The sequence below is a fragment of the Pseudomonas sp. KCJK9016 genome, from assembly GCF_046231795.1.
Classification (GTDB): Bacteria; Pseudomonadota; Gammaproteobacteria; order Pseudomonadales; family Pseudomonadaceae; genus Aquipseudomonas; species Aquipseudomonas bananamidigenes.
The window spans coordinates 1-55,308 of record NZ_JBJJMM010000016.1; the positions used below are offsets into that span (position 1 = coordinate 1).

A 55,308-nucleotide genomic window follows, 5' to 3' on the forward strand; every position below is an offset into this window, starting at 1 on the left:
GGGTAGTGGATTATTTGTTTGGTTTTATGCAGGTGTGCACGCAGTCGTGATCATCCATGTATCTCAAGGTTTTAAAATTGTTCCCTATTATCCAGAATGGGAAGCCAGTTGTTTCGAATAGTAGCGCTTTGAGATCAGTAGAGGACTCTAGTTTCCATGCGTGAGTTTTATTGTCGTGAACTATTAGAGTGGGATATTCAAGGTCGTCAAGTGTGTCAACTTTTTTCCATAATTCAGGATCATGCTTTTTTTCGGTGTTTTTCAAAAAATATGGATCCAGATTCTTCGCAGGAGGGGAGAAGAATGCGATCGTCAAATCGTTGATTAGGTTGGCTAGTTCAATTTCGTTTAGTTTTTTATTTGCTAGGTTCTGCTTTTCTAAGACAGAGTCGATTTCTTTTTCCAGGTAGTTCATTGCGGGTCTCCAATTCTCGCGCGTGATACAGGCACTGATTCTAATAAGATATGTCCTCTAACTGCGCCACCAGTTCCGCGTTTTCCCGACGTTTAGAAAAAGGGGACTAGTAAAAGGGGACAGATTTATTTTCTTTAACGAAAAATAAGCCTCTCCCTTTCTTTGGTTTGAAAAGGAGACGTATTTGTCTATTTTTTTCTGAGTTCAGTCTAGCGGGTACTCGCAGGTCCATGGAGGCGTAAATAGCTCGGAGTTTATATTGTTTTCATAAAGAAAAGAGTTTATTTCTTCCTCTGTTTCCATGGTTTTGCACTTTGTGATTGTCGTGTCGGTGGCGCCAATGCTGTCTCTTGTTTCGAGAAAGTGGATTGGGATGGTGAATTCTATAATGACGTATTTAGAATTTTTTGCATCCTCTAGAAACTTGTAGTAACTCTCTCTGGGGTGTCTATTTTCAAAATTTAAATGATAAACAGCGTAGATTGCGATCCATTTTCTAAGTGACTCATCCTGCGAAGGTAGTTCCTGCGCAATCTCTGTATATGATTTTGCTTCCAAACCCCACCAAACTTTTCTAGGGATAGTCTTCTGAGTGCTCATTTTTGTCCTTCAAATTGGTTTGGCCAATAGATTCTTATAACTTCCCCTTTCACAGGGTGAAGCTGAAAGTGTGGATAATCACCATGTGGGTCGCTAGGGTCGGATTATGAAAATTGGGCGGGTTTATAATTTTACTTGCGTAAAGCTACTTGCAATTATTGTTAATACAGGCTTTTGGTGCCAAGCGCAAAGAAAAGAGTAGTTTTTTGACTCTTTTTCTAAATCGTTCTTGTCAATAATTTTTATAAGTTCTGAGTCTTGCATTGAGGTTTCGGCTATTTCCTCACCTTTCGCACCTATACTCTGAAATGCAACAAGATTCTCAAATTTAAGTATCCAAACTTCTTCTTTACAATCTTTAAATTCTACAGAAAGTTTTCCTGGGCGGCTTGTTATTTTTGTATTGTGCCGTCAGGGACGGAAAAGATATTCATTTTACATTCCTGGATGCTTTTCACCATGTAGGAAGCCAGTTCTAAAAATAAATCCGTCCCGAATGGCATGAGATTCAGGGACGTCTGTTTCAATGTGGTCTAGTCCGCGACCTCTTCCTATCTGGTATTTTTCTTCAGCCTCTAGTTGGTTTTAGAGTAAAAGGGGCCAGATTTGATTGGTCCCCTTTGATTGTGTACGTGCTTTCAGAAGATCATCTTGCCATGTGTTTTTGGCTACGGTAAGGATTTCTTCAGACTAAAAGGCAACAACTAAATAGAAAAGGTGACGCCCATTAGCCGGTATCCAAGTCAAGGTTAATGGGTGTCCCATTTGACTAGCCCTTTGACTATTGACTTGATACCCGCTGATGGATGTCACCTTTGATGTTTTTTTACTAGCGGCTACTCTAGATAATAATTGAATTTGTCCTCCCATCCGAAGCCCACATCTTGTTGCTTTGTGCGTTCAAAAATCTTAATTATTTTATTGTATGAATCCCCCATGTTTTTTTTTGAGAGTTCAGAATTTTTCCATATTAAATCTATTGGGCGCTCCACGCCTGTGCTGAGTAGGTCCCATAAGGCGTTGAGGTTGTTTCCATAAAAATCTGTCACCGAAAAAGCAATGGCTATTTCTTTATGGAATTCTTGCTCTGATGAAATGGTTAAGCCATCAAGTGTAATTATCATTTAAAATCACTTCCACGTTCCAATAGAGCTAACGGTTTCATAATGGTCGCTAGTTATATAAAGAAGTCCATCGTCTGAATAAAGTAGTCTCGTTCCTGGTTGGTTGCTACGAGACATTGTATTGTTAAGACCTACATCAGCCTCATACCAAGTTCGACCAGGTGCTGAAGGAAGCACGTTTGTATCATTGTGGAAAACATCACCACCTAGCTGACCACCGGGAACACTATTGTTTAATGCCTTTCCAGGTTTCCATCCACTTTGCGCTGCTTGAGCCTTCGTGACATAGTTGCTTGGAAGCTGTCCAGTCGTTCGTAGGCTTTCGACTACAGGGTTAGCAGCTTCAGTCGTTTTTAGGTCTCGCTTCATTGCAGCGTATTTAGCGGCGTTATGAGCCGAGTTGTCGTATGGCTCTGGTCCATCGCACTCTTTACTCGCCAAACCCAACGGATCCACCCACCCCGTAGGGTTAGGCACGTACTGGTAGTTGTTCAACCCACCCGCAAGCTTGATCGGATCCGGAGTCAGAAACCGTCCAGTCCCCGGATTGTAGTAGCGGTGCCGGTTGTAATGTAACCCCGTCTCAACATCGAAATACTGACCCTGGAATCGCAACGGGTTGTCGATTTCGCTGACGTCCAACGCGGCAACGTTGCCGTAGGCGCGGTACTTCGCGGACCACATGATTTCGCCGCTGTAGTCGGTGAGTTCCTGTGGTGTGCCCAGATGATCGAGCTGGTAATAGAACGGCGTTGCCTTGCGCGGACCTTCGCCGTCGAGCATGGCCAGCGGGCGGAAGCTGCCGGGTTCGTAGATGTAGGTGCGATAACGGTTGTCCGCGCTTTCGGCGATCAGGCGTTCGCCTTGCCACAGAAACTCGGTGGTTTGGCCATCGACGGTTTTCTCGATGCGGCGACCGAAAGCATCGTACTTGTAGGACGCGGTGCTGCCACCCGGCAGGCTGACGCCGATCAGTCGGTGCTGGCAGTCGTAGCGATATTCAGTGACGAGTTTCTGGCCGGTTCCGCGACGCTCGCGGATCAGGTTGCCATAGGCGTCGTAGTCGTAGTGGCGGTCGCCTTGCATCAGCAGGCGGTTGCCTTTGACGTTGGCGAGGTTGGCGGTGCCTTCGTTGTTCTGGCCGAGCAGGTTGCCGGCCGGGTCGTGGGCGAAGGTTTCCGGTGTCGCGCCACGCACGCTGATCAAGCGATCGAGTGGGTCGTAGTGGTAGCTGCGGCTGCCTTTGCGGCTGTCGTCGATACCGGCGAGGTTGCCGTTTGCGTCGTAGTTGTAGCGGCGCTGGAACAGGTTTTTCTCGCGCTGGCTGACGCTGTGGGCCTGCAGGCGACCTTGTTCGTCGTACTGGTATTGGCTGAGCAGCAGGCCTTGCTGGCGTTGCTGTTCGCGACCACCGCTGAACTGGTGAGACGTCAGGCGCGAGCCATTGAGATCGATGCCGCTGAGCATACCGCCGGGTTGGTGGCGGTAGTCGAGTTTGCTGCCATCGGGCAGGCGGCAGTGCTTGAGCTGGCCGACGCTGTCGTACTCATAACGCAAGGTGCCCCAGCCCTGATGTTCGGTGACGAGGCGATCTTGCAGGTCGTATTCGTAGGCGAGCGGCCAGTGTCCGTCGTCGACGTTGACCAGGCGGCCGAGGGCGTCGTAGCTGTAGTGGATTTCTTCGCCATCGGGAAGCGTCTTCACCAGAAGCCTGCCAGCCGCATCACGTTGGTATTCAGTCACCAACTCGCTGCCGTCATCGCCGAATTCGGTTTTCTTCAGCAACTGGCCATTGAGGTCGTACTCGTATGCAGTGCGACGACCGTCGAAGCCGGTTTCCTGCTGGATAAGGCCGTTCGAGTAGTAGTCGAGTTTGTAATGCTCACCACGTTCGTTTTCGATCTCGGTCAACAACAGGCGCGAGTTGTCGTAGCGGTAGCGCAGCTGGCTGCCGTCAGGATTGATGCGACGGCTGACAAGGTGCAGGTTGTCGGCATATTCGTAACGGGTGACGCGGCCGAGTTCGTCGCGTTCGGCAGTGACATTGCCGTAGGCGTTGTAGGTGAACGCGCGCGTTGCGCCGCCCGGCAAGATAATTTGTGTGAGGCGGTTGGCGGTATCCCACTGATATTGGGTGATGGCACCTGATTCTTCTTGCCGAGTTATCTGTCGGCCCAACGCATCGTAGCGATATTTGCGTTGGCCACCGTCGGGCAGGCGCTCCTCAAGCAATTGACCGAGGTTGTTCCAGCCCAGTTGGTGGCGGCTGCCATCCGGGTGACGGATCTCCAGCAGACGTCCTTGACGGTCGTAGCTGTAGAACGTCGAATTTCCGTCCGGGTCGATTTGCTGAGTGACATCACCCTGTCTGTTGCGTTGATACTTCCAGCTGGCTTTGCCACGGTGAACATCGCTGACGAATCCGTTGCTGTATTCGTACGTGGTGGCTTCATCTTCAGGAGGGATGACAGCGGTCATCAATCCATCATCGTCGTACCGATATTCGGTCACGGCACCGAGAGGATCCTTTTCCGCGACCAATTGGCCTTTGTCGTTATAGGCCTTGAGGTGCTCGGCACCATCCGGATCGATCTTGCTGATCAGTCGCGCCTGGTCGTCGTGGGTGTAAACCTCTTCGCTGCCATCGGCGTTGGTAACGGTCACGCTGCCTTTGTCATCCCAGACGTAGTGCGCGTCCATCTGCGAGAAGTTTGCCCAGTGATGGATGCATCGAGCCAGTTTGCCTTCGTTCTCCCACTCCCAGAAGAAGCTCGCGCCGCCGGCCAGTTGCCGCTCCAGAATCACGTGTTGAGCGTTGTAGCGATAACGCTCGGCTTCCCCGGCGGCGTTCTTTGCTTCAATCAACCGGTGTTGCGCGTCATAGGTGTAGGTGACCAGTGTCTGGACGGTGTGCCAGGCATCCTCAAGATTGTCCGCTGGAAGAAACTGCTGATAGTCGACAGCCACAATATGTTTGCGGTCGTAGCGCAAAAGCAGCGAACGACCGGCGCCGTTGTCGAGGCGTTTTATACGGCCATGTATGTCCCGGGTAATGTGAAGGCGATTGCCATAGCTGTCGCTGATAGCGATCAGGGTTGCGCCTTTGCTGTTGAAGCGGAAGTGGTAGAACGATGGGCGTTTGCCTGCTTGGGCTAGTACCAGTTCGGACGGGTCATCGCCGAGGAAAATGGCTGCACGCGAGAGGCTGTTGGTGATCGCCGGGCGTTGCTCGCTTGGAAGCGGGAACGGTGTTGAGCGGTTTTCGTGGTCGGTCCAGATGACCTCATCGCCCACGATTTCGATGCGGTGGGCAAGGGCGTGACTCCAGCCGTAGCCCAGGCCACAGTCGATTTCCACGGCGCTGGTTCTGTACAGGCGCGTCCATTCAAACGGCAGCAAGCCATCAAGTTGGCCATCTGTCAGCGTCAGCAGTTCTTCGCCGGTGACCATCGAGACCGGGCATCCGTTGGTGCAGGTTTCCGAGGCCGGCTCGGCACTTTTTTCTGCGGGCGACTTTGCCTGTCGGGATACATCGTCTCCCGCTTTTCCTCTACCTAGAGTCGCATTTCTCTTTCCATCAAACCTCAGTTCAGAAATACCATTTCTTACCTTCGCCGTAACCCCACGCGCCGCAACAGCGGTGTACTTCGCGACATACTCCATAAAACCATTGATGATATTGAACAGCGACTTCACGAAGCTGGTGACAGCATTGATGACAAGCTCACCGTACTTCTTCAGTCGGGCGGCGAGGTAGATAACCCCTGTGCCTTCAGCCGCAATGGTCAGGACCACGCCAATCACGATGTCGATCGCGATGCCGACGACAATGGCCGTGGTCATCTTCGCAACGTCGCCGGCCATTTTCATTGGCGGCAAGCCTGCCAACCAGATCACGGCACTGCGTACCAGCAGGAACAAAGCGGCTTCGTCGCTGGCCAGCAACATGGCTTTTTTCATGATGTCTGGCGAACTTTCGGCGACTTTGATCAGGTCCTGGACGCCGGCACCGAGATCTTTTGCAAACTTCTTGGGGTCTTGCAGAATGTCGAGCACCAGACTGATGCCATCCCACACGCCTTTGATGGCCTCCCAGCCACCTTCAAGAATGCCGTTGCCGATCGCCATCGCTGTGCCCGAGGCCGACAGATTCGACCATTGCGGCTTGAACCCGGCCCACTCCTTGCGCAGGAAACCTTCAAGGTCTGCTGTTACGCCGCTATAGGAGCTAAACAGAGCGTCGATCTGCGCAGGCGTCACTTCGTTGTGAACACGGATTTTGTAAAACTTGCCGGGAATTCCGCCGGTCCAGCTGGCCTTGCCTTGCTGATCGAGTTTGACCTTGCTGACTGCACCACCTTCCACTGCGACGATCTCGACTTCGATATCGCCGATGGGAATGTCATAAACCGATTCGAATTTACTTTCGATCAGCAGCGGTCCCTTCAACGGGCATTGAGCCACGTTCGAAGAGAAGTCGCCGTCGGTCATGCTCACCGACTTACTGGTGTTGCCAACCTTGATCACTCGCTCCATGCCCAGCAGGGAAGGCAGGTCGGCGGCCCGACTGGCCTTGTCGGCGGCTCTCGCGTACCAGGTCTTGGTCTGTTCCTGATACAGCTTCAAACTGTCCTTGAAGGTATTCAGTTGGTTGTCAACAAAGGCAACGCGATCCATCAGCCTTGCTCCAGAATCAGGTGGTTTAACAGTGCTTCTTTAAGGTTGTCCGGAGCATCCGGGCGACGTACGAAACGGGTGATTTTCAGTTTCAGATTGTTCTCGGGCCACGCGGTATAGAGGTCCGGGCGTGCTTCTTCGAGCCATTGCATCAAGTTGCCGACCAGCGTCGTCCGGTCTTCTTCCGCCAACTGATCCAGCAGCTTCTTCGGCACCTCCCACCACGGCCACTCCTTCACCTTCGGCACCACTCTCGGCCCGACTTCCAGGCTGCGGCCATTGATCAGATACCGCTCAAACACCGGCAGCACCTCCCCGGCGCTCTCACCCAACCCTTCAAGAATCGGATAGATATGCCGCCCATCCCAGAACCGGAAAAACACCTCGGTGCCGTCCGGCATTTTCACTTGGGTCAGGCTGCGCAGGTGTTCGAAGACTTCGTCGGGTTCGGAGCGGGAGACGGCCAGCCAGCCCCAGTCGAGGGCGTCGGTTTCGGTGATCCAGGGCAGGAAGGCCGAGTTGGCCTTGAGTTCGGCGACGTAGGGCATCACCGGTTGCCAGGTGGCGTAGGGCGTGCCGCCCCAGATGGGGATGGCCTGGACGGTGGGCTCGCTTTGGTAGAGGTTCTTGAGCGCGTCGGCATCGCTGGCGGCGCTGACGATCAGGTACAGGCGTTCGTCTTTTTTCAACGGCTGTTGTGCCAGCCAGTCCTTGGGTGTCAGTCGATTAGATGGCACAGGCACCTGCCTTGCATTTTTCGCATTCTTCACAGAACGGCGCATTACGCTTGAGCGTGTTGATCTGCGCCGGCGTCAGCACAGCCCCCGCCTTGTCAGCGTCGGCCTGTTTCAGCACGCCGGGCAGCAGCGGGGCGGCGCCGGAGCCGCTGCCCGGGCCACCGCCGGAGTTGATGTTGATCGCCGGCCCGCTCATGGTCACGCCGCCGCCATCGATCTTGATGAAGCTGCCGCCACCGACCAGCGTCAGCTCAGCCCCGGCCTCCAGCACGACTTTCATGCCGCTGCTCAGGTGGATTTCCTGGCCGGCGTCGATGAACTGGCCGGTGCCGATCTTGATGTGCTGGTTCACGCCCACGGTCAGGTGGTCGTTGGCCCGTGCTTCGACTTTGCGGTCTTCGTAGACGGTGTGGTGTTCCTCGGCCTTGAATTCCGTGTAGCTGTTCTTTTCCACGACGTCGTGGCGCTCGTTGCCGACGCGGATTTTCTGGTCGTGTTCGATGTTCTCGTCCCAGTCGCGCTGGGCGTGCAGGAAGATCTGTTCCTGGCCTTTCTTGTCTTCGATGCGCAGTTCGTTGAAGCCGCCGCCACCCATGGAGCTCAGGGTCTTGAAGGTGGTGCGGGTCTTGTTCGCCGGCAGGGCATAGGGGACGGTGTTTTCCTTGTGGTACAGGCAGCCGCTGATCAAAGGCTGGTCGGGGTCGCCTTCGAGGAAGGTGACCAGCACTTCCATGCCGATGCGCGGGATGGCGATGCCGCCGTACTGGGCGCCGGCCCAGGCGGAAGACACGCGCAGCCAGCAACTGGTCTTGTCGTCGGCCTGACCTTCGCGGTCCCAATGAAACTGGACTTTCACGCGACCGTATTCGTCGCAATGGATTTCCTGGCCTTTCGGGCCGGTGACCACGGCGCTCTGGCTGCCGAGGATGCGCGGTTTCGGGTGGCGCAGGGGCGGGCGGTTCGGCACGTCCCACGGGGTGGCCTGGAAGCGGTTGCGATAACCCTGATGGAAATCGTCTTTCAGCGCCGTGGTGTCACTGGTGACGGACTCTTCCAGCACTTGCGGCTGCTTGCCTTCGTGCAAGACCTCGGTGAGCAGCCACAGATCGTTCCACTTGGCCTTCGGGTGTTCCTTCAGCGCAAGGAAATGGCCGCTGACCAGCAACGGCTGATCGCTGCGACCCTCGGCGAGCTGGAAGTCGCTGCGATGGCGTTCGAGGGCGCGTTTGGCCAGATGCTTGCCGCGCTCGCGGTCGACGAAGCGGCCCGGATAGTCGTAATCCTCGAGGTCGGGCAGGGCGTCGCCACGGTTTTCGCTTTCGAGGGTGATGCGCGGTTTTTCGAAGTCATAGTCGCGGCGGGTGGTGCGGCTGGTGCGGGTTTCCAGGCGCAGGTCGAAGCGCTTGATCACCGGGGTGCTGGCGACCATGCCGGAGTCTTGCTGATAGGCCACCGGCGCCAGTTTGCGGAACACCGTCTGGTCATCGCCGAACACCAGCTTGTGGGCCGTGGTGCTGTGCTGGAAGTGGTAATGAATGCCTTCCTCTTCGCACAGGCGCTGGACGAAATGCAGGTCCGACTCGTCGTACTGCACGCAGTAGAGGCGATCGGGGTAGATCGAGCCGGTCTGGAAGGCGTAGGCGTTGCTCTGGATGCCGTGGTCTTCGAGGACCATGCCGATGATCTTCGGCACGCTGAGGTTCTGGAAGATCCGCTGGTTGACCCGGTGCGCCAGGTACGAAAGTTGCGGGCGCAGGGTCACGGAATAGCGCGTCAGGCGCTTGCCGGAGTCGCCTTGCGCGGCGCGGTAGATCAGGCCGTGAATTCCGCTGCCGTCGGGCGACAGCTGCAGGAAGGCCGGTTTGTGCAGCAGGGTTTCGAGGTCCAGCGACGGCTGCTCACTGACCAGCTCCACCTCGAAGGCAAATGGCTGGCTGACGGCTTCCCGACCGGTGACGGTATACACCTGGAAATCAACGGAAAGCCCTTCGATGGTCAGGGCAAAGTGGGTTTCATTGGCCGGCGCGAACATCCCTTGTTCCTCGTGCTGTACAGCGGCGTTCGTCGATGACCGTCAAGCGGATCAACGCACGCGAAATTCTGGAGGGGCGTAAACAACATCGACCAGCAGAGCTGGCCGATGCTTGCAACAGTCAGCCGTAATTAAACGACTGGAGCACGCCAGTCATCGGAACCCGAAGTACCGGATACTTCGTGGGTCCAGGTGATTTTGCGGTAGGTGAACTGCACTTCTTCCAGGTGGGTGAAGTGGGCGTTCGATGGGTCCTGGCAGTTGTGCATCTTGTTGTTGATGGCGACGATGATCGCGTCTTCCAGTTTGGTGGTGTAGTAGTGCTCTTGAGTACCTTGAGCCGAAGTGCGGTACCACTGGATGACGATTTCGCTCATGCGCTCGCCGGAGGTCAGGGCCGCTTGCAGCAGAGGCGAAGACTTGTCGTAGACCTTGGTGATGATCACTGGCTTGTGAACGCGCTGACCGGTTGGCTGACCGGACTGTGGGTCACGCGGGATGATCACGTCGTGGCTGAACGCCTGAACCATGACCTGGTCTTCGTGACCTTCCTGGTAGGTGTTGCCAACGGAGTCGGCGGTGAAAGCGCCGGCAGTGATCAGGCCTTGTTTTTCGCCGGTAACCGACATGTACGCTGGTGTTGCCATGGGAGGTGCTCCTTGCGGATAAAGTTAGGGTGCCCGGGAGGCGAAATCGCCCGGTGGGTGCCTGACTGTTATCAAGGAGCGTGCCAGGTTTTCAGAAGCCCCGTAAAACAAGGGGCGGGCGGGAGGTGTCGGCGGATTTCGATGAAAAGAACGCTGTTTCAGACAAAAAGTGCGCAAGAAGTTGCGCAGTGCTGCGCAACTTCTTGCGCACTTGGCTGGAGGCCTTGGTACGCAAGGCCTCCAGCGGTTCGAGAGGTCTTTTGAGGCGGGCGACTGCGCAACTTCTTGCGCAGTATGGCCAGGCGCCATTTCGTCGCTTATCGAGTCAACGCAGCGAGGCATTCTTCGATCGAGCGTCGCTGGGTTTCGGCATACAGCCCCAGCTCATCGATGGTCGAGCGTCCGAGGGCCTGTTCGAAGGACTGCCGGTTGGAATGTTCGCCATAGTGCGCCTGCGCCGCGTCGCCCAGGTTTGACTGAAAAATCCCCGCTGCACTGACCGGCAGGAAATCTTCGTACACCAGCGGTTCGGCTTTCACATACCCGTCGCGCAGCAGTCCTTCCAGCGAGACCTGGGCAGGACGACCCGCCGCAAGCCCTTTGTCCGTCACGAAATAGCGAAAATACGCCAATTCCTGCTCGCGCATGCCATCGAGGCTGTCCGGGAATTCGCTGAAGTGCTGCGCCATCAGCGCGTTGTAGCGCGAGGCATTGGCTTCATTGGGAAAGTCGCCCAGCTCATCTCGTGCTGCATTCAGCAGGCGGTCGTACAACGCCCGACCCTTGGGTGTCAGCGCTGCGCCCCGTTGTTCGATTTCGCCGAAGCGGGCGCTGTGGCTGCCACGGGTCTGCGTCTGGTCGGTGAAAGCGATCGGCTCGTCCAGCGCCTTGAAACTGGTCTGGCGCAGGAGGATCGGGTGTTGTCGACGAGGTGGCCCTTCAATGACCGCTTTCGGGGTGATGCCATGCAGCGGCATCTGCGCCTGAACAATGTCGATGTCCAGGGTGCGCGGGGTCAGGTGGTTGATGTGCGGGCCCTTGAACGCTACGACATCGGCGATCAGTCGATGCTGAGCACTGAGGGTCTGGTATTGCGCGGCGGTGACGGTCGCGCTGTGGTGCCAGCGAAAAGTCTCCAGCGCTTGCAGGACGAATTCCCCGGCTTCGGATTCATTGAGTCCGCCGACGGATTCGGCCTGTTCAATCAGGCGCAGCGCCTCTGACGTAAAGATCGAACGCTGATCCAGCACCGACCGGGCGAAGGCTCGCAGTTCGGGGTCTTCGATCAATTCCAGCCGCAGCAATGAGGTGAACACCCGGAACGGGCTGACCTGCAGCGCAGCTTCATGCACCGCACGGAATGCGGTGGAATGCACCGGCACCCCGGCGGGCGTCAAGTCGTAATAACCCACGGGTTGCATGCCCATCACCGCAAACAGGCGGGCGAGGGTGGCCAGCTCGGTGGCGGTGCCGACGCGGATTGCCCCGTGGCGTTCCATGTCCAGCCGTTCGATTTCGCCGGTGCTGTGCAATTGACTGGCGAGCTGCGGTTCGCGTGCGAGTACATCGCGATTGGTCTGCTCCACCAGTTCCATCAGGGCGCCGTACAGAGGCACCTCTTCGCGGTACATGTCGGACATCGCTTTGGAGAAGCGCTGGCGGATCAGGTCGGGGCTGACGAACGGCTGCACGGTCATGAAAAAAATTCCTGGCACGGTCACGTAAAGGATGGAGCAAAAGATCGCAGCCTTCGCTCACGCGGGCAAACGAAGAATCCTACGGACTTCATTCTGCCAACGACTGATCGTTTACCTGTCCGTGCGCGAATGTTCTCCGAGGAACTCCCGATACAAACGCGCCGTGTTCGACGGCTGTTCGACCATCGGCATATGACCGACCCCGTCCCACACATCCACCCGCAGATTGGTGATGCCTTTGCTCCACACCGGCACGCTGCTGACATCGATCAACCGGTCCTTGCGGCCCCACAGCAGCAGCGCCGGGCACTTGATGTCGGCCAGTCTGGGTTCCATCGGCGGACTGGCGCGGAAATCCCGGAAGATTTCTTCCAGTTCGTCCCGTTGTTGCTCGTAGCGCTGGGCAATGGCGTCCAGCACCAGGCCAGGCACCCATGGCGGTGAGGCCATGGTCATCGCATAGAAGTGTCGGAATTCTTCCCGGGAATTGATCAGGAACGGATTGTGCCCACGAGCCAGGTGACGCTCCATGTCGCTGGCCTCGGGCGCAGTGACGCCGGCCGGGTCGATCAGCGCCACCGAAGCGATACGCTCCGGGTAGGTCGCCGCCAGCCACGCGGCGATGTAACCGCCCATGGAGTTGCCGATCACGTGGACTTTCTCGACGCCGCAGACATCAAGCAACTGGATCATGCGCTTGGCCTGAAGCGGAATGTCGTAGCCGCCACCGGCCTTGAAGCCGGTTTCTCCGTGGCCGGCGATGTCCGGGATGATTACTCGGTACTGCCCGACAAAATGCCGGGCGAAGCGCAACCACAGGTTCTTTTCGGCGCTGAAGCCGTGCAGCATCAGAATGCTGCTGGACGCTTCATAGGGGCCGCCTTGCCAGGTCGAGACGGTCATTTCGGCGATCGGCACCTCGATCTTGTGCAAGCGATAGAGTCTGGCCTCCAGGGCCGTGCTCAGATCGTAGAGCCAGTGGCCGACCGCCGGGTAGCTCAACCAGCTCCAGGCCACGAAAACCGCGAGGGCGACAAACAGCAAGAGCATCGGACATCTTCCTTGTTCAAGACAGAATGTGGTCGGCCGGTTTCAGCCCACGGGTCAACCGGTAAAAGCTGAAACTGAAGCCGGGGAACATCGCGATCACATGACCGCTCCTGCTTTGATACCAACTGTGGCAGCCACCGGTTTTCCAGACCGTGCGCTCCATCTCCCGGTGAATCATCTGAGTGTAGGTACGTTCTGCTTCGGGGCGAACTTCGATGCTGCGCAGTCCTTTGGCTTGAACGGTGCGGATGCAGTCGAGGATGTAGTTCATCTGCGATTCGATGATGAACAGGGCCGAGGTGTGACCGATGCCGGTGTTCGGCCCGGTGACGATGAAAAGGTTGGGAAAGTCCGGCAGGCTGGTGCCGAGGTAGGCGCGGGGATACTGCGCCCAGACGTCCCGCAGTCTGATGCCGTTTTTTCCGCTGACCGGGTAGGAAATCACGCCATCGGTGGCGTCATAACCGGTTGACCAGACGATCAGATCGACATCGATGTGCTGGCCATCCGTGGTGATGATGCCGGTTTCGTCGAGTGCGGCGATGGCCTGTTCGCGACTGTGCAGCGTGACATTGGCGCGGGTCAGCGCCGGGTAATAGGTGTTGGAGAGCAACACCCTTTTGCAGCCGATGGTGAAGTCCGGTGTGAGTTTTCGCTGCAGTTCGGGATCGGCAACCTGGCGTTTGAGAAATTTCAGCGCCTGGTTCTGCACCATGTGAATCGCCGGCTTCGAATACTTGAAGGCGATGATCCGGGTTTCGAACTGCCAGTAGATCATCCAGCGCAACAGCTTCCAGGCCGGTTTCAGCCCCAGCAGCCAGCGCTGGAAACGTCCGAACTTTCGGTCGGGGCGTGGCAGTACCCAGTGGGGTGTCCGCTGAAAGACGTGCAAATGCGCAACATCCGCTGCAATCGTCGGAATCACTTGCACCGCACTGGCGCCGCTGCCGACGATGGCCACCCGTTTACCGCGATAGTCGTAGCTGTGATCCCAATGGTTTGTATGAAAGGTCTTGCCCTGAAAGCGATCCTGACCGGGGAAGTGCGGGACGACCGGCTGGCTCAACGGTCCGGTGGCATTGATCAGGAACTGCGCGTAGTAGGTGCCTTTGGTGCCGGTGTGTACGGCCCAGCGCTTTGCGCCGTCGTCCCATTCGATATGTTCGACATTGGCTTGCAGTTCCACCCGGTCGCGCAGGCCGAAGCGCTCGATCACCTGTTCGGTGTAGCGATGCAGCTCGGCCTGTGCGGCGAACATCTGTGTCCACGGGAAGGGCGCGAACGACAGCGAATACAGGGGCGACGGCACGTCCACCGCCGCGCCGGGGTAAGTGTTCTGGCACCAGGTGCCGCCGAAAAAGTCCCGCCGTTCCAGCAGGCGAAAATCGTCGATGCCGGCCTTGAGCAGGTTGACCGCCGCACACTGGCCACCAAAGCCGCTGCCGATGATCAACACTTGATAGCTCTGCATGGGGTTCCTTCTTGAAATTTTTTTTCCGTTTTCTTCCTTTCATGTATAGCCAACCATTTGCCTGACGTGTGCTGGAAGTGGCGCGGATCCGGCTTCGCTCTGGACAGGATGGGGGTCGCATCCGGTATGGAGCCCCGGGGCGATGTCAGGTACGGTTCAGTACCCGACACGAAACAAGGATTGATTCATGACGTTCAATTTCCCTCGTTCTCTGCTCGCCGCCGGCCTCGGCCTGACCCTCTCTTTGGCAGCCGCCGGGGCTTTCGCCGAACCGCATAAACAGGTGCTCGCCGAAGCCGAACAGTTCAAACCGCAAGCCCTGAAACTGCTGGAGCGGCTGGTCAACATCGATTCCGGTTCCGGCGATGAAAACGGCCTCAGACAAGTCAGCGAAATCGCCATCGACGAGCTGAAAAAGCTTGGAGCCACCATCGAGGTTGTGCCCAACACGCCGGAAAAGACCCACCACGTACTCGCCACGTTCAAAGGCACCGGCAAGGCAAAGATCCTGCTGATGGCGCACATGGACACCGTGTTCAAGGAAGGCTCCGCCGCCGAGCGACCGTTTCACATCAAGGACGGCCGCGCCTACGGCCCTGGGGTGATGGACGACAAGGGCGGCATCGTCGCCGGCATCTATGCGCTGAAAATCCTCAAGAACCTCGACTTCAAGGACTACGCGCAAATCACGTTCCTGCTCGACGCCAGCGAGGAAACCGGTTCGGACGTCGCCACCGACCTGATCAAGAAAACCGCCAAATTGCACGACGTGACGCTCAACCTTGAGCCGGGTCGTCCGGCGGATGGCCTGGTGGTTTGGCGCAAGGGCAGCGCCACCGCGCTGGTCGAAGTGAAGGGCAAGGCTGCCCATGCCGGCGTCGCACCGGAACTGGGGCGCAACGCGGCGATGGAGGCGGCGCACCAGATCCTGCAACTGGGCAAGCTCGGCGACGAAGCGAAGAAAACCACCATCAACTTCACCGTGCTCAAGGCGGGCGACCGCACCAATGTGATCCCGGATCAGGCCACCGCGAAAGCAGACGTGCGGGCAGCGGTGCCGGAAGAATTCGACCGGATCGAGAAGGATCTGGCGCGGGTGTCGCAGGACAAGTTGATCCCCGAGACTGAAGTGAAGACCACGCTGCAACGCGGCCTGCCGCCGATGCCGCAGACGGCGGAGTCGGATCGTTTGATGGCGATGGCTCAGGGGATTTATGGCGAGATCGGCCGCAAGTTGACCGAAGAAGGCAGCGGCGGGGCAGCGGATGCGAGCCTGTCGGCCGGGGTGGGTACGCCGACGCTGGATGGGTTCGGGATTGTTGGCGGCAACATTCACACGCCGGAAGAATATGCGGAGGTGGAAAGCGTGGCGCCGCGGATTTATCTGTTGTCGCGGATGATGATGGAGTTGGCGAAACAGTAACGGCAGCCAGCGGTTTCGCGGCGGGCGCCATGCGAGTGGACTCGTGATGGCGTCGGGCCGCTCTGCCTCTTTGTAACGTGGTGCGGGGTTACTCTTTGACGCTCATGTATTCCTTGGCCCAGAGGATGTATTCCTCAGGCTGGGTGTAGGTGTGGGTCAGTTCGGTGGCGCTCAGGTCCGAGGCCTGGGTGAAGATCTGCCGTTGTTCGCGCAGGCTGTCGTAAGTGGCCTTGATCGCGGCGAAGTAAGCACCGTGGCCGTCGATGGTCACGCGCACGCCCAGTTCGGCCAGGCGTTTGTCGTCGCGCAGCGCCGGGTTGCCGTAAGTGACGAGCATCAGCGGGACGGTCAGGTGTTCGGCGATCTGCTCGAGCTGGTCGAAGTCCTGGACGCCGACCATGCAGATGCCATCGGCGCCGGCAGCCTGATACTGCCGGGTGCGGCTGATGATTTCCTGGTTCGGCAGGATGCCGGCATTGGTCCGGGCGATGATTGCCATTTCCGAATCGACCCGTGCTTCCAGTGCCGCGCGAATCTTGCCGACGCCTTCGGCGACGGTGATCAGGTCGGTGGATTTACGGCCGAACTGGGCCGGCAGCAAGGTGTCTTCGATGGTCAGGGCGGCGACGCCGGCGCGCTCCAGTTCGACGATGGTGCGCATCACATTGAGCGCGTTGCCGTAGCCGTGGTCGGCGTCGGCGATCACCGGCAATTGGGCGACGCGGCCGATGCGGGTGGCCTGTTCGGCGAATTCACTGAGGGTGATCAGAGCAAAGTCCGGAGCGCCCAGCACCTGCAACGAGGCGACCGAGCCGCCGAGAATCCCGACTTCAAAACCCAGGTCAGCGGCGATGCGGGCGGACATCGGATCGAACACCGAGGCGGTGTGATAGCAGGTGTCGGAGGCCAGCAGCTGACGGAAGTTACGGCGCAAATCTTGATGAGAAAGCCTGGTCATACGAGTTCCACCAATACAAAGGAATGGAAAGGCTTGAGCAAAGGTGTCAACGCCGAAGGTGAAAAGGCTATCACGCCAATGGGTCAAGGATCATGACTAATTAACGAGGAAGTTAACCAGGAAAAACCTGTTCAGGCTTTCTTGTCGCAGGTTGGGGGGCTCAGGCCGCCACCGCCTGCTGCTGTTGATTGGGCAACGGCACCGCCCGCACCGAGTTGCCTGGCTGCAATTGCAGGCGCTTGGCGGTGAGGCGGTCGACCACCAGACTGCCGCCGACCCGACGCCCCGGCGCCACGGTGATGCGGCAGTTTTCCAGGCGCCGGTTGTGGATCAGCCACAGCGGCGCCTGGTCGTCCGGCGTGCCGATGCCCAGGCTCAGTTCCAGGCTGTCGCGCACGGTGCGGATGTTGTGGATCGGCGCCTCGATGACCGGGCCGCCGTCGAAGATATCGATATAACCCTTATGGGCAAAACCTTCGGCCTGAAGGATCTTCAGCGCCGGTTCGGTGTTGGGGTGGGCCTGACCGATCACCGCCTGGGCCTGTTCGGTAAGCAGACAGGTGTACAGCGGCTGGCGCGGCATCAGTTCGGCGATGAACGACTTGTTGCCCAATCCGGACAAATGGTCGGCGTGGCTGAAGTCCATCTGGAAGAAGTGCCGGCCCAGGCTGTCCCAGAACGGCGAGCAGCCTTGCTCGTCGGCACTTCCGCGCAGTTCGGCAATCATCTTCTCGCCGAACAGATGCGGGAATTCGGCGACGAACAGCAAACGCCCCAATGACAGCAGGCGGCCGTTGCTGCCGTGGCGCTGGTCGTGGCGCAGAAACAGCGAACACAGCTCCGATTGGCCCGTCAGTTCATTGTTGAGGAACAGCGTCGGAATCTGTCGCTGAATGCCAAGGTCCGGTGCCGAGCTGACGGTCAGACCGACCCGGTAGTTGTACCAGGGCTCGCGCAGACCCACGGCGCCGGTCAGGGCACTGACCCCGACCACTCGCTGCTCATCGTCTTCAAGTACGAACAGGTAATCGGCATCGGCGCGCTCGACCTGCTCGGCGAAGGCGCGTTGGGCCCAGCGTACCCGATGAAACAGGCGATCTTCATTGGCCGGCAGGGTGGTGAACCCGGGCCCGGCCTGCTGCACCAGCGTCATCAGGGCGGGCAGGTCGCTGACTTGGACCGGACGGACAATCATGCTGCAACTCCTTTTGCGCGCCTGCTCGGGCACTGTCGTGAAATACCGGCGCGGTTCACAGGGCGACCACCCGAACATTGCCGCCATGGCTGACCTTCAGCGCGGCACACATCGCCGGCGTCAACGCCAGGGGCTGGTCGGGCTGGTAATCCAGCTCGGCGACCGTTGCTCTGTATCCATGCAGCGCATCGTTACTCACCAGATAGCGACCACGTGCGTCGATCCGTGGTTCCTCCCGGACCGTGGCGACCCGACTGCCGGCAATCGAACGGATGTTGCCGGTGCGTGCGTACAGGGTCGGACCGGCATCGAACAGGTCGATGTAGCTGTTGGTTTCAAAACCTTCCCGTTCGAGGATATCGAAGGCTTCCTGGCCGTCGGGGTGTACCCGGCCGATGCACGCCTGCGCCGCTGGCGGCAGCATCGGCACGTAGATCGGGTATTGCGGCATCAGTTCGGCAAGAAACGTACGGCTCTGCAAGCCGCACAGGCGTTCGGCCTCGACGTAGGGCAGGTCGAAGAAGTGTTTGCCCAGCGCATCCCAGAACGGCGACTGCCCCTGTTCATCGCTGTAACCGACGATCTCGGTGATCACCGCTTCGGCGAAACGTGGCGCATGGGCGGCGATGAACATCAGGCGCGCCCGCGACAGCAATTCCGAGTACGGCGTGCGCACCAGCGCTGCGTCGATGTGAAAACCGCGCAGCAGCGTGTGTCCGCTCAGGTCATGGCACAGCGACAGTGCCGGCACGCCGTGTTCGATGTGCAGTTCCCGCGAAGCACTGGTGAAGTGGCGGTTGCGCAGGCTGTAGAACGGTTCGTTGAAGCCGGCAGTGGCGAGGATCTCCGAGCAGCCCACCAAGCGCTGGTGGTCCTGGTCTTCCAGTACGAAGAAGTAATTCTCCGGGCCCTGGGCCGAGGCGTTGCTGTCGAACGACGCGCAGGACGCGGCGATTTTCCCGCCCAGGTGTTCGCGGTCGTCCGGCAGGGACGTGACACCCACCAGGCTGTCCCGGGCCAGTTGTTGCAATTGAGGCAGGTCGGTAGGCTCGACTGGACGTAAGACCAGCATGGATGCACTCCTGTATCAAAAGGTTCGGCACATTCGCCGAACCTGACTATCACTGTCGGTTTCCACGCGTTAAAGCGGCGGTCGCCTGAATTCTTGTCAGACGCCGCCCTTTTTCTTGTCAGCCATTACTCGGGTCGGGCAGCGCGGTACTGGCGCCGAGCCTGTTCAGGAAGAACAGGTACACCAGACCCAGGGCGATCCAGATCAGGCCGAGTTTCTGCGCATCAACACCCATGTTGTACATGATGGCCGCGACGATGCCGAAGCCGATCACCGGGCAGATCAGGTGACGGATCACCTGGCCGGACTTCTGCCGGCGCCAGTAGTAATTGATCACGGTCAGGTGCAGCAGCATGAAGCCGCTCAGGGCGCCGAAGTTGACCAGCGAAGTCAGCGTGTCCACAGAGTTGATGAACAGGTAACAGATGACCAGCGACAGCACGGCCACCAGATAGATGCTCAGGTACGGCGTGTTGTGTTTTGGATGCACCCGGGCCAGCACTTTCGGCAGCTTGCCGTCGCGGGCCATGCCGAACAGCAGGCGCGAGACGGCGGCTTGCGAAGTGATCGCCACCGCGACGCCCCAGGCCAGGGCCGTGGCGACGCCGGTCAGGGTCGCCAGCCAGCTGCCGGCGGCGATTTCAGCGATTTCATAGAACGCGGTGTCGGCGGACTTGAAGCCCATGCCCGCTGCCAGATCGGTGGCGATCCAGGTCTGTACGACGAAAATCGCGCCCATCACCATCAGAGTGATCAGCGCTGCTTTGCCGACACTGCGGCCCGGATCGCCCTTGATCTCTTCGGCCAGTGTGGAGATAGCATCGAAACCGAGGAACGACAGCACCGCAATCGACACTGCTTGCATCAGCAGGGCGAAGTTGAAGGTTTGCGGGTGATACAGCGGCGCCAGGGTCAGCTGGCCGTTGCCGCCACCGTTGTGCAGAGCGTTCCAGGCGTAGAACAGGAAGATCCCCAGTACAACCAGCTGCGCCAGCAGGAACAGGATGTTCATGCGCGCGGTGAAGGTGATGCCGCGCAGGTTGACGAAGGTCGCGCTGACCAGGAACGCGAGAATGAAGCCGACTTTCGGGATGTCCGGATACAAATGGTTGAGCGCCATCGCTGCATAAACGTAAAGCAGCGGCGGAATCAGCAGGTAGTCGAGCAGCATCAGCCAGCCGGCGATGAAGCCGACGTGCTGGTTCAGGCCGCGTTGCGCGTAGGAATAGACCGAACCGGCAATCGGAAAGGCCCGGGCCATGCTGCCGTAGCTCAGCGCGGTGAAGATCATCGCCACCATGCCGATGATGTACGCCAGCGGCACCATTCCCGGTGCCTCGGCGTTGACGTAGCCATACACGCCGAACGGGGCGATGGGGATCATGAAGATCATCCCGTACACCACCAGGTCGGTCAGCGTCAGGCTACGTTTCAACTCCTGTTTGTAGCCGAACTCTTCTATTTCCATGAAGCGCAACTCCTTGTCAGCCAATCGTTCGTTTTAGTTGTTATGTCGGTCCGTCGTTTACAGCGTCAGCAGTTTTTACAGCCATGTTCAAAGCAGTGGAGCCAGATAATTTGCCCAGCGGGAAACCGCGTCCGGGCTGCGCAGCAGGTCGTTGCGCACCTCGATCAGTACCGAGTCGAGGCCCCGGGCATCGCCGTGCACCGGCACGGTCATGTCGCCCAGCGGGTCGATCCTGTACGGCTGGTTGCCGGCCACTTTCAGCGGATGCTGACCGAGCCCGTCGAGCAGGCGCTGGGCGTAGGCCTTTGCCTGGCCGAACAGCACGCCGGCTTCCAGTTCACGCGGCTGGCCGTAGTAAACCGGGGTGAAACTGTGAATCCCGACCACCCGCACTGGGCGGCCCTGGGCCAGACGCTTGTCGATCAACTGTTGCAGCCGTGCATGGAACGGCTTGAACAGGCACTGACGTCGGTATTCGCGGCTGGCTTCGTCGAGTTCGCGATTGCCGGGCACCTGATAGATCTCGCTCTGCGCCGGAATGCTGTCCGGGGCATGGCGGGGCCGGTTGAGGTCGATCAGCAGCCGTGAATAGTTGGCGCTCAGCAGCGTGGCGCCGATCGTTTCCGACAGTCGCTCGGCCAGCTCCAGCGCACCGATGTCCCAAGCGATGTGTTCACGCGCCGCCGCGTCATCCAGGCCCAGGTTGTTCAGGGCGTCGGGGATGTAGCGGCTGGCGTGCTCGCACACCAGAATCAGTGGGTGCGTCGAATCTTCGCGGATCAGGTTGTAGACCGGTCGGGTGTACAACCCAAGCTCGGTGGATTCAGTACAGGCGTGCATAGTGCTCACACAGGTCAGCGGGCGAGAGCTGTTCCGTCAGCGCCAGTTCCTCGGTTTTAAGGGCGAAATAGGTGTCGAGCAACGGCGCCGGCAGCGCCGCCGTCAGCGCTTCGCTGTGACGCAGGCAATCCAGCGCCTGAGCCAGTGAGGCGGGCAGGGCAACAATGCCCCGGGCCGCCCGTTGTTCTTGGTTGAGTGAATCGGGGACTTCATCGGTGATCGCGTTCAGCGCCAGACGCTGTTCGATGCCCAGACGTCCGGCGATCAGCAGCGCGGCCATCGCCAGGTGCGGCGAGGCGGTGGCGTCCATGGCGCGGAACTCCAGGTTGTATTGCCTGGCGACGGGTTTGTTGCCCAGGCTCACGGTCGGGCAGATGCGCAGCGCCGCTTCGCGGTTCTGCTGGCCCAGACAGGCGTACGACGCGCTCCAGTGGTGCGGCTGCAAGCGCTCGTAGGACACCGGCGTCGGTGCAGTGAACGCACACAGCGCCGGCAAATAATGCAGCACGCCAGCCGCCCAGTGCTGACCCAGGGTCGACAGGCCATTGCTGGTGCCGGCGTCATAGAGCATCGGCTGGCCCGCGAGGTCCAGCAGGCTGACGTGCAGGTGTACACCGTTGCACACCGCATCGGCGGCGGTCTTCGGTGCGAAGCTCAGATCCAGGCCCATCTGCCGGGCGATCTCGCGAGTGATCTCGCGCACGTTCACTGCACGATCCGCCGCCGCCACGCCGAGGGTCGGGCGGCAGGTGATTTCGTATTGATGCTTGCCGTATTCGGGCAGGAACATTTCCGGCTCGACACCGCCGGCGCGCAGGGCACTGAGCAGCCAGCCGCCGAACTCCGCGCCCTGGCGCTGGGACTCCAGCGAAAAGGCCAGGTGTTCGGCGAAGCCGGCGTGCAGGTTGAATTCGTGTTCGAACGCGGCGTTGACCTGCAAGCCGAGCTGATCGCGATAACGCTCGACTTCATCGCTCAGCAGCGTGCGCGGGCAGGCGCCCCACGGGCGTCCGTCGGTCTCGCGGATGTCGCCGTGGATGAAATCCAGCGCCGGGGCGGCGGCGTCCGGGCCGTTGCCGACGGTGACGCGGCTGGCCAGGTCGGGAATCAGCCGCAGATCGCCGTAAGCGCCCCATGGGTTGGCCGAGGCAATGATGTCCTGCGGGGTCAGCGCGCTGTTGGCCGGCACCCAGCCGCAACCGGCCGCCTGATAGTGTTCCAGTTCATCACTGGGAAACGAGCGGCCACGGGTGATGCCGATCAGGTCGGTGGTAACGATGGTGGTCATCGGCAGTGGCGACAGGCGTTCGCTCATGGCGTCATCTCCCGCAGACGACCGAGCACGGTGTCGGTGTCGGTGATCCAGCAGTAGCCCTTGATCGCGTTCAGGCAGGCGTCATGGCGTGCTTCGGTGTAGGTCGCGCAGGCATCCGCCACCAGCGTCACCAGATAGCCCCGGTCGGCGGCGTCGCGCACGGCCATGTCCACGCACTGGTCGGTGACGATGCCGGCGATAATCAGATGACGGGTTTGCAGATTGCGCAGCACATAGTCGATGTTGGTCGAGTTGAAGACCCCGGAAGAGGTCTTGGGCAGCACGATTTCGTTTTCTGCCGGGGTCAGTTCTGCGATGACCTGTGCCTGCGGGCTGCCCTTGGGCAGGTGCATATCCGACAGTTTGTGATCCAGCGAGCGGTCACGACCATCGGCGGTCAGGCTTTCGATCAGAGTGTGCAGTACATTCTGCCGCGCATCGCGGAAGGCGTTGAGCAGGCGCACCTGATTGGGCACCACTTGCGAGCGTGTGCGATGGAGGAAGTAAGCGGCGTCCGGGCCTTCGAGGTGCGGGTCGAACTGCGGCTCGAGCCAGGCACGCTGCATGTCCACCAGCAACAGCGCGGTGTGATCGGTGACAAACGGCAGGTCCCGTGGCGAGCGATGGGGAAGGCTGAACATCCTTATTTTTCCTCCAGCAAATGGGTGTCGAAGTCGTTGCGCAAGGCATCGATGCCTTCCAGGCGGTCCGCCAGGTCCGGGCTGCGCAGGGTCAGGCAGGCGATCAGCGCTTCGACCTGGGCCAGCGCCGGAACCATGGTGTCGAACGGCGACGCCGACTCCACCGGGGCGCTGATGATCATGTCGGCCAGTTCCCGCAACGGCGAGGCGTAGATGTCGGTGAACAACACGACCCGCGCATTGTTGTGCTTCGCCGCCGTGGCCACGCGCAGGGCCTGGGTCTGGTAGCGGCGATAGTCGAACACCAGCACCACATCCTGACGTTGCAGATCGAACAGGCGATCGGGCAGTTGAGCGTTGTCTTCCAGGGCAAAACAACCGGGGCGCAGCAATCGCAGGTGATTGAGCAGGTAGGTGGCCATCAGGCTGCTGAAGCGCCCGCCGAAGCAGTAGACCTGATGGCGGGTGTCAAGCAGCCATTGCGCCAGGATCCGCACGTCTTCGGGTTGAGTCAGGGCCTGGGTTTCCGCCAGCAGGCTATGGCTGTGGGCCAGATAGTGGCTCCAGGCATCGTCCTGGTTCAGGTTCGAACGGGGTTGCAGCAGCGTGCGTGGCGAACGCAAGCGATGGTCCATGTCGCTGAGCAGGGCATCCTGAAATTCGGCGTAACCGCCAAAGCCGAGTTTTTTGACCAGACGCACGATGGTCGGATCGCTGACACCGGCGTGCTCTGCCAGACGTGCCATCGGGCCAAGTCCGTTGCGCGGGTACTGATCGAGCAAGGCGCGGACGACTTTGCGCTCTGACGGCGTAAGGTCCAGGCCGGGATCGGTAATCAGGTCTCTGAGAGGGGGCATCCGGGCTCCTGCTGGATGGGGGGGTGTTGAATTCGCTTCACAATCCGTTAAAACAGTATTTATGTAACTGACGTTACATGTCTAGTGAATTTTCCGTGGCGTCAGCGAAGTCCCCAAATGGGGCGAAATGCCCGTGTAGCAAGGGCTACATGGATATCCACGGGTCTTGTAGTCCATTGCCCATTGTTGTGTCAGTAATTACCGCTTTGTTATGAGGGAGCGATTTCGGTGCTGTCACGAAGGAGCCCGGTTTACGGCACAATTACGGCTCTGCCGGCGCTTTGCCGGATGTTTTTTACTTTCTGACCGAGTGATCCAGCGTGCAGGCCACCCGTTTGACCTTGATTTGTCACGCCAGAACCGTCTCACAAAAATTGGCGCGTTTTCCTACGGATGAGCCCGTTGAAAAAAGGGCTGTGACGTCTGACTTCCTGGCCAGCCGGTTCGAGTTACCACGTCGTTTGATCTGCGGTCCGGAACTGCGTACACGCCAGACCGCCGCATGGTTCGGTGCAGATGCGAAGATTGATGAAGCCTTGCGCGATTGCGACTGGGGCCGTTGGCAGGGGCAGTCGATCAAAGACCTGCAGCGAGATGAACCGGAAGCCTTGCAGGCCTGGCTCGAAGATCCCTGCGTTGCGCCCCCCGGCGGTGAGTCAGTGGTCCAACTCTGCGAACGGGTGGCCGTGTGGCTGGCGGCCCTGCAAACCACGCCGGGACATGTGGTGGCCGTGACCCATCCGTTCTTGATCCGGGCAGCGCTGACACAGGTCCTGCAGGGCGAGGCGTTCAACCGGATCGATGTCGAGCCGCTGGCGGCCGTCGAGTTGCGTTTCTTCGGGCGCTGGCGACTACGCTTGTCCGGCATCGACCTTGAAGGAGACTGCGTATGAAGCGATTGCTGGTGATCGGCATAGGTGCCGGCAACCCCGACTACATCACGATGCAGGCCGTGAAAGCGTTGAATCAGGTGGACGTGTTTTTCCTCATGGACAAGGGCCGGAGCAAGGACAAGTTGATCGACCTGCGTCGCGAAATCTGCGAACGCTACATCACCGATCGTACTTACCGCTTCGCCGAAGCCCGCAGTCCGGAGCGGGAGCGCGGCGACGTGGATTACGGGGTCAGCGTCGATGATTTGAACCGGGCCAGGCAGCAAACCTTCGAACACCTGATCAATGACGAATTGTCTGACGGTCAGTGCGGCGGTTTTCTAGTGTGGGGTGATCCGGCGTTGTACGACAGCACGATCCGTATTCTGCAGGCGATTCTGGCCTCGGGGCGATGTGCGTTCGAGTTCGACGTGATCCCTGGCATCACCAGCGTTCAGGCCCTGGCGGCGCAACACAAGGTGCCGTTGAATACCATCGGCCACTCGATTGAAATCACCACCGGCCGACGTCTGGCGGTGGGGCAGGTGAGCGACACCGACAGCCTGGTGGTGATGCTCGATGCCGAAGACTCCTATCATCGGGTGGCTGATCAGGAGACAGAGATCTACTGGGGGGCCTACCTCGGGACGCCGGATGAAATCCTCATCAGCGGCAAGCTCAAGGATGTCGCCGATGACATCGAGCGGGTACGCAAGGCGGCGCGGGCCGAGCATGGCTGGATCATGGACACGTATCTGTTGCGCAAGTCCTGACCTCTCGACCAAAGCGCTCGCGATACACCGAGGGCGGCACGCCGACCACGCTGCGAAACGCCACGCGAAAGCTCTCCACTGAACGATAGCCACAGCGCTGGGCGATCTGTTCGGTGTTCTGCGGTGTGCTTTCCAGTAACTCCCGAGCCCGGGCCAGGCGCTCGTGTTGCAGCCAGGCTTTGGGCGACTGACCGCTGGCCTGGGTGAATTTGCGCAGGAAGGTACGTTCGCTCATCGCCGCTTCGCTAGCCAGATCGCGTACTTCCAGTGGTTCATGCAAGCGCTCGCGGGCCCACTGCATCACACGCGACAGATCGCTGCGCGGGGTCGGGCTGACCGGTGTCGGAATGAATTGCGCCTGACCGCCGGTGCGCTGCGGCGACATCACCAGCCGACGCGCCACCGAGTTGGCCACCTGAGTACCGAAGTCCCGCGCCACCAGATGCAGGCAGGCGTCGATCCCGGCGGCGCTGCCGGCCGAGGTGATCAACTGGCCGGAATCGACGTAAAGCACATCCGGATCGACATCGATGGCCGGGAAGCGCTCGGCCAGCTCCGTGGTGTAGCGCCAATGGGTAGTGGCGCCGTGTCCGTCGAGAAGTCCGCTGGCCGCCAGCACAAAGACGCCGGAGCAGATCGACAACAGCCGGGCGCCGCGCGAGTGCGCATCACGCAATGCTTCGAGCAATGCCTCAGGCACCGGCGCGCTGCGGTCACGCCAGCCGGGAATGATGATGGTGCGCGCCTCTGCCAACAGTTCCAGACCGCCATCGGCCAAAACCTGAATCCCGCCCATGGCGCGCATCGGGCCTTGATCGACGGCGGCGATGCAGTGCGTGTACCACGGGAATTCGAATTCCGGTCGGGCCAGGCCGAAGATCTCCACGGCGATGCCGAACTCGAACGTACAGAGGCCGTCGTAGGCCAGGATCGCGACCAATCCAGGTGAATCAGGCATTTGGCGGAAAGTTCCCGGTGAGTGTCTTGTGCGCCACTTTAGCGGCAAGCGACGGCTCGATAAAGTCTGTTCATCCCTTCACAGACGTAGGAGCAACACAACATGCCCAGCCTGGTTCGCCAAATTCCTGCAGCCCCTTCGGCCATTGCCCTGATGCACTTCAGCAACCGTCTGACCTTCGAGACCGACTGTTCCGATGTCTTCAGCAGCCAGGAGGCCGGCGAGGTCGACTTTGTGCTGGTGGACGTGCGCGGGCCGCTGGCCTTCGAGCGCGGTCATGTACCGGGGGCGATCAACATTCCGGGACGTCTGCTGACCGCCGAAGCGCTGGCGGACTACCCTGGCTCCACGCTGTTCGTGGTCTATTGCGCCGGGCCACACTGCAATGGTGCCAACAAGGCTGCGGTAAAACTGGCGGCGCTGGGTTACCCGGTCAAGGAAATGATCGGCGGGGTGACCGGCTGGCTCGATGAGGGTTTCGAATTGAGTGTCCCGGCACCACGCAGCGTGACACCTGCGATTGCCTGCGATTGCTGATACCCGTTGAGTTGCCGCCCTCGGCGGCAACTTTTAATGGCTTTGTCCTACAACCCTTGCACCGCTCTGGCGCACACTTTTCCTGTGTGACGGCACTCGCCGATTTTCTGTAAGTATTTGTCGCTTAAAAACAATTTGCCCCGTGCGTGGCGCCATAGACTGCCGGCCACTTCGGTTTCTTTGCGCTCACCAGCCCAAGGCCGAACCTGACAATCGAAAGCTGCCAATAAAAGCCTCCGCACACGGGAGTAATAAATGAAAAAGCTGGTTATGTTCGGTGCCCTGGCACTGTCGATGTTGTCCCTGACCGCCGTGGCCGAAGACGCCAAACCGATCCGTATCGGTATCGAAGCCGGTTACCCGCCATTCTCGATGAAAACCCCTGACGGCAAACTGGCCGGTTTCGACGTGGACATCGGCGACGCGCTGTGTGAGCAGATGAAAGTCAAATGCACCTGGGTCGAGCAAGAGTTCGACGGCCTGATCCCGGCGCTGAAAGTGAAGAAGATCGACGCGATCCTGTCCTCGATGACCATCACTGACGATCGCAAAAAAAACGTCGATTTCACCATCAAGTACTACCATACCCCGGCGCGCTTCGTGATGAAGCAAGGTTCCGGCGTGAAAGACCCGCTGGTCGAGCTCAAGGGCAAGAAAGTCGGCGTGCTGCGCGCCAGTACCCACGACCGTTACGCTACCGAAGTGCTGGTACCGGCCGGGATCGAGCTGGTGCGTTACGGCTCGCAGCAGGAAGCCAACCTGGACATGGTGTCCGGCCGTATCGACGCGATGCTGGCCGACTCGGTCAACCTGAGCGACGGCTTCCTGAAAACCGACGCCGGCAAAGGCTTCGAATTCGTCGGCCCGACCTACGAAGACGCCAAGTACTTCGGCGGCGGCGCCGGTATCGCCGTGCGTAAAGGCGATACCGAGCTGGCGGAGAAATTCAACACCGCCATCAATGAAATCCGCGCCAACGGCAAGTACAAGCAAGTGCAGGACAAGTACTTCGACTTTGACGTGTACGGCCATTAATACGCCTTGGAAAAAGTGGCCCCGTTGATGCGGTGGCCACTTTTTTTTCGCCTGTGATTTATCCTGTCAGCACATTTTCAAGGCAGTCACTGTGCAGCAGCGACTACAGAATTTCCGGAGTTCCCCATGCAACGCATCGATCATGTTCTGCCCTGGAGCCACTTGGGTAGCGAGCGCTCTCTCAGCGTCTTTCGTTACGGTACCGGCCCGCGCAAGGTCTACATTCAGGCCAGCCTGCACGCCGATGAGTTGCCGGGCATGCGCACCGCGTGGGAACTGAAACAGCGCCTGAGCGAACTGGAACAGCAAGGCCGGCTGCAAGGCGTGATCGAACTGGTGCCGGTGGCCAATCCCATCGGTCTCGACCAACACCTGCAAGGCAGTCATCTGGGCCGCTTCGAACTGGCGAGCGGCAAGAACTTCAACCGTTCCTTCGTTGAACTCAGTGCCCCGGTGGCGGAGCGCATCGGCAAGCAGTTGGGCAGTGATGCCGAGGCCAACACCGCCCTTATCCGCCAGACCATGGGCCAGGTGCTCGACGACCTGCCGGCCCCGACCTCGCAACTGGAAGCGCTGCATCGTCTGTTGCTGCGCCATGCCTGCGACGCCGACATCACACTGGACCTGCACTGCGATTTCGAGGCGGCGATTCACCTTTACGCGCTGCCGCAACACTGGCCGCAATGGCAATCCCTTGCCGCTCGCTTGAAGGCCGGCGTGGCACTGTTGTGTGAAGACTCTGGCGGCAGTTCGTTCGATGAGTCGTGCTCCACGCCCTGGTTGCGTCTGGCACGGTTGTTTCCGAACGCGGCGATTCCACCCGCCAACCTCGCCACCACGCTGGAACTGGGCAGTATGGGCGATACCCGGGTCGATCAGGCACAGGCCAATTGCGAAGCGATCCTGGGCTTTCTGGCAGAGCAGGGCTTCATCAGCGGCGAATGGCCGCAAGCGCCGCAAGCATGCTGCGAAGGCATGCCGTTCGAAGGCACCGAATACCTGTTCGCTCCGCACCACGGCGTGGTGAGCTTCCTGCGCGACGCCGGTGAATGGGTCGAGCGCGGTGATCCCCTGTTTGAAGTGGTCGATCCGTTGAAGGATCGCGTCACCACCGTGCGCGCCGGCACCAGCGGCGTGCTCTTCGCCATCGACCGTGGGCGCTACACCCAGCCGGGCACCTGGCAGGCGAAAGTGGCGGGGCGCGAGCCGATTCGGGCAGGCAAGCTGATTAACGATTGACTCCTTCGGCCGAACCACAGTGTTAGGCTCTGCCCCGAACCCTGCACTGTGTGAAGGAAGGCTTATGTTGAAAGTGTTTGCGCTGCTGACGCTGCTTGTGTCCACCGCCGTTCAGGCTCAGACCTCGCTGCAGAACGATCTGCCGCTCAACTACCTGGCCCAGGTTCACCCGGACGCCGAACAGCGTCCGCTGGTGATTTTCCTGCATGGCTATGGCAGTAACGAAGCCGACCTGATCGGCATGAAATTTCAGCTGCCCGCGCAATACAACTACCTGTCGGTGCAGGCGCCGATGGCGTTGGGAGAAGGGCGATTCCAGTGGTTTCGCAAGAAGGGCGAAGGAGCCTACAACGGTGAGACCGATGATCTGAAGGCCGCCAGCCAGAAACTGCGAGCCTTTGTCACCGCAGCCGCGCAGAAATATCACGCCCGACCGGATAAGGTGTACCTGATCGGTTTCAGCCAGGGCGCCATGATGACCTACGAGGTGGGGTTGCGGCAGCCGGCAGCGGTCGGTGGCATTGCGGCGTTGAGCGGGCGGGTGTTGCCGGTGCTCAAGAATGAGCTGACGTCAGCGCAGCATCCGCCGCTGGCGATCTTCATCGGCCATGGTACGGCGGATGACCGGGTGCCTTACAGTGGCGCCACGTCGGCCAAAGCGCTGCTGGAGAAGCTGGATTACACACCGGAATTTCATGCCTATCCCGGCGTCGGCCACAGCATCAGTGCGGCCGAGCTTCGGGATTTGAACGGCTGGTTGCAGCGACTCAATCCGTGACGATCATTTTTCGCTGAGGATGGCTTTCACCAGCGCGTCGTGACCGCTCTTGTCGCTGGCCCGGGAAATCACCTGAACCAGCGCCATGCGGGTGCCGGAGCCGGCCATCAGCGTGGTGTTGAGCGTCTGGCCACCGCCCTGGGTCGCGGTGCTGTCCACCTGGCGCAGTCCCAGGCCATTGCTTTTGCGGGTCAGGCTCTTTTCGCTCAGCTTGTTGAAGTCCGGCAGTGCCTTGCGCTGGCCTTCGATGAAGTCGGAGACGGTGCTGTCGAGAAATGCACTGTCGTTGTCCTTGACGTTGTTGCCTTCGGGAATCTGGTTCTCGGCGGTGATGACCACGGTTTTGCTGGTCTGGTTGGTGTACATCGTGCCCTTGGCACCGGTCGGGCCGGCCGGCAGCGGGTCGCCGACGAAACCCTTGGGCAAGATAAAACTGAACTTGCCGTCGAGCATCGAGACTTTCTCGGTGACAGCCTTCTCTTTGGCCTTGGCCGCCTGGGCACCGACGGCGCCGAAACCGGCCACCGCCGCCAGCAGCAGGACGACGGCTTTCTTGCTAAGCAATGACATTCGAATCTCCGAGGGATGGTCGCGCTTGGGCGGCGATCATCCCACGGAGCACACCCGGCACTCCAGAGCGGTTTGTCCGGGCGGATTCAATTGGCCGACGGCGCTGGCGCCGGCCTGGCCAGCAACTGCCGCGTGACCCCGAGCATCGCCACCGAAACGGCCACCGCCACGACGAAGCCGCCATAACCCAGACTTGGCACCGTCAGGGCCAACACCAGGCAAAACGCCGAAAACGAATACATCCCCGTGGCCGTCGCCCGCAACAGCGCGGCGGTGAATGCCGGCCCGCGCGTCTGCTGGGAAAACACTGCCATCACGCTGCCCAGCACCGGGAACACCGCGAGCAATCCGCTCCAGCGCTCGCCGACCGTGCTGGCCAGCATCGTAACCACCAGCGTCAACGCCGCCCCGGCAATCATCCGCCAGATCAGTTTGTCCGACTTCGGCGCCGGGCCGCTGGTCACCGGTTGCACCTTGGGGAACAGGTAGGGCGCGGCAAGGAGGGCGGTCGCCGCAGCGGCAATGGAGAAGGGCAGCGACGCCGGAATCAGCGACAGGATCAGCGCCAACACGGCCCAGATCGAAAGAGAAACCACCAGCGCCAACGGCCATTTCGCCCGCTGCGCCACCTGCGCGTAGGTGATGCAAAACGCAATCATCGCAAACATGGCCGACAGCGCCGCGACCGCCGATTGCGCGGCAAACGCCGGACCTTGCTCGATGGCGAGGAAAAACAGAATCGGCCCGACCACCACCGGCAACCCCGACAGCCACCCGGCCACGCTGGGACCCCAACGTTTGCCCGCCAGGGAAATCAGCAAAAGAAAACCGGGGATCAGCAGCAGTTTGAGGATCAGCACGCGGGTGACTCCGTGGGTGAGAGACGGCCACGGTAGCATTGCCGGTGATGGATTGCTGAAAATGCATGCAATAAATGTATACAAAGTGCCGAAAGGGATCGCCGACTATGCTCTGGTAATCAGGGTTTACCGGAGTCGATGCCGCGATGAGCAGAACACCGAGGGTGTTGCGTGGATGCTGCGGAGTCGGCTTGTGGGCATTGTTGCTGACACCGACCTGGGCCAGTTGGCAGGACGCTGTGCCCGGCGCGCAGATCATCGGCACCGGTGACTTCAGCGTGTTCGGTTTCGACATATATAACGCCCGGTTGTGGAGTGCCGCACGACCGCTCGCCGACGGCCAGCCTTTCGCGCTGGAGCTGATCTACCGGCGCAATGTGTCGCGCGATGATCTGGTGAAGGCCAGCGTCGATGAAATCAAACGCCTGGCGGGCTCCGCCATCAGCCCGGCACAACTGGCCGTGTGGCAGACCCAGATGCAGCAATCGTTCGTCGACGTCCAGGCCGGCACGCGGATTACCGGGGTGTATCTGCCGGGGCAGGGCGCACGGTTCTTTGTCGGCCAACAGTTGCAACATGAGATCGACGATCCTCTGTTCGCCCAGGCGTTTTTCAATATCTGGCTGGACCCACGCACGCGCAGCCCCGAATTGCGCCGGCAATTGCTCGGCACTGCCGGACCCTGAGCGCAGCACATCGGCGCTTGGGTGCGCCGACTGAAACGTCTAAGCTGCGCCTTTCGACTTGTTTCTGGATGTGTGCGTGAAATTCAGCCTGCCCAAAATCGCCACTGCGCCGTTCTGCCCGCCGGAAGTGGCCGGCAGCGTCTCGGTCGATCCGAATGCCTCGTTCTTCAAACGCGTTCTGCGTTTTGCCGGCCCCGGTCTGCTGGTGTCCATCGGCTACATGGACCCGGGCAACTGGGCGACGGCCATCGAGGCCGGTTCGCACTTTGGTTACAGCCTGTTGTTCGTGGTGCTGCTGGCGAGCCTGGCGGGGATGGCGGTGCAATGCATTTGCTCGCGGCTGGGCATCGCCACCGGACGCGATCTGGCGCAACTGTCCCGCGAACGCTACAGCACCCCGACGGCGCGGCTGCAATGGGTGCTGGCGGAAATCTCGATCATTGCCACCGACCTTGCAGAAGTGCTCGGCTGCGCGCTGGCGTTTCACTTGTTGCTCGGTTGTTCTCTGAGCTTCGGCATTGCCCTGACCGCATTCGATACCTTGCTGGTGCTGGCCCTGCAAAACCGTGGATTCCGCAGGCTGGAAGCGATCATGCTGGTGTTGGTCGCGACCATCGGCGCGTGCTTTTTCGTCGAGCTGCTGCTGATCAAACCATACTGGCCGGACGTTGCCCAAGGTTTCAAACCGTCGCTGTCGGCGATCAGCGAAGCAGGGCCGCTGTACCTGGCCATCGGCATCCTCGGCGCCACCGTCATGCCGCATAACTTGTACCTGCACACGTCGATCGTGCAGACGCGGCTGATCGGCCAGGATCTGGCCAGCAAGCAGGATGCGGTAAAACTGGCGCGCATCGACACCATCGGCTCGCTGGCGCTGGCCTTGCTGGTCAACGCGGCGATCCTGATTCTCGCGGCGGCAGCCTTTCATCAAACCGGCCATTCCGATGTGGTGGACATTCAGGACGCCTACCACTTGCTCGACCCGCTGGTGGGCGGCGCGCTGGCCAGTGTGCTGTTCGGCGTGGCGCTGCTGGCGTCGGGGCAGAGTTCGACCTTCACCGGCACCATCGCCGGCCAGGTGATCATGGAAGGCTATCTGAACCTGCGCATTCCCTGCTGGCAGCGACGCTTGATCACCCGGGGGTTGGCGCTGATCCCGGCGTTCATCGGCGTGTGGCTGATGGGCGAAGATGCGGTGGGCAAATTGCTGGTGCTGAGTCAGGTGGTGTTGAGCCTGCAATTGCCGTTTGCGCTGTATCCGCTGATTCGCATGACCAACGACAAGCAACTGATGGGGCCGTTTGTGAATCGATTGCCGACAAGGATTCTGGCGTGGGGCCTGTTTGGAGTGATCAGCGGCGCCAATGCCTGGTTGATTCTGCAACTGGCGGCGTGATTTTCCACACGACGGGCAAAAAAACACCCGGTGCGACGTCAGTCGTACCGGGCTTGTTGCCAACGGGCAATGGATGTCGTGGATCCGCCGCCCGCTGTTGAACGCTTTTGTGCTTAAGCGCGTTCAAGCGCCAGAGCGACGCCCTGACCGCCGCCGATGCACAGGGTCGCCAGACCCTTTTTCGCATCACGCTTGATCATTTCGTGCAGCAGGGTCACCAGCACCCGGCAGCCCGATGCACCGATCGGGTGACCGAGAGCGATGGCGCCGCCGTTGACATTGACCTTGTCCAGATCCCATTGCAGATCCTTGGCCACCGCCAGCGATTGCGCGGCGAACGCTTCGTTGGCTTCGATCAGGTCGAGCTGGCCGATGTTCCAGCCGGCCTTGTCCAGGCAGCGGCGAGTGGCCGACACCGGGCCGATGCCCATGATCGCCGGGTCCACGCCCGCGTTGGCATAGGCGGCGATTTTCGCCAGCACCGGCAGGCCAAGGGCCTTGGCTTTTTCCGCGCTCATCAGAATGACCGCAGCCGCGCCGTCGTTCAGCGACGAAGCGTTGCCGGCAGTGACGCTGCCGTCCTTCTTGAAGGCCGGGCGCAGTTTGGCCAGGGATTCGGCGGTGGTGTCGCCCCGTGGTTGTTCGTCGACCTTGAACGCCACCGGATCGCCTTTGCGCTGCGGGATCAGGATCGGGGTGATTTCATCGACAAAGCGTCCGGCCTCGATGGCGGCAGCGGCTTTCTGTTGCGAAGCAGCGGCGAAAGCGTCCTGCTGCTCGCGGCTGATCTGGTATTTCTCGACCAGATTCTCGGCGGTGATGCCCATGTGGTAATCGTTGAACGCATCCCACAGACCATCGCTGATCATGGTGTCGACGATTTGCGCGTGCCCCATGCGCAGACCGGTGCGAGCGCCCGGCATGACGTAATTGGCCAGGCTCATGTTTTCCTGACCGCCGGCGATGATCACGTCGGCGTCGCCGCAACGGATCGCCTGGGCGCCGAGGTGCAGGGCCTTGAGGCCCGAGCCGCAGACCTTGTTCAGGGTCATGGCCGGCACGGCGTGGGGCAGGCCGGCCTTGATCGCCGCCTGGCGCGCCGGGTTCTGGCCGGCGCCGGCGGTCAGCACCTGGCCCATGATCACTTCATCGACCTGGGCACCGTCCAGACCGGTCTGCTCCAGCAACTGACGAATGACCGCCGCGCCCAGATCCACGGCGGAAACGGTGGCCAGCGATCCCTGGAAACTGCCGATCGCGGTGCGCGTGGCGGCAACAATGACGACGTCTTGCATTTTCGAATTCCTCACTCGGCAGCGAACTGCATTTCCGGTACGTGATCCGGGACGACAAGTTTACCAGCGGTTTTGGCGACGATTTCCTCGACGCTGACGCCAGGTGCGCGTTCCTTGAGGACAAAAGCGCCATTTTCGATTTCCAGGTACGCAAGGTCGGTCAGTACGCGCTTGATGCAACCGGCGCCGGTCAGCGGCAGGCTGCACTGGCTCAGCAACTTGGACTCACCGTCCTTGGATGCGTGGGTCATGATGACAATGATGTTGTCGGCGCCGGCCACCAGGTCCATCGCGCCGCCCATGCCCTTGACCAGTTTGCCGGGAATCATCCACGAGGCGATGTTGCCTTGTACGTCCACTTCGAAGGCGCCCAGCACGGTCAGGTCGACGTGACCGCCTCGGATCATTGCGAAGGATTCGGCGGAGTTGAAGATCGATGCGCCGATACGCGCGGTCACCGTTTGTTTGCCGGCATTGATCATGTCGGCGTCGATGGTTTCTTCGGTCGGGAAAGGGCCCATGCCGAGCAGGCCGTTTTCCGATTGCAGCATGACTTCCATGCCTTCGGGGATGTAGTTGGCGACCAGGGTCGGAATGCCGATGCCCAGGTTCACGTAGAAGCCGTCCTGCATTTCGCGGGCGACGCGTTGAGCCATTTGTTCGCGGGTAAGTGCCATGTTCTTGTTCTCCGTCAGCCTGGATTATTTGCGGATGGTGCGTTGTTCGATGCGTTTTTCGAACGTGCCGCAAATGACCCGGTCGACGTAGATGCCGGGGGTGTGGATCTGCGACGGATCCAGTTCGCCGGGCTCGACGATTTCTTCGACTTCGACCACGGTGATCTTGCCCGCGGTGGCGGCCAGCGGGTTGAAGTTCTGCGCGGTGTGACGGTAGATGACGTTGCCGAAGTGGTCCGCTTTCCAGCCTTTGACGATGGCGAAGTCGCCGGTGATGGATTCTTCCATCAGGTATTTGCGACCGTGGAATTCACGCACTTCCTTGCCTTCGGCGACCGGCGTGCCGACGCCGGTGGCGGTGAAGAACGCCGGGATGCCGGCGCCGCCTGCGCGCATTTTTTCGGCGAGAGTGCCTTGCGGGGTCAGAACGACTTCGATGTCGCCCTTGAGCAGTTGCTCTTCGAACAGTTTGTTTTCGCCGACGTAGGAGGCGACCACCTTGCGGATCTGGCGGTCGGTCAGCAGCACGCCGAGACCGAAGCCATCGACGCCGCAGTTGTTGGAGACGACGGTGAGGTCGCGGGTGCCCTTGCGCTTGATCTCGGCGATCAGGTTCTCCGGAATGCCGCACAGGCCGAAGCCGCCGGCGATCACGGTCATGCCGTTCTCAAGGCCCGCCATGGCTTCCTCGTAGGAATATACTCGCTTGTCGAAACCTGCCATATGCACCTCTTTTATTGTTTGTCGGGCGGCTGGCTAGCCGAATGACTGGAGTGTCTCGCTGCTGGATATATTTGTTAAGTTGATTTTTAAGGTGGATTGATTGATAAATCTCATCAAATCATCATCCTTTGTCTTGCAGCTTAACGCTTGAAGCTCGCAACGGGAGCAACGCGACCATGACCATCAAGCAGATCCGCGCCTTTCTCGCCGTGGCCCAGAGCCTGAGTTTTGCCGTGGCCTGCGAGCGGCTGCACCTGTCGCAGTCGGCGCTGAGCCTGACCATCAAGGCGCTGGAAGAGGGACTGGGCGGGCGCCTGTTCAGCCGCAACACGCGCAACGTGGCGCTGACCCCGGAAGGCGAATCGCTGCTGCCGCTGGCCCGGCGCCTGATCGCCGATTGGGACAACGCCGAAGATGAAATGCGCCAGCGCTTCAGCCTGCAACGGGGGCGAGTGACGCTGGCGGCGATGCCGTCGTTCGCCGGCAACCTGCTGCCGCCGATCCTCAAGTCTTTCCGGGCGCGCTACCCGAACGTCAATGTCACGGTCAACGACGTGATCAACGAGCAGGTATTGGAAATGGTTCGTGATCGCCAGGTCGAACTCGGCGTGGCGTTCGAGCCGCTGCAGAACACTTCGTTGACCTTCACACCGCTTTACCGGGATCGCTTCGTCGCCGTGGTGCCCCAGGATTCACCGTTGGCCCGGCGTACCGATGTCGACTGGCAGACCTTGCTCGAAGAACCCTTCATCACTCTGCAGCGACCGTCGACAGTGCGGGTGATGCTTGAGGAACACTTGCAGGCCCGAGGGATGAAATTGCCGGTGGAGTTTGAAAGCCATCAACTGGCGACCGTCGGGCGGATGGTGGCCAGCGGACTGGGTGTCAGCGCGGTGCCGGCCCTGTGCGCCGAGCAGATGCGCGAGCTGGGAGCGCACTGCCTGACCCTGCATCAGCCCGTGGTGGAGCGGGCGATTGGCGTGTTGACTGATTCCGGGAATGAATTGTCGGCGGCGGCGCAGGCGCTTTTTGACATTCTCAAGGCTGAGCACTGAGGCGTTGAGCCAATGACGGCAGAATGTGTTCGCAGGACGCCTCGATCTTCAAATCCAGCAGCTCATCCGCCCGGGTCTTGCCCAGATTGATCGCGATCAGCGGCTTGCCCCGATCCGCAACCACCCGGCACAGGCGAAACGCCGAATACGCCATCAACGACGAGCCGACCACCAGCATTCCCGCCGCATTCTCCACTGCTGCCATGGCCCGCGCCGCCGTTGGTTGAGCCACGTTCTCGCCAAAAAACACCACATCCGGCTTCATCCGTTCGCTTTCACAGTACGGACAGTACGGTACCTGGAAAAGTGCCTCGAAAGCCGGATCAAGCAGGGTGTCGCCGTCCGGCGCCTGCACCGCATCGACGCCCGCCAGATACGGATTTTGCGTTTCCATCACGCGCTGGATCGAATCCCGCTCGCTGCGCCGGCCACAGTCCAGGCACAGCACCCGGTGCAGGCTGCCGTGCAGCTCGATGACATCGTGACTGCCGGCCTGATCGTGCAAGGTATCCACGTTCTGGGTGATCAATCCGCCGATACGCCCCTGGCTTTGCAGGCTGGCCAGTGCCTCGTGGGCCGCATTCGGTTGTGCCTGGCGCACACGTGGCCAGCCGAGCATGGCCCGGGCCCAGTAGCGACGGCGCGACTCGGGCGCCGACAGAAATTCCTGATACATCATCGGCTGGCGACCCCGCCGCACGCCGTTGGTGTCGCGGTAGTCGGGGATGCCCGACGGCGTGCTGATGCCGGCGCCGGTCAGCACCACGAAATCGCCGTCGGCCATGATCCGTTGCAGATAATCGAGATATTCGTCAGAAGGGTGGTCGAGCATGTTCGGTGTTCCGCAGGCTGCGAGTGCCTTGCAGGTTAGCACCGCCGGGCGCCTCTTGCGGGGCGCCCGGTGCCGACATTTACTTGCGTGCCTCCAGTATCAGGTTGAACGGCGTCTGTGTCGCCCGCCGGAACTGCTTGAACCCGGCCTCATTGAACACCTTGCGCAAGCGCAACTCACCAGCCTGTGCCCCGAGCCCCAGGCCCACTTCCTGGGACAGCGAGTTCGGTGTGCAGATGAACGTCGACGCCGCATAGAACAGGCGCCCGACCGGGTTGATGTTGTCGTCCAGGGTGTCGTTGGCAAACGGCTCGACCAACAGCACGGTGCCGTCGTCTTTCAGGCAATCATAGGCATGCCGTGCTGCGCCGACCGGGTCGCCCATGTCGTGCAGGCAGTCGAAGTAGCAGATCAAGTCATAGTCATCGCCAGGAAAGCTTTTCGCCGTGCCCTGGAAAAACTTCGCCCGGCTGCTGACGCCAGCTTCTTCGGCGCGTTGGGTGGCGACGGTGACCGAGGGGGCGTGGTAGTCGAAACCGACGAAACGCGAGTTGGGAAACGCCTGGGCCATGATCACCGTGGAGGCGCCATGACCGCAGCCGACATCGGCCACCTTGGCCCCTTCTTCGAGTTTGGCCACCACGCCGTCCAGGGCCGGCAGCCATTCGGCGATCAAATGCCCTTTGTAACCGGGGCGGAAGAACCGTTCAGTGCCGGTGAACATGCACGGATGATGATCGCCCCAAGGCAAAGCACCATTGCCGCGCATGGCTTTGACCAGTTTGTCCTTGTCGTGGAAAAACGACGCCACCACGCCGAGGCCGCCGGCCACGTAGACCGGCGATTCATCCTTGGCCAGGGCCATGGCCTGTTCTTCCGGCAAACGGAATTTGCCATCCAGGTGTTCCATGTAGCCGGAGGCTGCGTGGGCGCTGAGCCATTCGCGGACCAGGCGGGTATTGCAGGCGGTTTTTTCGGCGAGGGTTTCCGGGGTGATCGGTTGGCTGTCGGCCATAGCTTTGTACAAGCCGAGTTCTTCGCCGACGATGACATTGGCCAGCATCGCTGCGCCGCCCATGTCGTTGACCAGTTTGCCCATGAACTCGTTGAGTCTGGCCTCGTCCATGTCATGTGCTCCTGTCAGGGATCACAGTCCGGTGATGATGGGGGTCGAGGCATGCACCACCGGGCGGTGGTCGTGGAAACGGGCAGGGCGCCGATGGCGTCTGCGGCCCCCTCGACTGGGTACTGATTGAGTCTAGTCGGTGTTGGGCGGATTTTTGTATCTGCATGTATCAAAAGTGGCCGGGGATACACAGCCCTGCAAATGCCAAGGCGGGGGAACACAGCCGTGATACAGCGTGCGCATTCACTGGTCCTCTGTCGCCACTGTCGGCGGCTCATTTACAGAGGTCTTGCCCCATGCAGATTCCCCGCCCCACCTTGCAGGCCAGCGTCGGGCTCGGCCTGCGTCGCGGCCTGATGAAAGATCTTCAAGCCGCCCGCATCGGCGATTTCGACTTTCTCGAAGTCGCCCCGGAAAACTGGATCGGTGTTGGCGGCGCTCACGGTGCCGCGTTGCGCGAACTGGCCGAGCGTTATCCGTTGTCCTGTCACGGTTTGTCGTTGTCGCTCGGCGGACCGGCGCCGCTGGACATCGACTTCCTTCGGGAAGTCCGGGTGTTTCTCGATCATTACAACGTGCCGCTGTACAGCGAGCACCTGAGTTATTGCAGCGACGACGGTCACCTCTATGACCTGCTGCCGCTGCCGTTCACCGAAGAGGCGGTGCACCACGTTGCCGCGCGGATCCGTCAGGCCCAGGACATCCTCGGCCGGCGTCTGGCAGTGGAAAACGTTTCCTATTACGCCGCCCCCCGGCAGGACATGGACGAGGTGACCTTCACCAATGCCGTGCTGCGCGAGGCGGATTGCGATCTGCTGCTCGATGTGAACAACGTTTACGTCAATTCGATCAACCACGGTTTCGACCCGCAGACGGTTCTGGCCGGGATCGAACCGGGCCGGGTGGTCGGGATGCATGTGGCGGGGCATTTCGACGAGTCCGACACGCTGAAGATCGACACCCACGGCGCTTCGGTGAAACAGGTGGTCTGGTCATTGCTGGCGGAGGCCTACGCACGTTTTGGCGTGCAGCCGACCTTGCTCGAACGCGACTTCAACTTTCCGGCATTCTCTGAACTGGTGGCCGAGTTGCAGACCATTCGCCGCTTGCAGCATCAGGGAGGCCAGCGTGGATAACCTTGAGCAGCAACAACAGGCCCTGACGCGCTACCTGCGCGACCCCGAAAACCAGACGCCGCCGGCCGACATGAACGCGGCGCGGGTCAATGTCTATCGCGATCTGGTCTTCAACAATGTCTCGCAGCTGTTGGGTGGGACCTTTCCGGTGCTGATCCGGATCATCGGTCAGGAGCGCTGGCGCACATTGATTCGCGGCTTTCTGCGGGACTACCGCGCGCAGACGCCGAAATTCGGTGAGATCGCCGAAGAGTTCGTCGGTTACCTCGCCTCGGAGCCAGCAGTGTTGAGTGCGGGCGAGTGGCCGGCGTTTCTGGTGGAACTGGCGCATTACGAGTGGGTGGAGATGGTGTTGCAGCAATCCGACGCCGAACCGCTGCCAAACAGTGATCCCGCGTTGCTGCTGGAGCGGCCACTGCAGGTTTCGGCGCTGGCCTGGCCATTGGCGTATGTGTGGCCGGTGCAGATCCTCAGCCCTGAATATCAGCCGTCAACGCCACCCGCCCAGCCAACCCTGTTGCTGGTGCGGCGTGCGGCGGATTTCAGTGTGAAGTTTTCCGAGTTGAGTCCGTTGGCGTGGCGGTTGTTGCAGCGAGTTGGCGAGTTCCCTGCGCTGAACGGTCGCGAGCAACTGGAAGGGCTGGCGATGGAGGCGGGGTTGCCGGGAACTGCGTCGTTCATGGACAGCGGACTGGCGTTGTTGCAACAGATGCACGAGGACGGTGTGATCGGAATCAACTGATCCCACAAACACCGCAAATCCTGTGGGAGCGAGCCTGCTCGCGAAGACGGTCTGTCAGCCAACGAAGATGTTGTCTGGACTGACGCCATCGCGAGCAGGCTCGCTCCCACAGGGACTTATTCTTGGCTCAGGTGTGTAGGGGCAGTTTTAACTCCGCGCACAACCCGCCCCCTTCACGGTTGCTCAGATTCAGCGACCCCCCCAGCGCCATCGCCAGTTGCTGGGCAATCGCCAGCCCCAGCCCGGTTCCGCCGGTGCTGCGGTTGCGCGAGTTTTCCACGCGGTAGAACGGCTCCATCACCTGGGCCAGTTCTTCTTCGGCGATGCCCGGCCCGCGGTCCATGACCTTGATCGAAAGGCCGGTCTTCTCTCGCTGGATCAGCAGCTCTGCGGCACCGGCAAATTTCAGTGCATTGTCGGTCAGGTTCACCAGCACCCGTCGCAGGGCGTGGGGGCGGGTGTCGATGACCGCTTCGCTCTTGCCGCTCAACTGCACTTGCTTGCCCATGTCCTGATAGTCGAACACCAGACTGTCGAGGAACGAATCGAGGTTGGTGCGACGGCTTTCTTCGGTCGCGCCATGGATGCTGCGGGCGTAGGCCACGCCTTCTCGCACCAGATGCTCCATCTCGCCGAGGTCGTTCCACAGTTTGTCCTTTTCCGCCGAATCGTCCATGAACTCCGCCCGCAGTTTCATTCGGGTGATCGGGGTTTGCAGGTCATGGGAAATTGCCGCCAGTAACTGCATGCGCTCCTTCAGGTACGCGGCGATGCGCGCCTGCATGGTGTTGAACGCACGGGCGGCGTAGACCACTTCGTTCGGACCCTGCTCATCCAGATTGATCGGATGGGCGTTGGGGTCGAGGGTTTCCACCGCATTGGCCAGCCGGGTCAGCGGGCGGATGGCGATGCGCACCGCCAGCCAGGTACAGGCAATCATCAGCGCCAGTTGCCCGAGCAGCACCACCGGTAGCCAGGGTGACAGCGGCACCATCGACGGTCGCACATCGATGGTCACCGGGCTGCCGTCGCTCAGGCGCAGATGGCCCTGAAAGTGCTTTTTCGGCCCGGGAATGTCGGTGAAGGTCAGCGGATAGTTTTCGCCGATGGCGTCGGTGATCGAGGTGACCGCAATCGGCACTTCGCCCGAATTGATCGGTGTACCCGGTTCGCCTTCGCTGAGCAGGTAGCCGTAGTTGGGCCGGGCCAGGCGTTCGAGCCATTGCGGGCGCTCGGCTGCGGGCAGGCGGTCGAGGATCGCGATCGAGGTCGACACGTCGGTTTCCAGGTTGCCCAGCATGGTGTTCTTTGCGCTTTCATAGCGCTCGTAATACTGAGCACCGAATGAAAGCGCCTGGGCGAGGATCAGGCCGATCAGGAAAATCAGCGACAGCCGCGAGGCGAGGGTGCGCGGCCAGTGCAGCGCGATCTTCATGCAGGGGCTCCGAGGATTTCCACCGGCAGCGAAAACACATAACCCTCGCTGCGTACGGTCTTGATGTAGGCCGGTTCACGGGCATCATCGAGCAGTCGCTGGCGCAGGCGGCTGACCAGCAGGTCGATGGAACGGTCGAACAGATCGGCGTCGCGGCCCTGGGTCAGGTTGAGCAACTGATCGCGGCTCAACACCCGCTGCGGATGATCGAGGAATACCCGCAACAGGCGGTATTCCGCACCGCTCAGGGCGACCATGGTGCCATCGCTGTCCAGCAGGTGCCGGGCCGAAGTGTCGAGCTGCCAGCGACCGAAGGCCAGCAAGCGCCCGCTTTCGGTGACCACCAGATTGGGCGGCAGCATGCGCGTGCGGCGCAGCACGGCGTTGATCCGCGCCAGCAGTTCGCGGGCGGCGAAGGGTTTGGTCAGGTAATCGTCGGCGCCCATTTCCAGGCCGATGATGCGATCGGTCTCATCGTTGCGTGCGGTGAGCATCAAGACCGGCGTGGCCTTGTGTTTGCCGGCGCGCAATTCGCGGCACAGCAGCAGGCCGTCATCGCCGGGCATCATGATGTCGAGCACGATCAGGTCGACGGTGTTGGCTTCCAGAAAACTGCGCATCTGCCGCCCATCGGCGACCACGGTGGTGCGCAGGCCATTCTTTTTCAGGTAGTTGCCAACCAGTTCGCGAATCTCGCGGTCGTCGTCGACGATGAGAATGTGATCGACATGATCCATGGAGCCAAACCTCTATCAAGTGGGGGAATGTCTCGCAGTCTATAGAGCCCGTACCGGCTCGCCTGCCTGCCTTTGTATTGCAGTGTATCTGCCGCGATGGCTGATACATGTGGACGCAAAATCACGATTTTTTCCGGGTTTTGTATCGCTGTGTATCCCCCGGCGGGCGAGATACGTAGCGATTTATACCGGACGTTTTCCGACACAGACGGGATACCTCGCGAGCTTTAAATGAGCTCCATCGAGGCACACCACAGCGCCTCGGCTCAAACAACCGACTACCCATTGAAGCCTTGAGGAAAACGCCATGACTCACAAATCCGCAATCGCCGCCTGCCTGTTTGCCGCTCTGAACATCTGCACCCTGTCGGCCCGCGCCGAAGCAGCTGCCCCGCAAACCTACACCTACGGCACGCATCTGGATATCCAGAAAGTGATCTCGATGAAAGAAGACAAATCGATGACCTGCGGCATCGTCGACGCCCGCATGACCTACCTCGATTCGGCCGGTCAGACCCGCGTACTCGATTACAGCAAATTCGCCGACGGCTGCAACAACGAAAACTGATTGCCCACTTCCATCAAAGGACTCTCGCCATGATCAACGTATCTCGCTTTCTGACCGCTGTTGCCTTCTCCTTCGCCGGCGTCGCCGCGCATGCCAACGCCGCCGTCGAACAGAACACCTGTGGCAGCAGCACTTGCTTTCAATTGGCCCCGGTGGCCAAGCCGGGCCACGATGGCCTGATGGCCTCCGACGGCTCCAGCCGTACGCCGCATGGACAAATGGTGGCTGCCGATGGTGCCAGCCACACGCCGCAAGGGCAGATGGTCGCGGCGGACGGCTCAAGCCATACACCGCAAGGGCAGATGGTTGCCGAAAATGGCGCCAGCCGGACCCCGCAGAGCCAATGGCTGGACAGCCATACGGCTTGAACGGCAAAGGTGTCTGCCGGTGAACGGCAGACACCTCTTTGATCGGCAGACCGCCCACATTTCAAAAGGTGAACCCTATGTTCCTCATCGCTTTTCTGGGCGGTCTGTTGACTGTCCTCAGTCCCTGCATCCTGCCGGTGGTGCCGTTTCTGTTTGCCGGCGCCGACCGTTCGCGTTCCTCGATCCTGCTGACCCTCGGCGGCATGGCCCTGACCTTCGCCCTGATCTCCAGTCTCGCCGTGGTCAGCAGCGAGTGGGTGATCCAGGCCAACAATACTGGCCGTCATGTCGCGCTGATCGTGATGGTGCTGTTTGCGCTGTCGCTGATTTCCGCACGCATCGGTGACTGGCTGGCGCGGCCGTTCGTGTTGCTTGGCAATCGTCTGGATCCGGACACCCGCAGGAAGGCCGGCCCCATGGCTCCGGTAATGATCGGCGTGGCCACCGGCCTGTTGTGGGCGCCATGCGCCGGGCCGATTCTCGGGGTGATCCTCACCGGTGCAATGTTGCAGGGCGCCAGCGCCCAGACCAGTCTGCTGTTGCTGGCTTACGGCGCGGGCAGTGCGCTGTCGCTCGGGACACTGATTTTCGCTGGTCGCGGCCTGGTCAACCGGTTGAAACCGTCGATTCCTTTCACCGGCTGGTTCCGCCGTGGCGCAGGTGTCGCCGTGCTGGCGGCGGCGGTGGTGATTTCCACCGGGGCCGATCGGACCCTGCTGGCCGGCACATCGTCCGAGGGCGTCGCCAGTGTCGAGAAAAACGTGCTGGAAAACGCGCCGAAAGTGATCGACTACTTCATCAGCAAAGTGCGGGCGGACTCGATTTCGGACGAGCAGAGTAAAGGCGCGATGCCGTCGCTGGCCGGCGCGGTGCAATGGCTGAACTCACCGGAGCTGAACGCTGAATCCCTGCGCGGCAAAGTGGTGCTGGTGGACTTCTGGACCTACGACTGCATCAACTGTCAGCACACGCTGCCCTATGTGAAAGCGTGGGAGAAGAAGTACGGCAAGGACGGCTTCGTGGTGATTGGCGTCCACACCCCGGAATACGGCTACGAGCGGATCATCGACAACGTCAAGGATCAGGTGAAGAAACTCGGCATCACCTACCCGGTGGCCATCGACAACAACTACGCGATCTGGCGCAACTTCGACAACCAGTACTGGCCGGCGCACTACCTGATCGATGCCAAGGGGCAGGTGCGTTACACCCACTTTGGCGAGGGGCGCTACGAAGCTCAGGAACAGATGATTCAGCAGTTGCTGAAAGAGGCCAAGGCACCGGCCGCCTGAACCGCGGACATCAATGGCTCACAGGTCGCGCACCATGAGCCATTGTTCGTTACCCCAGGCCCGAAAACGTTCCAGCACGGTCCAGCCGCGTTTGGCGTAGTAATCCTGCTTGTTCTGCGTATGCAGGTAGAAGCGTGGCTGGCCTTGTTTCCTGGCTTCGTCGGCAATGCCTTCGATCAGTTTTTCTGCCAGACCCTGCCCGCGAGATTCCGGACTGACCAGCACACAGGCCAGCCAGGGTCCCAGATCCGGTCGTTGGGCGAGATCCGCACGCGCCAGTGCCGCGCCACCGAGCAACCGCTCGCCGTCCAGTGCGATCAGGCAGCGCCAGTCACCATTGGTTTGCCCTTCGGCAAACTCCCGTTGCCAATCGGTCAGCGGCTGATCGGCGTATTCGTAGTGAAACTGGCGGTGGATCCACTCGGCGTAGGTGTTGCTGTGCTGCATGTGGTCGGCGAGCCATACGAGGCGCAATGACATGTCCGGATTCCGTTCACGAGGCGGGTCTGCATGAAAGCCGATCCGCCTGCGCATTGGCAACCCCGGACAGTGTTTCGAGCGCTTTACAAAATCCCGCCACTCATCGGCGAAGTCCCGGTTTACGGGGTTCTCCAGACGATTGGCAGGGACGGCGCACAGTCTCGGGACGATAGTGAAAGAGCAGGGGTGTATCCGCCCTGTCACTGATAAAAAGAAAGCGAGGTTGCCATGCCCAAATTCGTGATTGAACGCGAGATTCCAGGAGCCGGAAACCTGTCGGAGCAAGAACTCAAGGCAGTGTCGCAAACGTCCTGCCAGGTGTTGCGCGAACTCGGGCCGCAGGTGCAATGGCTGCAGAGTTACGTCACCGCCGACAAGATCTACTGCGTGTACATCGCCCCTGATGAGGAACAGGTGCGCGAGCACGCGCGGCTGGGCGGGTTTCCGGCCAACAGCGTATCCCGGGTGATGAGCGTCATCGACCCGACGACCGCCGAGTGACGTCTATGAGCACCCCCATCGATCTCAATGCCCTCAAGGAACGCCAGAAGGTCGCCTGGGCCAGCGGCGACTACGCCGTGATCGGCACCACCTTGCAGATTGTCGGTGAGAACCTCGCCGAAGCCTGCGATTTGTGTTGCGATGAAGAAGTACTGGACGTGGCGGCCGGCAATGGCAATGCCACGCTGGCGGCGGCGCGTCGGGGTTGTCGGGTGTTGTCCACCGATTATGTCGCGGCGTTGCTGGAGCGCGGTCAGGACCGGGCACGGGCCGAACATCTGGACGTGACCTTCCAGGTGGCCGACGCCGAAGCGCTGCCGTTCGACGACGCCAGTTTCGATGCGGTGCTGTCGACCTTCGGTGTGATGTTCGCCCCGGATCAGGCCAGGGCGGCGCAGGAACTGGCCAGGGTCTGTCGCCCTGGCGGGCGGATCGGGCTGGCCAACTGGACACCGGAAGGTTTCGTCGGCCAGATGTTCAAGACCCTTGGACGCCACCTGCCGCCGCCACCCGGTGCGCAGCCACCGTCGAACTGGGGCGCGCAAGCGTGGCTGCATTCGCAGTTCGATGATCGCCAGTTCCAGTTACAGGTGACTCGCCGCCACTTCAATTTTCGTTATCGCTCGGCGGCACACTTCATTGACATCTTTCGCCACTGGTACGGACCGGTGCACAAGGCGTTCGCCGTGTTGCCACCGGAAAGCGGGCAGGCACTGGAAAGGGATCTGACGCAACTGATCGACGGGCTGAACCGGGCTGGGCCAGAGTCGATGGTGGTGCCGAGCGAGTATCTGGAGGTGGTAATAACCAAGCGATGAACGCAAACCCATGTGGGAGCGAGCAGGCACGCTCCCACAGGTTTTTCTATTTCAGATGGGCACCGTCAAACCATTCAAGCGCCGTGCGCCAGAAGCAGATGCCGAGAAAATAAGCCGATGCCAGCAGCCATAAACCCATCACCAGCGGGTTGATCAGCGGGTGGTTGAGCACCAGCGACAGGCTGCACAACAGCCAGATCGCCGTTACCGCAATGTTGATCGGCATGAAGCGGCGCACGCGAAACGGGTGCAGGAATTTCATCCGGGTCACGGTCAGCAGTGCCAGACCGATCACGGTCAGGAAGGTGATCCACGGACCGGGCTCGATAATGTACAGACACAGCGCGACCACGTTCCACGCGGCAGGGAAACCGACGAAGAAGTTGTCCTTGCTCTTCATGTTGACGTTGCAGAAGCAGAACAGCGACGACACCAGAATCAGCGACACGGTCAGCAGCAGGGTGTAATCGGGAAGGGGAATGTAGCGATAGATGAACAGCGCCGGAATGAACACGTAGGTCAAGTAATCGATCACCAGATCGAGGATCGAGCCGTCGAAACTCGGCAACACCGATTGTACGTTGACCTTGCGTGCCAGCGCCCCGTCGAGGCCGTCGACGATCAGCGCCACGCCCAGCCACATCAGGCAATGGGTCGCCTGGTTTTCCAGCAGGGCGAGCGTGGCGAGGAAGGCGGTGACCACGCCGGTCGCGGTGAAACCATGGGCGCCCCAGGCCTTGAGCCTGGCGATGTGAACGGTCGATATCACGGAGGCGGTCTCCAGAAAGTGAAGCAGGCCGGGAACCAGCAACAGGCATGCGGCCAACCGGGTCGGGTTGCAGCTATCGACCGGCCGGGCCGGGATAAGGTTCACCCACTCATGAATGTTAGCTGGCAACGCAATTTTTTCGACGCACAAATCGCCTGCCCGCCCCGGTGTCGGCCAAACGGTGCTGGCGCAAGCCGCAGGCGGGTCTATCGTTGCCTGACGCTGTTATGCCTTTGCTTGAGGATGACGTCATGAACACCAGTGATCTGCTCGAACAACTGCTGCGAGGCCAGGCCTCGGCGGGACAACAAAGTGGCGCCTCGGCCGGCGACGGTCTGGGCGGGCTCGGCGGTCTGCTGGGCGGGCTGCTCGGTGGCGGTGGCAGCAGCGGCGGTGGTGTGCCTGCCGGCGGACTGGGTGGCTTGCTCGGTGGCTTGCTCGGCGGCGGAGGACTGGGCGGTGGTACGCAAAGTCGTTCCGGGGGCACCAACTACGCGGCACTGGCTTCGCTGGGCATGATGGCGTTCCAGGCGTACCAGACCTGGCAACGCAGTCAGGCGTCAGCGGCCCCGCAACAGACCCCGCAGACTGCGGACCTGCTGGCCGGTCCGCAGGTCGAGGAACACAGCCATGCGGTGTTGCGCGCATTGATCGCGGCGGCCAAGGCCGATGGACGAATCGACGAGTCGGAAAAACGCTTGATCGGCAGTGAAATCGGCCGCCACACCGACGACCCGAACCTGCAGCAATGGCTGGACGCCGAAGTCGCCAAACCTCTCGATGCCCGCGAAGTTGCGCAGGCGGCGAACAGCGATCCGGCCGTGGCTGCCGAAATGTATATCGCCAGTGTGATGCTGGTGGACGATCAGCAGGACGCCGAACGCAATTACCTGGATGAGCTGGCGGCGGCGCTGCAGATCGATCCCGAATTACAGGTTCATCTGGAGCAGCAGGCCAAAGGTACAGCCTGAAACAGGTCATCCCCTGCGCCCCGGAGGTTTCCATCCGTCCGGGGCTTTTTTACACCGATTGAATTTTTCCGTGCCGGCGTCGCTCTTCTGCATAACAGCAGCCGATTGCAGCCGGAGCCGCCATGAACAGGAACCTCGACGACTACAACCGCATGCGCGACTTCTCGGCAACCTCGGAGCCGGCAGCGGTCAAGCGCCGGGGCCGGAAGGCCGGAACCGACCACGCGCTACAGTTCTGCATCCAGAAACACGATGCCTCGCACCTGCATTACGACTTTCGCCTTGAACTCGACGGTGCGCTCAAAAGCTGGGCGGTGCCCAAAGGCCCTTCGCTCGATCCCAAGGTCAAGCGCCTGGCGATCCACGTCGAAGACCATCCGCTGGATTACGCCACCTTTGAAGGCAACATTCCCGAAGGGCACTACGGCGCAGGGGATGTGATCGTCTGGGATCGCGGCGTGTGGATTCCGCTGGAGGATCCGCAAAAGGCCTACGCCAAGGGCAAGCTCAAGTTCGAGTTACAGGGTGAAAAACTCGCAGGCGTCTGGAATCTGGTCCGTACCCACATGCCGGGCAAGAAGGAACAGTGGTTCCTGATCAAACATCAGGACGGCGCCGCCCGGCCGCAAGACGAATACGACGTGCTGGACGCCGAACCGGACAGCGTGCTCAGCGAGCGCACGCTGGTCGACAAACCGAAGCTCGATGCAAGGCAAGTCAAGCCGCTGAAGCCGTCACCGCGCAAATCCGCGTCGGGCAAACTTGTCGGCGCGCACAAGGCACGGCTCCCGGCACTGCTGAAGCCGCAACTGGCCACGCTGGTAGACAGTGCGCCAAAAGGGGAATGGAGTTACGAAATCAAGTTCGATGGCTACCGGATCATGGCGCGCATCGATCATGAGCAGGTGCAGTTGTTTACCCGTAACGGCCATGACTGGACGCATAAACTGCCGGAACATGCCCGGGCACTCGCCGCCCTGGGACTGGAGTCGGCATGGCTTGACGGTGAAGTGGTGGTCGCCAACGAAAACGGCGTTCCGGATTTTCAGGCTCTGCAAAACGCCTTCGACGCCAACCGCAGTGCCGACATCCTTTATTACCTGTTCGACCTGCCCTACCTCAACGGCGTCGACCTGCGCGAAGTTCCGGTGCAAGAGCGGCGGGCTGCACTGGCCACGGTATTGAAGGCGCACGAGCAGCCGTTGCTGCGTTTCTCCGAGGCCTTCGACGAAACCCCTCAGGCGTTGCTCAACAGCGCCTGCCAGATGCAAATGGAAGGCCTGATCGGCAAACGCCTCGGTTCGCCCTATGTGTCCCGGCGCAGCAGTGACTGGATCAAGCTCAAGTGCAAGCATCGCCAGGAGTTCGTGATTGTTGGCTATACCGATCCGAAAGGGTCGCGCAGTGCCTTTGGTGCGCTGCTGCTCGGTCTGCATGACCGCGACAGCGGCGAGCTGCGTTATGCCGGCAAGGTCGGCACCGGTTTCAATGATCTCACCCTGAAAACCTTGCTGGCCCGGCTCAAGCCGTTGCGGGCAAAAAAGACTGCACTGGTCAACCCGCCCAGTGGTTTTGAGGCCAAGGGGGTGCACTGGCTCAAGCCGGAGCTGCTGGCGGAGGTGGCGTTTGCCGAAATGACCCGGGAAGGTTCGGTTCGCCACGCCGTGTTCCATGGTCTGCGCGATGACAAACCGGCGGCGCAAATTACCGAGGAGCGAGCGAAGCCAATGACAACTTCAGCCACCAGGACCTCCGCGAAAAAACCTGCGACCACCGCCAGGGCAGCGTCGCAAACCGGACTGGTCAGCGGCAAGGTCAGAATCACCCACCCGGACCGGGTGATCGACGCCACCAGCGGCACCACCAAGCTGCAACTGGCCGAGTATTACGCCAGCGTCGCCGACTGGATTCTGCCGCAGCTCAAGGATCGGCCCGTGGCGCTGGTGCGGGCCCCGGATGGCATCGCCGGCGAACTGTTCTTTCAGAAAAACGCCGAACACCTGGCGATCCCCGGCATCCGCACGTTGGACAAGCATGTCACCGGGCAACCGGTGATGTTGATCAACAACCCCGAAGCGCTGATCGGTGCGGTGCAGATGAGCACCGTCGAACTGCACACCTGGAACGCCACGACGGTAGACCTGGAGAAACCCGACCGCTTCGTTCTCGATCTCGACCCGGATCCGGCGCTGCCGTGGAAGAGCATGGTGGAAGCCACTGCGCTGACCTTGAGCGTGCTGGACGAACTGGGTCTCAAGGCTTTTCTCAAGACCAGCGGCGGCAAGGGCATTCACGTGGTGGTGCCGTTGACCCGCAAGCATGGCTGGGACGAAGTGAAGGATTTCAGCCATGCCATCGTCAGCCATATGGCCCGCTTGCTGCCGGAGCGATTCTCGGCGGTGTCGGGGCCGAAGAATCGCGTGGGACGGATTTTCATCGATTACCTGCGCAACGGTCTGGGCGCCACGACCATTTGCGCCTACGCCGCCCGCACCCGGGAAGGGCTGCCGGTATCGGTGCCGCTGTTTCGTGAGGAAGTCGGCGACATCAAGGGCGCTGATCACTGGAATGTGCGCAATGTTCATGAGCGGCTGGCGGATGTCGGCGACGAGCCCTGGGCGGACATGAAGAAAACCCGTCAGAGCATCACTGTCGAGATGCGCAAAAGGGTCGGTATGAAAAAGTGATCAGGCGTCACGTAACAAGTCGTGGGCGTTGAGCAGTTCGAAGGCGATTTCCGGGTGCTTTTCCAGGCCTCGGCGAATGGCGGCAGGGATCGCCTGGCGAGTCTTGCGGCACATGCCCGGCAGCTCGTCGATTTCGATGGCGATGCCGCGCATGGTTCGCACTTCGTTGAAGCCGGGAGCGATGTCCATGCGAATCCCCAACTGCTCGTACATCCGCTGTTGAAGGCGCTCGAGATCAGCGAGGCTCTGCAGGTTTTCCAGACGCTCGAGCAGGCGCTTTTCCTCCTGGCGCGTAAGCAACAGGATGCGCAGATCCGCGCCGGGCATTTCCAGCAACGGATCACGCCCGCAGATGCAGGCGCCGGGCGGGCAGGGGGAGCGGATCGGGGCGGAAATCGTCATGGCCTCCATCATAGAGGCCGTTCGACGGTTTTGCCCATGGTCGCCCCGCTGCCGTCCATCGGCAGAGCGCGGAGGTGGCAAATCCGTCCGCCACCGTCGTCGAGTAGGGGGCTGTTACTGCGACAGGCCTTCGTAATGGGCCAGGATCGCATTGGCCAGCTCTTCATCACTGGCGTTCAGCCCCGGGTTGGCCTGACGAACCTGTTGCAGCGCCGACTCCAGGTACGCGCCACGGATCGCACCGCCGCTGGCGACGAATGCGGACAGGTCGTCACGGGCCGGAATCACCATTTTGTGATCCTTGAAGGTGGAATACAGCGATGCGGAAACGCCCGCCGAAGTCGCGACATCTCCCGCATCCACACGGGCGAAGGCCGAGCCGAATGGCAGGCAGAGCACAAGAGACGAAACAAGTAATAAACGACGCATGACGGTGTTCCTCCAGCAGCGTAAAGCGAAAAGGAATTACCACATAATGTGAGAGGTGCGGCTTGACCGGGAGTTCCGTGCAGGATGGCGGACGGTCGCGGCATAAAGTGAGACCGGGTGCACAGTCTTCGATAGGGCGAGGCGGGCGCTGACATACATTGCGACGCTCCGGTACGGCAGGCGGGTGGAAATAGGCTTAACTGAAACGCTGAAAGGCTCGTTTCAGGGCACTCAGGGAGGATCCACCGTGTCGATCAAACTGCGTTTGGTGTTGCTGATCGCGACCAGTCTGCTGACGGCGCTGATCGTGAGCCTGGTCAGTTATGTCGGTAACCAGCGGATGGCGTCGGCGGTCAGTGACAATGCGGTCAGCATGAGCGCGCTGCGCAATCACATGGAAGCCGACATGATGCATGACGCCCTGCGTGCCGACGTTTACTCGGCCATGCTGGTGGGGCTGGGCAAAGGCGCCGGCACGGCGGATGAGGTGCGTCGTTCCGTCGAAGAGCATGCCGCGCATTTTCGCGAAGTCCTCGGCGAAAACCTCAAACTGCCTCTGGACGCCTCGATTCGGACGGCGTTGGAGCAGATCCGGCCGAGTCTCGATACTTACATCAACGCGGGCGAGCGGATTGTCGGGCTGGCGCTGGAAAACCCCGACACGGCGCAGCAGGAACTCGGTACGTTCAGCGCTGCGTTCAGCCAGCTCGAAGAACAGATGGCCTCCTTGAGCGAGCTGATCGAAAGCAATACCCGCCAGACCAGCCAGGGCACCGAGGCGGCGATCCGCAATGCCAACATGGCCCTTGGCATTGTGCTGATCGCCAGCCTGTTGCTGCTGGCGGTTCAGGGGCGTTGGGTGATCCTGGGCATCACCGGCCCATTGAAAACCGCCAGCCGCATTGCCGAAAGCATCGCCCATGGCAACCTCGGCGAGTCGATCGCCGAGCCATCGGGCAAGGACGAGGCCAGCGCGCTGATCCGTACGCTGGCAACCATGCAGCGGGATCTGCGCGAGATGATCGACGTGGTGCGGCGCAATGCCCACGGTGTCAGTGGCATGAGCGAGCAGCTGAGCCACGGCTGCCATCGGGTGGCCGACAGCAGCCAGCAGCAAAGCGTCGCCGCCGGCACCATGGCCGCCGCCGCGAGCCAGATGACCGCCAGCATCGAAGAAATCACCCGGCATGCCGAGCGGGCCCTGAGCATGGCCAGTCAGGCCGAGGCGCTGGCCAAGAATGGCGGGCAGGTCATTCACCAAGTGGTCAGCGACATGGATGACATCGCCCGGTCCGCCCAACAGTCGGCGCAGGTGATCCGCACCCTGGATCAGGAGTCCGAGGGCATCTTCAACATCATCCAGGTGATCAAGAGCATCGCCGACCAGACCAACCTGCTGGCGCTCAACGCGGCCATCGAAGCCGCGCGGGCGGGGGAGCAGGGCAGGGGGTTTGCGGTGGTCGCCGACGAGGTCCGCAGCCTGGCTGCCCGTACCAGCGCCTCAACCCAGGAAATCGCCGCGATGGTCGCCCGTATCCAGAACAGCACCCGTGAAGCGGTCAGCAGCATGGAGGCAGGTGTTGCGCAGGTCGACAAAGGTATGGCCGTCACCGCCGATGTCGAGCGCGCCATCCGTGAAATCCTCGATGCCACCCTCAACACCACACAACTGGTCAACGACATCACCCGCACCATCGGCGAGCAGAGTCAGGCCAGCAACGAAATCGCCCATCAGGTGGAAATGATCGCCGGCATGTCGGAAGGCAACAGCAAGGTGATCGGCGAAACGGCGAATACGACGGATGAATTGTCCAGTCTGGCGGGGCGGCTGGCGCAGTCGGTGGATCGGTTCAGACTTTGAGCCGCGCCCTCCCGATCTCATTTGTAACAATTGTGTGGCGGAAAAGGTTGGCCAAAAGGCTGAAAGGCTTCAGCCAGAGCCATTTCAAGGGTCATGTTCGGCGATTGGCCGCCGATAAGTCCACAGGCGGATAAAGACCATCAAGTCGGGAACAGACGCGCGGGTTTGTCCTGACGTGATATTCTTCGCGCCACTTGGATTGACCCCATTCAGTCTGGCGCGCTTTTCGGCGGGCCGACCGAACCCCTGTCGCTCAAGTAGCTGAAGCCAATAATGATAAAAAGTCAGTTCAGAAGGGACATATAACTGAGGTCGACGCAGCCTGTCGGCCTTGTGTGCCCACCCGTCAAAATTGAAGTGTGCCGGACTCCGCGATGCTGGCCTGAGTGTCGCGAGAACAGGGGAACGCATACGTACAACAGCGGCGGGCGGAAGACGTTTTATCATAGGTGCAACGGATGTTTAAAAAAGTGAACACAGC

At 60.5% G+C, this 55,308-nt stretch carries 53 protein-coding genes and 2 pseudogenes (1 of these 55 only partly in view); 22 read left to right on the top strand and 33 right to left on the bottom strand.

Going from position 1 to position 55,308, the window contains the following annotated elements:
- Window positions 1–10 precede the first annotated feature (10 nt).
- The 11 genes and pseudogenes from ACK6BI_RS16765 to ACK6BI_RS16815 all read right to left on the bottom strand — a co-directional run bounded on the left by ACK6BI_RS16765 (window position 11) and on the right by ACK6BI_RS16815 (window position 14,450).
- Window positions 11–415: a hypothetical protein gene (locus ACK6BI_RS16765; protein ID WP_409317920.1), complete on the bottom strand. Its 405-nt coding sequence runs from the start codon at window positions 413–415 to the stop codon at window positions 11–13.
- Window positions 412–498 (bottom strand): annotated as a pseudogene (locus ACK6BI_RS16770) (hypothetical protein); the annotation flags it as partial. The gene ACK6BI_RS16765 and the pseudogene ACK6BI_RS16770, both read right to left, overlap by 4 nt.
- A gap of 121 nt (window positions 499–619) precedes the next feature.
- Complete coding sequence (locus tag ACK6BI_RS16775; protein WP_409317921.1) at window positions 620–1,015, bottom strand: hypothetical protein; 396 nt, start codon at window positions 1,013–1,015, stop codon at window positions 620–622.
- Between the two features lie 836 nt (window positions 1,016–1,851).
- Window positions 1,852–2,139: a barstar family protein gene (locus tag ACK6BI_RS16780; RefSeq protein ID WP_409317922.1), complete on the bottom strand. Its 288-nt coding sequence runs from the start codon at window positions 2,137–2,139 to the stop codon at window positions 1,852–1,854.
- A gap of 6 nt (window positions 2,140–2,145) precedes the next feature.
- Window positions 2,146–6,816: an RHS repeat-associated core domain-containing protein gene (locus ACK6BI_RS16785; RefSeq protein WP_409317923.1), complete on the bottom strand. Its 4,671-nt coding sequence runs from the start codon at window positions 6,814–6,816 to the stop codon at window positions 2,146–2,148.
- Window positions 6,816–7,553, bottom strand: coding sequence for a DUF4123 domain-containing protein (locus ACK6BI_RS16790; RefSeq protein ID WP_409317924.1), 738 nt, complete (start codon window positions 7,551–7,553; stop codon window positions 6,816–6,818). The genes ACK6BI_RS16785 and ACK6BI_RS16790 overlap by 1 nt, the downstream gene beginning before the upstream one ends.
- Window positions 7,543–9,585 carry a type VI secretion system tip protein TssI/VgrG gene (gene tssI, locus ACK6BI_RS16795; RefSeq protein ID WP_409317925.1) on the bottom strand — a complete coding sequence of 681 codons (2,043 nt, stop codon included), beginning with the start codon at window positions 9,583–9,585 and terminating at the stop codon, window positions 7,543–7,545. Before tssI ends, ACK6BI_RS16790 begins: the two co-directional genes overlap by 11 nt.
- A 131-nt stretch (window positions 9,586–9,716) precedes the next feature.
- The gene (locus tag ACK6BI_RS16800) at window positions 9,717–10,232 is read right to left on the bottom strand and encodes an Hcp family type VI secretion system effector (RefSeq protein ID WP_065260407.1); all 516 of its coding nucleotides are present in this window, start codon (window positions 10,230–10,232) and stop codon (window positions 9,717–9,719) included.
- A 317-nt stretch (window positions 10,233–10,549) separates the two neighbouring features.
- The gene (locus ACK6BI_RS16805; protein ID WP_409317926.1) at window positions 10,550–11,929 is read right to left on the bottom strand and encodes a VOC family protein; all 1,380 of its coding nucleotides are present in this window, start codon (window positions 11,927–11,929) and stop codon (window positions 10,550–10,552) included.
- 111 nt (window positions 11,930–12,040) lie between these two features.
- The gene (locus tag ACK6BI_RS16810) at window positions 12,041–12,979 is read right to left on the bottom strand and encodes an alpha/beta fold hydrolase (RefSeq protein ID WP_409317927.1); all 939 of its coding nucleotides are present in this window, start codon (window positions 12,977–12,979) and stop codon (window positions 12,041–12,043) included.
- A 16-nt stretch (window positions 12,980–12,995) separates the two neighbouring features.
- Window positions 12,996–14,450 carry a flavin-containing monooxygenase gene (locus ACK6BI_RS16815; RefSeq protein ID WP_409317928.1) on the bottom strand — a complete coding sequence of 485 codons (1,455 nt, stop codon included), beginning with the start codon at window positions 14,448–14,450 and terminating at the stop codon, window positions 12,996–12,998.
- Window positions 14,451–14,637: 187 nt separating this feature from the next.
- Between ACK6BI_RS16815 and ACK6BI_RS16820 the strand changes: the two genes are divergently transcribed.
- Window positions 14,638–15,873, top strand: a complete 1,236-nt coding sequence (locus tag ACK6BI_RS16820; RefSeq protein WP_409317929.1) for a M20/M25/M40 family metallo-hydrolase — start codon at window positions 14,638–14,640, stop codon at window positions 15,871–15,873.
- A gap of 88 nt (window positions 15,874–15,961) precedes the next feature.
- On the opposite strand, the gene ACK6BI_RS16825 is transcribed toward ACK6BI_RS16820, so the two are convergent.
- From ACK6BI_RS16825 to ACK6BI_RS16860, 8 genes are all read right to left on the bottom strand, one after another.
- Window positions 15,962–16,831 carry an oxaloacetate decarboxylase gene (locus tag ACK6BI_RS16825; protein WP_221733829.1) on the bottom strand — a complete coding sequence of 290 codons (870 nt, stop codon included), beginning with the start codon at window positions 16,829–16,831 and terminating at the stop codon, window positions 15,962–15,964.
- 160 nt (window positions 16,832–16,991) lie between these two features.
- The gene (gene astA / locus ACK6BI_RS16830) at window positions 16,992–18,026 is read right to left on the bottom strand and encodes an arginine N-succinyltransferase (RefSeq protein WP_409317930.1); all 1,035 of its coding nucleotides are present in this window, start codon (window positions 18,024–18,026) and stop codon (window positions 16,992–16,994) included.
- Window positions 18,027–18,081: 55 nt separating this feature from the next.
- Entirely contained in the window at window positions 18,082–19,098 is a 1,017-nt protein-coding gene (locus ACK6BI_RS16835; protein WP_409317931.1) for an arginine N-succinyltransferase, read from the bottom strand.
- 118 nt (window positions 19,099–19,216) lie between these two features.
- Window positions 19,217–20,566 carry an APC family permease gene (locus ACK6BI_RS16840; protein WP_409317932.1) on the bottom strand — a complete coding sequence of 450 codons (1,350 nt, stop codon included), beginning with the start codon at window positions 20,564–20,566 and terminating at the stop codon, window positions 19,217–19,219.
- 87 nt (window positions 20,567–20,653) lie between these two features.
- Window positions 20,654–21,406 (bottom strand): N-formylglutamate amidohydrolase, encoded by a 753-nt coding sequence (locus tag ACK6BI_RS16845; protein ID WP_409317933.1) that lies wholly within the window; start codon window positions 21,404–21,406, stop codon window positions 20,654–20,656.
- Window positions 21,390–22,721 (bottom strand): glutamine synthetase, encoded by a 1,332-nt coding sequence (locus ACK6BI_RS16850; protein WP_409317934.1) that lies wholly within the window; start codon window positions 22,719–22,721, stop codon window positions 21,390–21,392. The genes ACK6BI_RS16845 and ACK6BI_RS16850 overlap by 17 nt, the downstream gene beginning before the upstream one ends.
- Window positions 22,718–23,362, bottom strand: a complete 645-nt coding sequence (locus ACK6BI_RS16855; RefSeq protein ID WP_409317935.1) for an isochorismatase family cysteine hydrolase — start codon at window positions 23,360–23,362, stop codon at window positions 22,718–22,720. The genes ACK6BI_RS16850 and ACK6BI_RS16855 overlap by 4 nt, the downstream gene beginning before the upstream one ends.
- A gap of 2 nt (window positions 23,363–23,364) precedes the next feature.
- Window positions 23,365–24,219, bottom strand: a complete 855-nt coding sequence (locus ACK6BI_RS16860; protein WP_409317936.1) for a MurR/RpiR family transcriptional regulator — start codon at window positions 24,217–24,219, stop codon at window positions 23,365–23,367.
- Window positions 24,220–24,539: 320 nt separating this feature from the next.
- Between ACK6BI_RS16860 and ACK6BI_RS16865 the strand changes: the two genes are divergently transcribed.
- Window positions 24,540–25,112 carry a histidine phosphatase family protein gene (locus ACK6BI_RS16865; RefSeq protein WP_409317937.1) on the top strand — a complete coding sequence of 191 codons (573 nt, stop codon included), beginning with the start codon at window positions 24,540–24,542 and terminating at the stop codon, window positions 25,110–25,112.
- The gene (gene cobF / locus ACK6BI_RS16870) at window positions 25,109–25,864 is read left to right on the top strand and encodes a precorrin-6A synthase (deacetylating) (RefSeq protein ID WP_409317938.1); all 756 of its coding nucleotides are present in this window, start codon (window positions 25,109–25,111) and stop codon (window positions 25,862–25,864) included. Before ACK6BI_RS16865 ends, cobF begins: the two co-directional genes overlap by 4 nt.
- Here the strand turns inward: cobF and ftrA are convergent.
- A complete protein-coding gene (ftrA, locus tag ACK6BI_RS16875; protein WP_409317939.1) occupies window positions 25,833–26,822 on the bottom strand; it encodes a transcriptional regulator FtrA in 990 nt (329 codons plus the stop codon). The genes cobF and ftrA overlap by 32 nt on opposite strands.
- Before the next feature lie 102 nt (window positions 26,823–26,924).
- On the opposite strand from ftrA, the gene ACK6BI_RS16880 reads away from it, so the two are divergent.
- From ACK6BI_RS16880 to ACK6BI_RS16895, 4 genes are all read left to right on the top strand, one after another.
- The gene (locus ACK6BI_RS16880; protein ID WP_409317940.1) at window positions 26,925–27,359 is read left to right on the top strand and encodes a rhodanese-like domain-containing protein; all 435 of its coding nucleotides are present in this window, start codon (window positions 26,925–26,927) and stop codon (window positions 27,357–27,359) included.
- 255 nt (window positions 27,360–27,614) lie between these two features.
- Window positions 27,615–28,394, top strand: a complete 780-nt coding sequence (locus ACK6BI_RS16885) for an ABC transporter substrate-binding protein (protein ID WP_065260389.1) — start codon at window positions 27,615–27,617, stop codon at window positions 28,392–28,394.
- Between the two features lie 126 nt (window positions 28,395–28,520).
- Window positions 28,521–29,633, top strand: a complete 1,113-nt coding sequence (locus ACK6BI_RS16890; RefSeq protein WP_409317941.1) for a succinylglutamate desuccinylase/aspartoacylase family protein — start codon at window positions 28,521–28,523, stop codon at window positions 29,631–29,633.
- Between the two features lie 64 nt (window positions 29,634–29,697).
- The gene (locus tag ACK6BI_RS16895; protein WP_409317942.1) at window positions 29,698–30,411 is read left to right on the top strand and encodes an alpha/beta hydrolase; all 714 of its coding nucleotides are present in this window, start codon (window positions 29,698–29,700) and stop codon (window positions 30,409–30,411) included.
- Window positions 30,412–30,414: 3 nt separating this feature from the next.
- Here ACK6BI_RS16895 and ACK6BI_RS16900 read toward each other — a convergent pair whose 3' ends face one another.
- A complete protein-coding gene (locus ACK6BI_RS16900; RefSeq protein ID WP_409317943.1) occupies window positions 30,415–30,981 on the bottom strand; it encodes a hypothetical protein in 567 nt (188 codons plus the stop codon).
- An 86-nt stretch (window positions 30,982–31,067) separates the two neighbouring features.
- Window positions 31,068–31,841 carry a hypothetical protein gene (locus tag ACK6BI_RS16905; protein ID WP_409317944.1) on the bottom strand — a complete coding sequence of 258 codons (774 nt, stop codon included), beginning with the start codon at window positions 31,839–31,841 and terminating at the stop codon, window positions 31,068–31,070.
- 146 nt (window positions 31,842–31,987) lie between these two features.
- Between ACK6BI_RS16905 and ACK6BI_RS16910 the strand changes: the two genes are divergently transcribed.
- Window positions 31,988–32,527: a chalcone isomerase family protein gene (locus tag ACK6BI_RS16910; RefSeq protein WP_409317945.1), complete on the top strand. Its 540-nt coding sequence runs from the start codon at window positions 31,988–31,990 to the stop codon at window positions 32,525–32,527.
- Window positions 32,528–32,654: 127 nt separating this feature from the next.
- Complete coding sequence (locus ACK6BI_RS16915; protein WP_409318037.1) at window positions 32,655–33,923, top strand: Nramp family divalent metal transporter; 1,269 nt, start codon at window positions 32,655–32,657, stop codon at window positions 33,921–33,923.
- A 113-nt stretch (window positions 33,924–34,036) separates the two neighbouring features.
- Here ACK6BI_RS16915 and ACK6BI_RS16920 read toward each other — a convergent pair whose 3' ends face one another.
- The 3 genes from ACK6BI_RS16920 to ACK6BI_RS16930 are packed head-to-tail and all read right to left on the bottom strand — an operon-like array spanning window position 34,037 to window position 36,618.
- Entirely contained in the window at window positions 34,037–35,218 is a 1,182-nt protein-coding gene (locus tag ACK6BI_RS16920; protein WP_065260382.1) for an acetyl-CoA C-acetyltransferase, read from the bottom strand.
- Between the two features lie 11 nt (window positions 35,219–35,229).
- Window positions 35,230–35,895: a CoA transferase subunit B gene (locus ACK6BI_RS16925; RefSeq protein WP_085704101.1), complete on the bottom strand. Its 666-nt coding sequence runs from the start codon at window positions 35,893–35,895 to the stop codon at window positions 35,230–35,232.
- A 24-nt stretch (window positions 35,896–35,919) separates the two neighbouring features.
- Window positions 35,920–36,618 carry a CoA transferase subunit A gene (locus ACK6BI_RS16930; protein WP_085708698.1) on the bottom strand — a complete coding sequence of 233 codons (699 nt, stop codon included), beginning with the start codon at window positions 36,616–36,618 and terminating at the stop codon, window positions 35,920–35,922.
- Between the two features lie 176 nt (window positions 36,619–36,794).
- Here ACK6BI_RS16930 and ACK6BI_RS16935 point away from each other — a divergent pair, with 176 nt between their 5' ends.
- Entirely contained in the window at window positions 36,795–37,673 is an 879-nt protein-coding gene (locus ACK6BI_RS16935; protein WP_409317946.1) for a LysR substrate-binding domain-containing protein, read from the top strand.
- Here ACK6BI_RS16935 and ACK6BI_RS16940 read toward each other — a convergent pair.
- Window positions 37,657–38,505, bottom strand: coding sequence for an NAD-dependent protein deacetylase (locus ACK6BI_RS16940; RefSeq protein ID WP_409317947.1), 849 nt, complete (start codon window positions 38,503–38,505; stop codon window positions 37,657–37,659). The two genes, ACK6BI_RS16935 and ACK6BI_RS16940, sit on opposite strands and share 17 nt — an antisense overlap.
- A gap of 79 nt (window positions 38,506–38,584) precedes the next feature.
- A complete protein-coding gene (locus ACK6BI_RS16945) occupies window positions 38,585–39,631 on the bottom strand; it encodes a class I SAM-dependent methyltransferase (RefSeq protein ID WP_409317948.1) in 1,047 nt (348 codons plus the stop codon).
- Between the two features lie 296 nt (window positions 39,632–39,927).
- Here ACK6BI_RS16945 and ACK6BI_RS16950 point away from each other — a divergent pair, with 296 nt between their 5' ends.
- Both ACK6BI_RS16950 and ACK6BI_RS16955 read left to right on the top strand, forming a co-directional pair.
- Window positions 39,928–40,767, top strand: coding sequence for a DUF692 domain-containing protein (locus ACK6BI_RS16950; protein ID WP_409317949.1), 840 nt, complete (start codon window positions 39,928–39,930; stop codon window positions 40,765–40,767).
- Complete coding sequence (locus ACK6BI_RS16955) at window positions 40,760–41,509, top strand: DUF2063 domain-containing protein (RefSeq protein WP_409317950.1); 750 nt, start codon at window positions 40,760–40,762, stop codon at window positions 41,507–41,509. The genes ACK6BI_RS16950 and ACK6BI_RS16955 overlap by 8 nt, the downstream gene beginning before the upstream one ends.
- A 127-nt stretch (window positions 41,510–41,636) precedes the next feature.
- Here the strand turns inward: ACK6BI_RS16955 and ACK6BI_RS16960 are convergent, their stop codons facing one another.
- Together ACK6BI_RS16960 and ACK6BI_RS16965 are read right to left on the bottom strand one after the other, a co-directional pair.
- Window positions 41,637–42,944 (bottom strand): ATP-binding protein, encoded by a 1,308-nt coding sequence (locus ACK6BI_RS16960; protein WP_409317951.1) that lies wholly within the window; start codon window positions 42,942–42,944, stop codon window positions 41,637–41,639.
- The gene (locus ACK6BI_RS16965) at window positions 42,941–43,681 is read right to left on the bottom strand and encodes a response regulator (RefSeq protein ID WP_065260374.1); all 741 of its coding nucleotides are present in this window, start codon (window positions 43,679–43,681) and stop codon (window positions 42,941–42,943) included. Before ACK6BI_RS16965 ends, ACK6BI_RS16960 begins: the two co-directional genes overlap by 4 nt.
- A gap of 307 nt (window positions 43,682–43,988) precedes the next feature.
- Here ACK6BI_RS16965 and ACK6BI_RS16970 point away from each other — a divergent pair, with 307 nt between their 5' ends.
- From ACK6BI_RS16970 to ACK6BI_RS16980, 3 genes are all read left to right on the top strand, one after another.
- The gene (locus tag ACK6BI_RS16970) at window positions 43,989–44,249 is read left to right on the top strand and encodes a DUF2790 domain-containing protein (protein ID WP_065260373.1); all 261 of its coding nucleotides are present in this window, start codon (window positions 43,989–43,991) and stop codon (window positions 44,247–44,249) included.
- A gap of 29 nt (window positions 44,250–44,278) precedes the next feature.
- Window positions 44,279–44,617, top strand: a complete 339-nt coding sequence (locus ACK6BI_RS16975; protein ID WP_409317952.1) for a hypothetical protein — start codon at window positions 44,279–44,281, stop codon at window positions 44,615–44,617.
- Window positions 44,618–44,694: 77 nt separating this feature from the next.
- Complete coding sequence (locus tag ACK6BI_RS16980; RefSeq protein ID WP_409317953.1) at window positions 44,695–45,909, top strand: cytochrome c biogenesis protein DipZ; 1,215 nt, start codon at window positions 44,695–44,697, stop codon at window positions 45,907–45,909.
- An 18-nt stretch (window positions 45,910–45,927) separates the two neighbouring features.
- Here the strand turns inward: ACK6BI_RS16980 and ACK6BI_RS16985 are convergent, their stop codons facing one another.
- Window positions 45,928–46,389, bottom strand: a complete 462-nt coding sequence (locus ACK6BI_RS16985; RefSeq protein ID WP_409317954.1) for a GNAT family N-acetyltransferase — start codon at window positions 46,387–46,389, stop codon at window positions 45,928–45,930.
- Window positions 46,390–46,617: 228 nt separating this feature from the next.
- On the opposite strand from ACK6BI_RS16985, the gene ACK6BI_RS16990 reads away from it, so the two are divergent.
- Together ACK6BI_RS16990 and ACK6BI_RS16995 are read left to right on the top strand one after the other, a co-directional pair.
- Complete coding sequence (locus tag ACK6BI_RS16990) at window positions 46,618–46,890, top strand: DUF4242 domain-containing protein (RefSeq protein ID WP_065260370.1); 273 nt, start codon at window positions 46,618–46,620, stop codon at window positions 46,888–46,890.
- Between the two features lie 5 nt (window positions 46,891–46,895).
- A complete protein-coding gene (locus ACK6BI_RS16995) occupies window positions 46,896–47,708 on the top strand; it encodes a class I SAM-dependent methyltransferase (protein WP_409317955.1) in 813 nt (270 codons plus the stop codon).
- Between the two features lie 46 nt (window positions 47,709–47,754).
- Here ACK6BI_RS16995 and pcsA read toward each other — a convergent pair whose 3' ends face one another.
- Window positions 47,755–48,477: a phosphatidylcholine synthase gene (gene pcsA / locus ACK6BI_RS17000; protein WP_409317956.1), complete on the bottom strand. Its 723-nt coding sequence runs from the start codon at window positions 48,475–48,477 to the stop codon at window positions 47,755–47,757.
- 251 nt (window positions 48,478–48,728) lie between these two features.
- Between pcsA and ACK6BI_RS17005 the strand changes: the two genes are divergently transcribed.
- Both ACK6BI_RS17005 and ligD read left to right on the top strand, forming a co-directional pair.
- Entirely contained in the window at window positions 48,729–49,448 is a 720-nt protein-coding gene (locus tag ACK6BI_RS17005) for a tellurite resistance TerB family protein (protein ID WP_409317957.1), read from the top strand.
- Between the two features lie 122 nt (window positions 49,449–49,570).
- Window positions 49,571–52,135 carry a DNA ligase D gene (gene ligD / locus ACK6BI_RS17010; protein ID WP_409317958.1) on the top strand — a complete coding sequence of 855 codons (2,565 nt, stop codon included), beginning with the start codon at window positions 49,571–49,573 and terminating at the stop codon, window positions 52,133–52,135.
- Here ligD and ACK6BI_RS17015 read toward each other — a convergent pair whose 3' ends face one another.
- Together ACK6BI_RS17015 and ACK6BI_RS17020 are read right to left on the bottom strand one after the other, a co-directional pair.
- The gene (locus tag ACK6BI_RS17015; RefSeq protein WP_409317959.1) at window positions 52,136–52,537 is read right to left on the bottom strand and encodes a hypothetical protein; all 402 of its coding nucleotides are present in this window, start codon (window positions 52,535–52,537) and stop codon (window positions 52,136–52,138) included. It abuts the gene before it with no gap.
- A gap of 114 nt (window positions 52,538–52,651) precedes the next feature.
- Window positions 52,652–52,966: a DUF2388 domain-containing protein gene (locus ACK6BI_RS17020; RefSeq protein WP_065260365.1), complete on the bottom strand. Its 315-nt coding sequence runs from the start codon at window positions 52,964–52,966 to the stop codon at window positions 52,652–52,654.
- A 247-nt stretch (window positions 52,967–53,213) separates the two neighbouring features.
- On the opposite strand from ACK6BI_RS17020, the pseudogene ACK6BI_RS17025 reads away from it, so the two are divergent.
- The 3 genes and pseudogenes from ACK6BI_RS17025 to mqo all read left to right on the top strand — a co-directional run.
- A pseudogene (locus tag ACK6BI_RS17025) lies at window positions 53,214–53,972 on the top strand (MCP four helix bundle domain-containing protein); the annotation flags it as partial.
- 129 nt (window positions 53,973–54,101) lie between these two features.
- Window positions 54,102–54,827: a methyl-accepting chemotaxis protein gene (locus tag ACK6BI_RS17030; RefSeq protein WP_409318038.1), complete on the top strand. Its 726-nt coding sequence runs from the start codon at window positions 54,102–54,104 to the stop codon at window positions 54,825–54,827.
- A 458-nt stretch (window positions 54,828–55,285) separates the two neighbouring features.
- On the top strand, window positions 55,286–55,308 hold the beginning of the coding sequence (gene mqo / locus ACK6BI_RS17035) for a malate dehydrogenase (quinone) (protein WP_409317960.1). 1,627 nt of this gene lie beyond the right edge of the window; 23 of the gene's 1,650 nt are visible here — the first part of the coding sequence; the start codon lies at window positions 55,286–55,288; the stop codon falls past the right edge of the window.

What these genes read in the sequence shown, in the direction of transcription:
- ACK6BI_RS16765 (WP_409317920.1), bottom strand. Translation starts at nt 415, where the DNA reads ATGAACTACCTGGAAAAAGAAATCGACTCTGTCTTAGAAAAGCAGAAC.
- ACK6BI_RS16775 (WP_409317921.1), bottom strand. Translation starts at nt 1,015, where the DNA reads ATGAGCACTCAGAAGACTATCCCTAGAAAAGTTTGGTGGGGTTTGGAA.
- ACK6BI_RS16780 (WP_409317922.1), bottom strand. Translation starts at nt 2,139, where the DNA reads ATGATAATTACACTTGATGGCTTAACCATTTCATCAGAGCAAGAATTC.
- ACK6BI_RS16785 (WP_409317923.1), bottom strand. Translation starts at nt 6,816, where the DNA reads ATGGATCGCGTTGCCTTTGTTGACAACCAACTGAATACCTTCAAGGAC.
- tssI (WP_409317925.1), bottom strand. Translation starts at nt 9,585, where the DNA reads ATGTTCGCGCCGGCCAATGAAACCCACTTTGCCCTGACCATCGAAGGG.
- ACK6BI_RS16800 (WP_065260407.1), bottom strand. Translation starts at nt 10,232, where the DNA reads ATGGCAACACCAGCGTACATGTCGGTTACCGGCGAAAAACAAGGCCTG.
- ACK6BI_RS16805 (WP_409317926.1), bottom strand. Translation starts at nt 11,929, where the DNA reads ATGACCGTGCAGCCGTTCGTCAGCCCCGACCTGATCCGCCAGCGCTTC.
- ACK6BI_RS16810 (WP_409317927.1), bottom strand. Translation starts at nt 12,979, where the DNA reads ATGCTCTTGCTGTTTGTCGCCCTCGCGGTTTTCGTGGCCTGGAGCTGG.
- ACK6BI_RS16815 (WP_409317928.1), bottom strand. Translation starts at nt 14,450, where the DNA reads ATGCAGAGCTATCAAGTGTTGATCATCGGCAGCGGCTTTGGTGGCCAG.
- ACK6BI_RS16820 (WP_409317929.1), top strand. Translation starts at nt 14,638, where the DNA reads ATGACGTTCAATTTCCCTCGTTCTCTGCTCGCCGCCGGCCTCGGCCTG.
- ACK6BI_RS16825 (WP_221733829.1), bottom strand. Translation starts at nt 16,831, where the DNA reads ATGACCAGGCTTTCTCATCAAGATTTGCGCCGTAACTTCCGTCAGCTG.
- astA (WP_409317930.1), bottom strand. Translation starts at nt 18,026, where the DNA reads ATGATTGTCCGTCCGGTCCAAGTCAGCGACCTGCCCGCCCTGATGACG.
- ACK6BI_RS16835 (WP_409317931.1), bottom strand. Translation starts at nt 19,098, where the DNA reads ATGCTGGTCTTACGTCCAGTCGAGCCTACCGACCTGCCTCAATTGCAA.
- ACK6BI_RS16840 (WP_409317932.1), bottom strand. Translation starts at nt 20,566, where the DNA reads ATGGAAATAGAAGAGTTCGGCTACAAACAGGAGTTGAAACGTAGCCTG.
- ACK6BI_RS16845 (WP_409317933.1), bottom strand. Translation starts at nt 21,406, where the DNA reads ATGCACGCCTGTACTGAATCCACCGAGCTTGGGTTGTACACCCGACCG.
- ACK6BI_RS16850 (WP_409317934.1), bottom strand. Translation starts at nt 22,721, where the DNA reads ATGAGCGAACGCCTGTCGCCACTGCCGATGACCACCATCGTTACCACC.
- ACK6BI_RS16855 (WP_409317935.1), bottom strand. Translation starts at nt 23,362, where the DNA reads ATGTTCAGCCTTCCCCATCGCTCGCCACGGGACCTGCCGTTTGTCACC.
- ACK6BI_RS16860 (WP_409317936.1), bottom strand. Translation starts at nt 24,219, where the DNA reads ATGCCCCCTCTCAGAGACCTGATTACCGATCCCGGCCTGGACCTTACG.
- cobF (WP_409317938.1), top strand. Translation starts at nt 25,109, where the DNA reads ATGAAGCGATTGCTGGTGATCGGCATAGGTGCCGGCAACCCCGACTAC.
- ftrA (WP_409317939.1), bottom strand. Translation starts at nt 26,822, where the DNA reads ATGCCTGATTCACCTGGATTGGTCGCGATCCTGGCCTACGACGGCCTC.
- ACK6BI_RS16880 (WP_409317940.1), top strand. Translation starts at nt 26,925, where the DNA reads ATGCCCAGCCTGGTTCGCCAAATTCCTGCAGCCCCTTCGGCCATTGCC.
- ACK6BI_RS16885 (WP_065260389.1), top strand. Translation starts at nt 27,615, where the DNA reads ATGAAAAAGCTGGTTATGTTCGGTGCCCTGGCACTGTCGATGTTGTCC.
- ACK6BI_RS16890 (WP_409317941.1), top strand. Translation starts at nt 28,521, where the DNA reads ATGCAACGCATCGATCATGTTCTGCCCTGGAGCCACTTGGGTAGCGAG.
- ACK6BI_RS16895 (WP_409317942.1), top strand. Translation starts at nt 29,698, where the DNA reads ATGTTGAAAGTGTTTGCGCTGCTGACGCTGCTTGTGTCCACCGCCGTT.
- ACK6BI_RS16900 (WP_409317943.1), bottom strand. Translation starts at nt 30,981, where the DNA reads ATGTCATTGCTTAGCAAGAAAGCCGTCGTCCTGCTGCTGGCGGCGGTG.
- ACK6BI_RS16910 (WP_409317945.1), top strand. Translation starts at nt 31,988, where the DNA reads ATGAGCAGAACACCGAGGGTGTTGCGTGGATGCTGCGGAGTCGGCTTG.
- ACK6BI_RS16920 (WP_065260382.1), bottom strand. Translation starts at nt 35,218, where the DNA reads ATGCAAGACGTCGTCATTGTTGCCGCCACGCGCACCGCGATCGGCAGT.
- ACK6BI_RS16925 (WP_085704101.1), bottom strand. Translation starts at nt 35,895, where the DNA reads ATGGCACTTACCCGCGAACAAATGGCTCAACGCGTCGCCCGCGAAATG.
- ACK6BI_RS16930 (WP_085708698.1), bottom strand. Translation starts at nt 36,618, where the DNA reads ATGGCAGGTTTCGACAAGCGAGTATATTCCTACGAGGAAGCCATGGCG.
- ACK6BI_RS16935 (WP_409317946.1), top strand. Translation starts at nt 36,795, where the DNA reads ATGACCATCAAGCAGATCCGCGCCTTTCTCGCCGTGGCCCAGAGCCTG.
- ACK6BI_RS16940 (WP_409317947.1), bottom strand. Translation starts at nt 38,505, where the DNA reads ATGCTCGACCACCCTTCTGACGAATATCTCGATTATCTGCAACGGATC.
- ACK6BI_RS16945 (WP_409317948.1), bottom strand. Translation starts at nt 39,631, where the DNA reads ATGGACGAGGCCAGACTCAACGAGTTCATGGGCAAACTGGTCAACGAC.
- ACK6BI_RS16950 (WP_409317949.1), top strand. Translation starts at nt 39,928, where the DNA reads ATGCAGATTCCCCGCCCCACCTTGCAGGCCAGCGTCGGGCTCGGCCTG.
- ACK6BI_RS16960 (WP_409317951.1), bottom strand. Translation starts at nt 42,944, where the DNA reads ATGAAGATCGCGCTGCACTGGCCGCGCACCCTCGCCTCGCGGCTGTCG.
- ACK6BI_RS16965 (WP_065260374.1), bottom strand. Translation starts at nt 43,681, where the DNA reads ATGGATCATGTCGATCACATTCTCATCGTCGACGACGACCGCGAGATT.
- ACK6BI_RS16970 (WP_065260373.1), top strand. Translation starts at nt 43,989, where the DNA reads ATGACTCACAAATCCGCAATCGCCGCCTGCCTGTTTGCCGCTCTGAAC.
- ACK6BI_RS16975 (WP_409317952.1), top strand. Translation starts at nt 44,279, where the DNA reads ATGATCAACGTATCTCGCTTTCTGACCGCTGTTGCCTTCTCCTTCGCC.
- ACK6BI_RS16980 (WP_409317953.1), top strand. Translation starts at nt 44,695, where the DNA reads ATGTTCCTCATCGCTTTTCTGGGCGGTCTGTTGACTGTCCTCAGTCCC.
- ACK6BI_RS16985 (WP_409317954.1), bottom strand. Translation starts at nt 46,389, where the DNA reads ATGTCATTGCGCCTCGTATGGCTCGCCGACCACATGCAGCACAGCAAC.
- ACK6BI_RS16990 (WP_065260370.1), top strand. Translation starts at nt 46,618, where the DNA reads ATGCCCAAATTCGTGATTGAACGCGAGATTCCAGGAGCCGGAAACCTG.
- ACK6BI_RS16995 (WP_409317955.1), top strand. Translation starts at nt 46,896, where the DNA reads ATGAGCACCCCCATCGATCTCAATGCCCTCAAGGAACGCCAGAAGGTC.
- ACK6BI_RS17005 (WP_409317957.1), top strand. Translation starts at nt 48,729, where the DNA reads ATGAACACCAGTGATCTGCTCGAACAACTGCTGCGAGGCCAGGCCTCG.
- ligD (WP_409317958.1), top strand. Translation starts at nt 49,571, where the DNA reads ATGAACAGGAACCTCGACGACTACAACCGCATGCGCGACTTCTCGGCA.
- ACK6BI_RS17015 (WP_409317959.1), bottom strand. Translation starts at nt 52,537, where the DNA reads ATGACGATTTCCGCCCCGATCCGCTCCCCCTGCCCGCCCGGCGCCTGC.
- ACK6BI_RS17020 (WP_065260365.1), bottom strand. Translation starts at nt 52,966, where the DNA reads ATGCGTCGTTTATTACTTGTTTCGTCTCTTGTGCTCTGCCTGCCATTC.
- ACK6BI_RS17030 (WP_409318038.1), top strand. Translation starts at nt 54,102, where the DNA reads ATGGCCGCCGCCGCGAGCCAGATGACCGCCAGCATCGAAGAAATCACC.